The organism is Rothia sp. HMSC065G12 (genome assembly GCF_001811455.1).
In the GTDB taxonomy this organism is placed as follows: domain Bacteria; phylum Actinomycetota; class Actinomycetes; order Actinomycetales; family Micrococcaceae; genus Rothia; species Rothia dentocariosa.
This window is the reverse complement of record NZ_KV804818.1, coordinates 91,668-149,338: the sequence shown is the minus strand read 5'-3', so window position 1 is coordinate 149,338 and position 57,671 is coordinate 91,668. Positions and strand designations below refer to the sequence as shown.

At 51.2% G+C, this 57,671-nt stretch carries 45 protein-coding genes and 1 riboswitch (1 of these 46 only partly in view); of the genes, 32 read left to right on the top strand and 13 right to left on the bottom strand.

Annotated features, from left to right (window positions below; translation table 11 throughout):
- Positions 1 to 407, top strand: the 3' portion of a protein-coding gene (locus HMPREF2804_RS09615; protein ID WP_048754662.1) for a DUF6318 family protein. 304 nt of this gene lie to the left of the window's left edge; the window shows 407 of its 711 coding nt (coding positions 305–711); the start codon falls outside the window, past its left edge; the stop codon is at positions 405 to 407.
- A 166-nt stretch (positions 408 to 573) separates the two neighbouring features.
- On the opposite strand, the gene adhP is transcribed toward HMPREF2804_RS09615, so the two are convergent.
- On the bottom strand, positions 574 to 1,602 hold the full coding sequence (gene adhP, locus HMPREF2804_RS09610) for an alcohol dehydrogenase AdhP (protein ID WP_048754661.1): 1,029 nt from the start codon (positions 1,600 to 1,602) through the stop codon (positions 574 to 576).
- Between the two features lie 384 nt (positions 1,603 to 1,986).
- Between adhP and HMPREF2804_RS09605 the strand changes: the two genes are divergently transcribed.
- The 3 genes from HMPREF2804_RS09605 (at position 1,987) to HMPREF2804_RS09595 (ending at position 4,593) form a co-directional block, all read left to right on the top strand.
- Complete coding sequence (locus HMPREF2804_RS09605) at positions 1,987 to 2,751, top strand: DUF6318 family protein (protein WP_239664721.1); 765 nt, start codon at positions 1,987 to 1,989, stop codon at positions 2,749 to 2,751.
- 95 nt (positions 2,752 to 2,846) lie between these two features.
- Positions 2,847 to 3,569 carry a DUF6318 family protein gene (locus tag HMPREF2804_RS09600; protein ID WP_048754659.1) on the top strand — a complete coding sequence of 241 codons (723 nt, stop codon included), beginning with the start codon at positions 2,847 to 2,849 and terminating at the stop codon, positions 3,567 to 3,569.
- Between the two features lie 301 nt (positions 3,570 to 3,870).
- Complete coding sequence (locus HMPREF2804_RS09595) at positions 3,871 to 4,593, top strand: DUF6318 family protein (RefSeq protein ID WP_048754658.1); 723 nt, start codon at positions 3,871 to 3,873, stop codon at positions 4,591 to 4,593.
- 121 nt (positions 4,594 to 4,714) lie between these two features.
- On the opposite strand, the gene HMPREF2804_RS09590 is transcribed toward HMPREF2804_RS09595, so the two are convergent.
- Positions 4,715 to 5,833, bottom strand: a complete 1,119-nt coding sequence (locus HMPREF2804_RS09590; RefSeq protein WP_048754657.1) for a DUF475 domain-containing protein — start codon at positions 5,831 to 5,833, stop codon at positions 4,715 to 4,717.
- A gap of 373 nt (positions 5,834 to 6,206) precedes the next feature.
- Here HMPREF2804_RS09590 and HMPREF2804_RS09585 point away from each other — a divergent pair, with 373 nt between their 5' ends.
- From HMPREF2804_RS09585 to HMPREF2804_RS09545, 9 genes are all read left to right on the top strand, one after another.
- Positions 6,207 to 6,860, top strand: a complete 654-nt coding sequence (locus HMPREF2804_RS09585; RefSeq protein ID WP_246824252.1) for a DUF6318 family protein — start codon at positions 6,207 to 6,209, stop codon at positions 6,858 to 6,860.
- 195 nt (positions 6,861 to 7,055) lie between these two features.
- Positions 7,056 to 7,808 carry a DUF6318 family protein gene (locus HMPREF2804_RS09580; RefSeq protein WP_070628149.1) on the top strand — a complete coding sequence of 251 codons (753 nt, stop codon included), beginning with the start codon at positions 7,056 to 7,058 and terminating at the stop codon, positions 7,806 to 7,808.
- 53 nt (positions 7,809 to 7,861) lie between these two features.
- On the top strand, positions 7,862 to 8,566 hold the full coding sequence (locus HMPREF2804_RS09575; protein ID WP_246824250.1) for a DUF6318 family protein: 705 nt from the start codon (positions 7,862 to 7,864) through the stop codon (positions 8,564 to 8,566).
- A 124-nt stretch (positions 8,567 to 8,690) separates the two neighbouring features.
- Positions 8,691 to 9,494, top strand: a complete 804-nt coding sequence (locus HMPREF2804_RS09570; RefSeq protein WP_070628145.1) for a DUF6318 family protein — start codon at positions 8,691 to 8,693, stop codon at positions 9,492 to 9,494.
- A gap of 228 nt (positions 9,495 to 9,722) precedes the next feature.
- Positions 9,723 to 10,490 (top strand): DUF6318 family protein, encoded by a 768-nt coding sequence (locus HMPREF2804_RS09565; protein ID WP_048779518.1) that lies wholly within the window; start codon positions 9,723 to 9,725, stop codon positions 10,488 to 10,490.
- Between the two features lie 233 nt (positions 10,491 to 10,723).
- Positions 10,724 to 11,449: a DUF6318 family protein gene (locus HMPREF2804_RS09560; protein WP_048754652.1), complete on the top strand. Its 726-nt coding sequence runs from the start codon at positions 10,724 to 10,726 to the stop codon at positions 11,447 to 11,449.
- Between the two features lie 242 nt (positions 11,450 to 11,691).
- On the top strand, positions 11,692 to 12,384 hold the full coding sequence (locus tag HMPREF2804_RS09555; RefSeq protein WP_070628144.1) for a DUF6318 family protein: 693 nt from the start codon (positions 11,692 to 11,694) through the stop codon (positions 12,382 to 12,384).
- Between the two features lie 80 nt (positions 12,385 to 12,464).
- Entirely contained in the window at positions 12,465 to 13,163 is a 699-nt protein-coding gene (locus tag HMPREF2804_RS09550; RefSeq protein ID WP_070628142.1) for a DUF6318 family protein, read from the top strand.
- 26 nt (positions 13,164 to 13,189) lie between these two features.
- Positions 13,190 to 14,407, top strand: coding sequence for an MFS transporter (locus HMPREF2804_RS09545; RefSeq protein ID WP_070628139.1), 1,218 nt, complete (start codon positions 13,190 to 13,192; stop codon positions 14,405 to 14,407).
- A 79-nt stretch (positions 14,408 to 14,486) separates the two neighbouring features.
- Here the strand turns inward: HMPREF2804_RS09545 and HMPREF2804_RS09540 are convergent, their stop codons facing one another.
- The 4 genes from HMPREF2804_RS09540 to HMPREF2804_RS09525 all read right to left on the bottom strand — a co-directional run bounded on the left by HMPREF2804_RS09540 (position 14,487) and on the right by HMPREF2804_RS09525 (position 21,755).
- The gene (locus tag HMPREF2804_RS09540) at positions 14,487 to 16,478 is read right to left on the bottom strand and encodes a M13 family metallopeptidase (RefSeq protein ID WP_070628137.1); all 1,992 of its coding nucleotides are present in this window, start codon (positions 16,476 to 16,478) and stop codon (positions 14,487 to 14,489) included.
- Between the two features lie 197 nt (positions 16,479 to 16,675).
- The gene (locus HMPREF2804_RS09535; protein ID WP_070628135.1) at positions 16,676 to 18,121 is read right to left on the bottom strand and encodes an MFS transporter; all 1,446 of its coding nucleotides are present in this window, start codon (positions 18,119 to 18,121) and stop codon (positions 16,676 to 16,678) included.
- A 358-nt stretch (positions 18,122 to 18,479) separates the two neighbouring features.
- Positions 18,480 to 20,801, bottom strand: a complete 2,322-nt coding sequence (metE, locus tag HMPREF2804_RS09530) for a 5-methyltetrahydropteroyltriglutamate--homocysteine S-methyltransferase (RefSeq protein ID WP_070628133.1) — start codon at positions 20,799 to 20,801, stop codon at positions 18,480 to 18,482.
- Positions 20,802 to 20,843: 42 nt separating this feature from the next.
- Positions 20,844 to 21,755, bottom strand: a complete 912-nt coding sequence (locus HMPREF2804_RS09525) for a methylenetetrahydrofolate reductase (protein ID WP_070628131.1) — start codon at positions 21,753 to 21,755, stop codon at positions 20,844 to 20,846.
- A 77-nt stretch (positions 21,756 to 21,832) separates the two neighbouring features.
- Positions 21,833 to 21,941: riboswitch (SAM riboswitch) on the bottom strand.
- A 489-nt stretch (positions 21,942 to 22,430) separates the two neighbouring features.
- Between HMPREF2804_RS09525 and HMPREF2804_RS09520 the strand changes: the two genes are divergently transcribed.
- The 16 genes from HMPREF2804_RS09520 to HMPREF2804_RS09465 all read left to right on the top strand — a co-directional run bounded on the left by HMPREF2804_RS09520 (position 22,431) and on the right by HMPREF2804_RS09465 (position 46,296).
- Positions 22,431 to 23,432 carry an aldo/keto reductase gene (locus HMPREF2804_RS09520; protein WP_070628129.1) on the top strand — a complete coding sequence of 334 codons (1,002 nt, stop codon included), beginning with the start codon at positions 22,431 to 22,433 and terminating at the stop codon, positions 23,430 to 23,432.
- A gap of 119 nt (positions 23,433 to 23,551) precedes the next feature.
- On the top strand, positions 23,552 to 25,033 hold the full coding sequence (locus tag HMPREF2804_RS09515; protein WP_070628127.1) for a sugar porter family MFS transporter: 1,482 nt from the start codon (positions 23,552 to 23,554) through the stop codon (positions 25,031 to 25,033).
- A 288-nt stretch (positions 25,034 to 25,321) separates the two neighbouring features.
- Positions 25,322 to 26,518: a cytochrome P450 gene (locus tag HMPREF2804_RS09510; RefSeq protein ID WP_070628125.1), complete on the top strand. Its 1,197-nt coding sequence runs from the start codon at positions 25,322 to 25,324 to the stop codon at positions 26,516 to 26,518.
- Positions 26,519 to 27,430: 912 nt separating this feature from the next.
- A complete protein-coding gene (locus tag HMPREF2804_RS11475) occupies positions 27,431 to 27,598 on the top strand; it encodes a cypemycin family RiPP (RefSeq protein WP_141744385.1) in 168 nt (55 codons plus the stop codon).
- A 27-nt stretch (positions 27,599 to 27,625) separates the two neighbouring features.
- On the top strand, positions 27,626 to 28,453 hold the full coding sequence (locus tag HMPREF2804_RS09505; protein WP_013398289.1) for a hypothetical protein: 828 nt from the start codon (positions 27,626 to 27,628) through the stop codon (positions 28,451 to 28,453).
- Positions 28,446 to 29,366, top strand: coding sequence for an alpha/beta hydrolase (locus HMPREF2804_RS09500; protein ID WP_013398290.1), 921 nt, complete (start codon positions 28,446 to 28,448; stop codon positions 29,364 to 29,366). The genes HMPREF2804_RS09505 and HMPREF2804_RS09500 overlap by 8 nt, the downstream gene beginning before the upstream one ends.
- A complete protein-coding gene (locus HMPREF2804_RS11000) occupies positions 29,356 to 29,895 on the top strand; it encodes a hypothetical protein (RefSeq protein WP_141744383.1) in 540 nt (179 codons plus the stop codon). The genes HMPREF2804_RS09500 and HMPREF2804_RS11000 overlap by 11 nt, the downstream gene beginning before the upstream one ends.
- Positions 29,895 to 30,467: a flavoprotein gene (locus tag HMPREF2804_RS10840; RefSeq protein ID WP_083308372.1), complete on the top strand. Its 573-nt coding sequence runs from the start codon at positions 29,895 to 29,897 to the stop codon at positions 30,465 to 30,467. Before HMPREF2804_RS11000 ends, HMPREF2804_RS10840 begins: the two co-directional genes overlap by 1 nt.
- Positions 30,468 to 31,737: 1,270 nt before the next feature.
- Positions 31,738 to 33,147: a phytoene desaturase family protein gene (locus tag HMPREF2804_RS09495; protein WP_013398292.1), complete on the top strand. Its 1,410-nt coding sequence runs from the start codon at positions 31,738 to 31,740 to the stop codon at positions 33,145 to 33,147.
- A gap of 1,004 nt (positions 33,148 to 34,151) precedes the next feature.
- Positions 34,152 to 34,277 carry a hypothetical protein gene (locus HMPREF2804_RS11425; protein ID WP_256388194.1) on the top strand — a complete coding sequence of 42 codons (126 nt, stop codon included), beginning with the start codon at positions 34,152 to 34,154 and terminating at the stop codon, positions 34,275 to 34,277.
- A 56-nt stretch (positions 34,278 to 34,333) separates the two neighbouring features.
- A complete protein-coding gene (locus tag HMPREF2804_RS11470) occupies positions 34,334 to 34,489 on the top strand; it encodes a plantaricin C family lantibiotic (protein WP_080556864.1) in 156 nt (51 codons plus the stop codon).
- A gap of 275 nt (positions 34,490 to 34,764) precedes the next feature.
- Positions 34,765 to 37,626, top strand: coding sequence for a type 2 lanthipeptide synthetase LanM (gene lanM / locus HMPREF2804_RS09490; RefSeq protein ID WP_083308371.1), 2,862 nt, complete (start codon positions 34,765 to 34,767; stop codon positions 37,624 to 37,626).
- A gap of 11 nt (positions 37,627 to 37,637) precedes the next feature.
- Positions 37,638 to 39,809, top strand: coding sequence for a peptidase domain-containing ABC transporter (locus tag HMPREF2804_RS09485; RefSeq protein WP_070628122.1), 2,172 nt, complete (start codon positions 37,638 to 37,640; stop codon positions 39,807 to 39,809).
- Positions 39,810 to 40,815: 1,006 nt separating this feature from the next.
- Positions 40,816 to 40,998 carry a hypothetical protein gene (locus HMPREF2804_RS09475; RefSeq protein WP_070628118.1) on the top strand — a complete coding sequence of 61 codons (183 nt, stop codon included), beginning with the start codon at positions 40,816 to 40,818 and terminating at the stop codon, positions 40,996 to 40,998.
- A 41-nt stretch (positions 40,999 to 41,039) separates the two neighbouring features.
- Complete coding sequence (gene lanM / locus HMPREF2804_RS09470) at positions 41,040 to 44,081, top strand: type 2 lanthipeptide synthetase LanM (protein WP_070628116.1); 3,042 nt, start codon at positions 41,040 to 41,042, stop codon at positions 44,079 to 44,081.
- Between the two features lies 1 nt (position 44,082).
- On the top strand, positions 44,083 to 46,296 hold the full coding sequence (locus HMPREF2804_RS09465) for a peptidase domain-containing ABC transporter (protein WP_048754635.1): 2,214 nt from the start codon (positions 44,083 to 44,085) through the stop codon (positions 46,294 to 46,296).
- 96 nt (positions 46,297 to 46,392) lie between these two features.
- Here HMPREF2804_RS09465 and HMPREF2804_RS09460 read toward each other — a convergent pair whose 3' ends face one another.
- Together HMPREF2804_RS09460 and HMPREF2804_RS09455 are read right to left on the bottom strand one after the other, a co-directional pair.
- A complete protein-coding gene (locus tag HMPREF2804_RS09460; protein WP_070628115.1) occupies positions 46,393 to 46,902 on the bottom strand; it encodes an LURP-one-related/scramblase family protein in 510 nt (169 codons plus the stop codon).
- 41 nt (positions 46,903 to 46,943) lie between these two features.
- Positions 46,944 to 47,171 carry a hypothetical protein gene (locus HMPREF2804_RS09455; protein WP_070628113.1) on the bottom strand — a complete coding sequence of 76 codons (228 nt, stop codon included), beginning with the start codon at positions 47,169 to 47,171 and terminating at the stop codon, positions 46,944 to 46,946.
- Positions 47,172 to 47,714: 543 nt separating this feature from the next.
- On the opposite strand from HMPREF2804_RS09455, the gene HMPREF2804_RS09450 reads away from it, so the two are divergent.
- Together HMPREF2804_RS09450 and HMPREF2804_RS09445 are read left to right on the top strand one after the other, a co-directional pair.
- Positions 47,715 to 48,425: a YiiX/YebB-like N1pC/P60 family cysteine hydrolase gene (locus tag HMPREF2804_RS09450; protein ID WP_168160758.1), complete on the top strand. Its 711-nt coding sequence runs from the start codon at positions 47,715 to 47,717 to the stop codon at positions 48,423 to 48,425.
- 8 nt (positions 48,426 to 48,433) lie between these two features.
- Positions 48,434 to 49,675 (top strand): hypothetical protein, encoded by a 1,242-nt coding sequence (locus HMPREF2804_RS09445; protein ID WP_070628111.1) that lies wholly within the window; start codon positions 48,434 to 48,436, stop codon positions 49,673 to 49,675.
- A 130-nt stretch (positions 49,676 to 49,805) separates the two neighbouring features.
- Here the strand turns inward: HMPREF2804_RS09445 and HMPREF2804_RS09440 are convergent, their stop codons facing one another.
- The 3 genes from HMPREF2804_RS09440 to HMPREF2804_RS11420 all read right to left on the bottom strand — a co-directional run bounded on the left by HMPREF2804_RS09440 (position 49,806) and on the right by HMPREF2804_RS11420 (position 51,763).
- Positions 49,806 to 50,546: a lytic transglycosylase domain-containing protein gene (locus HMPREF2804_RS09440; protein WP_070628109.1), complete on the bottom strand. Its 741-nt coding sequence runs from the start codon at positions 50,544 to 50,546 to the stop codon at positions 49,806 to 49,808.
- A 146-nt stretch (positions 50,547 to 50,692) separates the two neighbouring features.
- Positions 50,693 to 51,436, bottom strand: a complete 744-nt coding sequence (locus tag HMPREF2804_RS09435) for a hypothetical protein (RefSeq protein WP_013398305.1) — start codon at positions 51,434 to 51,436, stop codon at positions 50,693 to 50,695.
- A gap of 198 nt (positions 51,437 to 51,634) precedes the next feature.
- Positions 51,635 to 51,763, bottom strand: a complete 129-nt coding sequence (locus HMPREF2804_RS11420) for a cupredoxin domain-containing protein (RefSeq protein WP_013398306.1) — start codon at positions 51,761 to 51,763, stop codon at positions 51,635 to 51,637.
- 366 nt (positions 51,764 to 52,129) lie between these two features.
- Between HMPREF2804_RS11420 and HMPREF2804_RS11190 the strand changes: the two genes are divergently transcribed.
- Positions 52,130 to 52,270 carry a hypothetical protein gene (locus HMPREF2804_RS11190; protein ID WP_210399319.1) on the top strand — a complete coding sequence of 47 codons (141 nt, stop codon included), beginning with the start codon at positions 52,130 to 52,132 and terminating at the stop codon, positions 52,268 to 52,270.
- Between the two features lie 321 nt (positions 52,271 to 52,591).
- On the opposite strand, the gene HMPREF2804_RS09430 is transcribed toward HMPREF2804_RS11190, so the two are convergent.
- Together HMPREF2804_RS09430 and lanM (HMPREF2804_RS09425) are read right to left on the bottom strand one after the other, a co-directional pair.
- Positions 52,592 to 54,715 (bottom strand): peptidase domain-containing ABC transporter, encoded by a 2,124-nt coding sequence (locus HMPREF2804_RS09430; RefSeq protein ID WP_013398308.1) that lies wholly within the window; start codon positions 54,713 to 54,715, stop codon positions 52,592 to 52,594.
- Positions 54,700 to 57,603 carry a type 2 lanthipeptide synthetase LanM gene (lanM, locus tag HMPREF2804_RS09425; protein ID WP_070628107.1) on the bottom strand — a complete coding sequence of 968 codons (2,904 nt, stop codon included), beginning with the start codon at positions 57,601 to 57,603 and terminating at the stop codon, positions 54,700 to 54,702. Before lanM (HMPREF2804_RS09425) ends, HMPREF2804_RS09430 begins: the two co-directional genes overlap by 16 nt.
- Positions 57,604 to 57,671 lie beyond the last annotated feature (68 nt).

Sequence of the window (57,671 nt, the reverse complement as noted above, 5' to 3'; positions counted from 1 at the left end):
TCATTGGCGCGGCTTTGCAGTACGCACTGCAGACCGGCGATGTATCTCTGATCAAAGAAAGCGCTATGAGCGATGAGGATAAAGAGCGCACACTGTCGGGTGCTCTTTTTGCGGAGCTTCAGGGCGGGAAGAGCTGGCTTGCAGACCCTAAAATTGTGATGAACTTTGAGGATGCTAAGCCTAAGGAAGAGAACGGCACCTACACGTGGCCGGTAACCGTGAACGTAACTCGGGGGGAATACGGCGTACATGATGGTGAGGTTGTAGATTTTCCTGAAGAACAGCAGAAGCGCACTCAGAAGATTAACTTCACGGCTAAATACGACAATAACAAATGGAGTGTTGGGGGTTTCTATGAAACTGGTGGATCCGACAGCTCCGCATCCCACGATACCCAGGACAGCTAATCCCTAGCTCCGCATATAAAGCGGTGTCCTCTGGAATTTCCATACGTTCCAGGGGACACCGCTTTTTGCATTAGGGGTTCAGAACCCTATGTTTAGAAACGGGCGGCAACCCGCGCTACCGCATAGATTCAGTACCTAACGCACCCGTGTGAGAAGCTTTCTTGCCTTACCACATGCTTGCGAAATCGAGCACCATACGCCCGTTGATCTTGCCTGCGTTCATCTCCTCGAAGATCTGCGGGGCCTCATCAACCTTGCGCAGCTGCACTACGGGAACTACTAGCCCGTCTGCGCCGAACTGGAACGCTTCGGCAAGATCCTGACGGGTGCCAACCAACGAGCCGAGCACGCGAATACCGTCAAGAACGACCTTCGCGATGGACAGCTCCATCTTCTCGGGGGGAAGACCCACAGCTACTACGCTGCCTCCAGCACGTACGCTCTCAACCGCCTGGTTAAAAGCGACCTTCGATACCGCAGTTACCACGGCGGCTTGAGCGCCACCATCAGTTACTTCACGAATCTTTGCCGGTACATCCTCAACCTCACGACCGTTAATCGTGACGTCGGCACCGGTTTCGGCGGCAAGCTGCAGCTTGTCATCGTTAATATCGACGGCAATAACCTTGGCACCGAAAACCTTCTTGGCGTACTGCACCGCCAGGTTGCCCAGTCCGCCAGCGCCGTAGGCGACCAGCCACTGACCGGGGCGTACCTGCGATTCCTTAATCGCCTTATAGGTGGTCACGCCCGCGCAGGTAATCGAACTTGCCTGCGCCGCATCCAAACCTTCGGGGACCTTCACGGCATAGTCTGCCGTGACAAGGGCATACTCACTCATGGCACCGTCCACGGTGTAGCCCGCATTCTTGACGGTACGGCATAGGGTCTCCCTGCCGGAGGTGCAGTATTCGCAGTGCCCGCATCCCTGGAAGAACCACGCAATAGAAACACGGTCACCGGGCTTGAGCGATTCAACGCCTTCACCAACTTCGGTGACAATACCAATACCCTCATGCCCCAGGATGCGCCCCGGAACCTCACCGAAATCACCAGCCGCAACGTGCAGGTCGGTGTGGCAGACGCCGGAGTACTCTAGTTTCACGAGCGCCTGACCGTGCCCCACCTCGGGCACGGGAACATCGGTGACATTTATCGAGCCATCAACAACGTCAGGGACAACTACAGCCTTCATGGGAACCTCCCGTGTACTAGCTCACTAACAATGTTCGTTTAATCGTAAAGCTCGTATAGAGACTTTTCTACAGTTCGGTGATATATTCAACCGCTAATACGGAATGGTACTCATGAGCGATTTTATGCCGTGCCGCAGCGCCTCTCTAGGAAGTCCACATAGAGAGCAAATAGATAACGAAATGATGAAGACGTGTCCAGGAGTCCGGGGTTCAACAAAGCTCTAAGATACAATCGACGTAATGTCTCTGGTATGGAGCAACAAACTGGGAAGTTGAGGCTTATCTTCCGCCCCTGACTGCGCAGTTTTGGGCAAAAAGATGTGCTGAGGCCCGGAACCTCGCTCGTAACCGCATCCCTTGAGAGCACCGATGAAAGGGCAAACATGCCAACCCGTTTACCCCACCATGTCTCCCGCCGCGCCGCCTTGGGTGTGCTGGGCGCAGGATCTGCCACCGTCGTTGTCGGATGCGCCCCCGCCGTCAAACCCGCGGACCTCGGGCAGGGGAGCTCGTCCTCCGCGAGCTCATCGTCGTCAAGCGCTTCATCCTCCAGCTCATCATCGAGTGCATCTACTCTGCCCGGCAACTCGAAAAACACGGGCGATGTAAAACTCGAAAAGTACGACACTTCTGCGGGTGAACACCAGCCCGCAACCCGTACCGAGAAGCCGAAGAACGTTCCCAAACCCCTGCTCTCTGATAAAGCCAACGAGAAAACCATAGACGGACTTTACGAAAACATCGCCTATATCGCGGCCTCTATGCAGTACCTCTTCCAAACCGGCGATATGGAGCCCTTCGAGAAATGCGCTCTGGTGTCATCTGAAAAGTCGAGTCTGTCCAGTAACACTAATGCTTCAAAGATGCTCAAAATGATCAAAGAGGGCAATGCCTGGCTGGACAACCCGACCGTTGTGTTCTCGCTGAACACCTCCACCCCGAGCAGCAGCGGCAGTTTCTACTCCTGGGATGGCACGATGAAGATGAATATGGGTTCCTACGTCGTCGTGAACTCCATGAGTAAAGATGTGGACTCCAGTAAACAACACGTTGATACGGATATCACCTTCGAGGCCCTCTATTCGGGCAGTTCGTGGACTATTCGCAGCAGTGGGGGTGCTGCTGGAAGCGGCGGATTCTCCATCTAAAACATTGTTGTTTTAGCGGCTGGGGTTTCTTAGCCTCACTAGATTTATGCCTTATTCGCTCTGAATGAGGCACATATGAAAGGAAAAAGAATACTATGTCATCGTTGATCGTGACTCGCCGTAACGCAGCGCTGGGCGTGCTGGGTGCTGGCACCGCGGCCGCGCTCGCAGCATGTTCTTCGTCGAACTCAAACTCAAACTCCAGTGGCGGCTCGTCAAGCTCCAGTAAGTCGGAACCCGCTAAGGATTACAAAGGCGAGGTCAAGTTCGACAGCTTCGATACGTCGGCGGGGGAGTACGTGCCCGCGACCCGTACCGAGCCCGCGAAGAACGTTCCTGTTCCGAAGCTGCCGGAGAACGCTAACGAAAAGTCCGTTGAGGCTTTCTACGCGCATATCGGTTACTACGCTGCATGCATGCAGTATTTGTTCGTTACGGGTGACGACGGGCCTTTCCGTAAAGGGGCTTATAAGGAAGATGAAGTCCAACTTATATATCAAGATCCCACTTGGTCTCAGGTTCTTCCGAAGGTTAAAAACAAGGAGATGTGGTTGGGTAATCCTACAGTTACGATCGAGACTCTCACCGCACAGCCAGAAATTAACGGGGATCGTTATAAGTGGTCTCTTCAACTGAGCATGAACATAGGCGAATTTACGGCTACTCCTGAGGAAGTGAACGATATTCCGCCTGGGGAAGGATATGTGAAAGTCCCAGGGGCATTTATTGGTACTTACTCTGATAACAAGTGGAGCGTTGCTACCACTCAAACTGGTAATACCGAAACCGTTAGTCCGAAAGCCAAGTCAAACGGCTAACTTTGAAGCCCCGCAAGATTTCTACAATCTTGCGGGGCTTTTGTAATCTCAACCACCGCTCCCGGAACTTGACCGATTCACAAATAGTCGGAAAGTAACCGGTGAAATTCTTTGGCGCATTATGCGGAAACATACCGTATTCTAAATTCTAAGACCCTAGAACGGCAGATATACGGGCTCCCGCAGTCCCGATACACTAGAGTAGAGAGAAACACCCATGGCGAGTTCATGCGCTCGCCACCCGTGCTTCCCGCAGTCGCCTGCCCTGCGGCGTTACGGAAGCCCCGAAAGGAACAACACCATGTCACCTCATGATGTAACCCGCCGTGCCGCACTAGGCATCGTTGGCGCTGGCTCTGTCATTGCTCTTGCCGGATGCGCCGCCTCCGTAAAACCCGTCGATGCCGCCGCTAGCGGCTCTTCAAGCTCTTCATCGTCCGCGTCAAGCTCATCGTCCTCATCCTCTGCATCGGCATCACCCTCGGAGAGCATAAAAGACTACGGTACTACTATCAAAAACGATAAGTACGATACGTCGGCTGGCGCGTATGAACCCGCAACGCGTGAACATCCAGCAAAGAATATCCCTAAACCTGTTTTAGATGATAAAGCTAAAGAGAACTCAGCAGATGGCTTTTACGCTAATCTAGTCTTTATGGCAGGTGCATTGAAGTACCTTTTTGAGACGGGAAGCGACGAAATGATTAATAAGTCTGCATTGGCACAAAGCGAAAAGGATGGTTTCTTAAAAAATGATCAATCCTCTTTCGATAGGATCAAAGATGGTGAGATTTGGTTTGGTAACCCTCAAGTAACGTTTGCCATGCGCTCTCCCCGTCCCTCAAAAGCAAGCGGTGGCGGCTACAATTGGGGCGGTATGATGGTCATCGATTTAGGAGAGTTTCGTGCCTTCCCTGATGGAACTAGCGAGGACTACACCGATGAAAAACAACGTAAGACAGAAACTTCGGTGTATTTTCAGGGTAAGTATTCTGATGGTGCCTGGCAGATCAAATCATTCTAGGTGCCAGTAATTGAATGGATAATTGTGCTTTTCGGAGCATAAAGCTGGTCCCGCACGCATCGTATTGATGCATGCGGGACCTTTGTGTATAAGCAAGATTTATCTGCTCACAGGATAAAGCCTACTTTTTACCCTCAGTATTCATCGCTTGTTCTACAGGCGCATTGTGAAGATTGGAGGCTTTGGGCAGAGACTTATCCAACCGATTTGCTCGTCGGGAGGAAATAATTGAACCGGCGATGAATACGATACCGGAAAGACCAATTACGAAATCGGGGATATCCCACTTGAGGGTTGCTAGGAGCATGAGCGCGAGAACACCGATAGCCCAGTGCGCGCCGTGATCCAGGTAGCGCAGCTCCTGGAGGGTTCCCTTTTCGACCAGGTAAATGGTCATCGACCGCACGAAGAGCGCGCCCACACCCAAGCCGAGCGCAATAATAATCGGGTCTGAGGTTACCGCAAATGCGCCGAGAACACCGTCGAAACTGAAGGAAGCATCCAGCACCTCAAGGAAGAGGAACATCGAGAACGCGGCCTTGCCGGTCAGCATGGTGACTTCTGCTAGAGACTCTTCTCGTTCTTCATTGCGGGCCTCCATAAATGTTGCAAGACCGTTGGTCGCCAGGAATGTGAGCATACCTAGAAGACCAGAGATAAGAATGCTGTACTGTTCATGATGCTCAGCGCCAAAAAGCTGAGAAGCCGTCACTAAGAGAACCCCGGAAACCAAGACCGGCATGGAATCGAAGTGCCCGGCTTTAGCGAGCGGTTTTTCGATCACGGAGAGCCAGTGAACCTCTTTACCCGCCTCGAACAGGAAGGACAGGAAGAGCATCAATAAGAACATGCCGCCGAAGGAGGCAATGGTGTGGTGCGCGGATTCCAGAATAAACCCGTAGGTTCCGGGCGTATGCGGGTCGCCGCGTTCCATCGCAAGGTTCCAGGCTTCGATCGGGCTTACATGACCCGCAAGGCACACGATCAGGAACGGGAAGATGAGTCGCATACCAAAAACAGCGACCAGCACGCCGACTGTCAAGAAGATATTGCGCCATGCGTGCGACATTTTATTCAGATATTTTGCGTTCACACCCGCGTTATCGAATGAGAACACGATCTCAAGGACAATCAGAATAACGGCGGAGACCAAACCTGATACACCACCATAAACGGCGGCTGCGGCAAGTGCCACCAGGGTAATCAAGAGATCGTATTTGAAGAATTTTAGTAAAGCCATGAGGGCAGAAGGCTCTCCTTTGTGATGAACCATGTCAGGAACCATCTATTCTTGACATCAAGCCAGCGAATGCGGCTTCCCCGCGCATATTGCGGAAAGCGCCATGCTCCCATCTATAGTACTTAGCGGCATTCTATGTGCGCGCCTCGCACAAGGCGATATCGCATAGAGGGAAATTGCGGGTTTACCTAGAACTGCACAGGACTTATGAGTATACAAGAATGCGTACGTGTGAACCAGCAACTCTATAGAGAAAGCGTATCGAGCGAAATCTCACAGAGCGCATACCGCTGAAATCTGCTATAAACCTCTACTTAAGGTGGATAATGAAGGGACTTCCCGTATTTTGATGCCGCGCGAAAGGGGATTCACGGTGGAATATGTGCTAACACGTCGTTCCGCGCTGGGTGCTGCGGGTGCCGGTGCGGTGCTTTTTACGGTTGCTTCATGCTCGAATGAACGCAGTGACTATGCCGGAGAAGTCAAACTCGAAAAATATGATAATTCTGCCGGCAGTTTTGAAGCCGCCACACGAGACACCCCTCCCAAGAACGTTCCCAAACCTATCAAACCTGAGAATGCAGATGAAAAGTCCGTTGCCGGATTTTACGCGAGCCTAGCCTATATCGCCGCCGCTATGCAGTATATGTTCGCCACTGGTGACACCGGTCCCTACGATGACAGCGCGCTCACCGAGGACGAGAAACACTATGTTCATAATTCCTCAAATGAGCAAATACTGGCGCGCATGAGGGAGGGGCAAAACTGGTATGAGAACCCGCGCGTCACTATCTCCCTGAATACCGCGCAGCCCGCGATGGAAGGTGATACATACACGTGGGAAGGGAAGTTTTCTATGGAGTTCGGGAACTACCGCGTCGATCGTGGGCAGGTAAACGACCTAACGGAACGGCAAAAAAGTAATACCGAAGACATGGTTTTTAAAGGAACATATACCAACGGGCGCTGGAGCGTTGAAACTCGGTCAAAGACCGTAGCCTCACAGAGCTCTACAGCTACACCATAGCGTTGTACCTTCCTTGGAAGGAGTGCGCTCGGCGCTGGTTCTTGGGTGCGCGCAGGGACGATGAGAAAAATATAACAGCTTATGATGACGTCATATAACGCATGTTCGCACGGCTTAACGGCACAATAGTAAGGTACCCAGCCACATCACAGGGGTTTTAATCGTTGACGATTAAGACGCCGAAAGGAATGAAATATGTCAGAAAGATCCTATGATTTTTCGCGCCGAACCGCTCTTGCGGCAGCCGGTGCGGTGGGCTCGGCGATGATGCTGAGCGCCTGCGCCCCGAAGGTGAGAGGAATCGCATCCGAGCAGCAGAGTGCGGGGGCAACCGCATCCAGCTCTAGTTCCAGCTCTCCATCTAGTTCCAGTTCAAGTTCTTCCTCCAGTTCCAGTAATTATGCAGGCGAGGTTCGCTTCACGAGTTTCGATACCTCGGCTGGCGCCTATGAGCCTGCCACGAAAGATCATCCGTCAAAGAACGTGCCTAAACCAACGAAACCCTCAGATATAAACGATAAGTCGGCGGCAGGATTTTATGCGGCGATTGGCTATACGACGGCAGCCATGCAGTACGCCATGGAAACCCTGGACTTTAGCCTTGTGGCGGATGCGTTTCCACCAGAATACAAAGATGTCCTGGAATCTAAATTTAACCAGCTGAAACAACAAACCACGAGCAGTAAATCATGGTTTGGCGGCCCCAAATTTAAGGCGATTCTCAAGAGTCCGGAACCGACGATGAACGGTACGAGTGCCACCTGGGAGGGAACAATATCGTTTTCGCTGGGTACCTTTTACGGGCCGAGTGGAGTAAGCCGAGAGTCTGAGACAGAGACATCAGATACCCTCTACCGTGGAACCTATACGGAAGGGCGCTGGTGGGTTATCTACGGCAGCTCCTCGGGTTCGTCAGGATCTGGATCGTCTCAAGAATTTTCACTCTAGAAACACCACACAGATATTCGGGCTAAGAAGTCCGCACCATGAAAGGAAAAAGAATGTCCGCTCTACATGTCTCACGTCGCACCGCGTTTGGTCTGGCGGGTGCAGCCTCTGCGACCGTGGCGCTTGCCGCGTGCTCTGGAAGCGTTAGCGGAGTCAGCTCCCCGAGCGAGCGCACCGACTTTAGCGGCGAGATCAAGTTCGATAGTTTTGACACCTCTGCGGGAGAATACAAGCCCGCGACCAAGGATCATCCCGCCGAAAATGTGCCGAAGCCGAAGAAGCCGGATAACGCTAACGATAAGTCGGCGGCAGGTTTTTACTCGTCTATTGGCTACCTTTTTGCATCCATGCAGTACTTCCTCGAGTCTTTTGACCCCGAGCCCATGATGGAGGTTATTGCAGACAATACCGGGCAGAAGGTGCCTGCAGCACAGTTTGAGCAGCTCAAGCAGATGGGCGCCGGGGGAATCGTGTGGTTTTATGACATAAAAATTACCGGCAGCCTCAAGACCCCGCAGCCGAAGATAGACGGCGACACCTACACCTGGGATGGAAGCGTTACCATGAAAGCTGGTGGTATGGGCGGCCGCGGGGGAATGGGCCGGGAACTGAACCAGGAACAGAGTCAAGACGTTACGTTCAAGGGAATTTATAAGGACGGCAAATGGATGATTACGGACCCAAATCAGGATTCGGCCGCCTCCGGTAGTCCTAGTTCGTCAAGCTCCAGCAGCTCCGGTTCGCTGTTTGGCATCTAGCGAAATTTTACGGCGAGAGTATTCTTTTCTCGTTATCGTGATGGATAGCGGGTATATGCATATGCTGTACCTCCGATGATCGATACCGCCCGAGTGTTAGGGCTTGGGTTCCGAAAGGACTAGCATGTCTTCATTGAATATCTCTCGCCGTTCCGCGCTTGGGTTCCTTGGCGCCGGTTCTGCGGCGGTGGTTCTTGCTGCCTGTTCAGGGGCAAATAATGCCGGCGGGTCAGGCTCCTCCGCATCCGGTGGCCAAGACCAAAAGGACTACAGCGGTGAGGTGAAATTCGACAACTACGACACCTCTGCGGGTAAGTACGAGCCCGGCACCAAGGAACAGCCCCCGAAGAACTTCCCCAAGCCCCTCAAACCAGAGCAGATGGGTGAGAAATCCGTTGCTGGTTTCTATGCGGCTATCGGGTACATGGTTGCGGCATGGCAGTATTTTAATAACGCCAATGATCCTGCCCCATTTATGGAAGTTGCTCTCGATCCTCAGGGGAATAAGCTCCCTGCCGATCAGGTTCAGCAAGCTGTTGAAGAACGGAAAAAGCAAAAAACCTGGGCTGAGGACCATAAGCTGACTGCTATTCTGGATTCCCCGCAACCCAAGACTGACGGTGACACCTATACCTGGAACGGAAAGATGAAGGCTACCAACGGCTCCTTCGTCGTGATAGGGGGTCAGGCTATAGATGTCCCTAAAGAGAAGATGACAGAAGAAGCGCCTGCGGTCTTTAAAGGAATCTATAAAGACGGTACCTGGTGGTTGTCCTATCCTCAGCAAAGCAGCGGAGGTTCTTCAGACGCTCAGGGTGGCTCCCAGAATCAGCAGCAGGGACAGAACCAGGAGCAAACCCCACAGCAGCAGGCTCCGCAGGAAGGAGCCGGGGAAGAAGGCACATCCGGCAACGGCGGGGCACAGTAGCAATACCGCACAAGCTCGTCTAGGAGAACCGAGTGTAGGTTCCTACTTAAAGAAAACCCGCAGGAAGCATGGCGTTCTTGCGGGTTTTCCGCGCTCTTAGCTGAATCTTTGCTCAGGGAACACTTAAATCTCGCATGAATTTCTACATCATGTACACAATGGGAATACATCCAACCACAGTTTGCGCCTTGATGCACGGGTAAAAGGCGCTGAAAGGACACCATTTCGATGCCCTCCCACACCTCCCGTCGTTTTCCCCGTCGTTCCGCACTCGCGCTGTTGGGCATAGGCTCAGCGGGATTTATCGCCTCTTGCCTATCAAGAAACCAAGGATCTGCCACAAACTCTGACGAAACCCGCACCGACTTTGCGGGTGAGGTCAAATTCGATACATATGATGAATCTGCAGGAGCCTTTAAACCCGCAACTCGTGATCATCCGGCTCAGAACGTGCCTGTGCCCATCAGACCCGAGCATATGAACGATAAATCTGTGCAGGGGCTTTACAATACGATCGCCTATATTTCCGCCGCCCTCCAATATATGAACACCACCGGCAACACCCGACTTTATGACGAAAGTGCCGCCGCGGAGCCGGGACATAGCGTCATGCGCGGCGAAAAAGACGAAAAAGCGTTCTCTTTAATGCGTGAAGGGCGCGTCTGGTTCGATAATCCCGCGGCAACAGTAACCCTCAAAACTTCTGAACCGACTATCAAGGGCGATACCTACACCTGGGAAGGAAAGACCACCCTCGATTACGGAACCTTTCAGGTGGGCGAGAAAGAGACCGTAAACCTTTCTCTCGCGAAACGGTACGAAGTTGCCCAGACCACCTTCACCGCGGTGCATCGTGACGGCCGCTGGTGGTGTAAGGTGAGCGTTCCCGAAAAGATCGTGGGAGCACCCGAAAGAACTGATCTTTTCTCACATTTTAGGATGCGCGTAGAAGACCTAACCCCCACACCCGTACCTACACCGGAGGCAAAGAAATAAAGGCGCTAAGGGGTTTCACGATTACGAATATGCGTACCAGCAAATATTCAGCGGGGCGACCTCAACCTGAGAATATGTAGAAATACCTGCGGCAATCCCAAGCACAAATCATGACGCATGGCAGGATAGTTAAAGGTAAACCAACCACAAGGAGCGCTCATGCTCTCTGCCCTAAACACGGATAGGATACCTTATTATTATCCGGGCATAAGCAAGGCGCCGAAAGGAATACTATGAACATCCCAGCACATTATCTGACCCGCCGTTCCGCTCTTGGGGTGATCGGCGCCGGTTCTGCGGCGGCTGCTCTTGCCGCGTGCTCGACCAGTAGTTCTAATGGCGGCGGCGGTTCTGATTCGTCGAAGCGTGACGATTACAGTGGCGAGGTCAAGTTCGAGAAGTTTGATACTTCCGCCGGGAACTATGAACCTGCAACCCGTGAGCATCCGGCGAAGAACGTTCCGAAACCTATTAAGCCGGATAACCTGAATGATAAATCGGTGGAGGGCTTCTATCAGAATATCGCCTTTATTATTGCTAGTTTCCAGTATTTCTATATGACGGCAGACGGCAGTGCTCTTATGGAAAGCAACCTTAAAGGCAAAGAACACGTCTCAAAGCTTGAAGAACAGGTGAAATCTTCTGGGGTACCGGATAAGTCTTGGTCTGAAGACCCCACTATCAAAGCTTCTCTTGATACTCCGCAGCCCAAGATTGAAGGCGACACCTATACATGGGAAGGAAAGGTATCAATAAATATGGGTAGCTTTACGGTTGAAAACGGTCAGGTGACGGATATCCCCGAGAAATCGCGGCATCAGGAATGGTTGCAAACCTTTACAGGTACCTATAAAGATGGTGTCTGGGAAATTGACCTTGGAATGAGCAGCTCCGCAAGCCCCAGCGCCAGCGGTGGCGCATCCACCGGTTCCGGCAGCGGCGGAGGACTCGGGTTCTAAACCTCTTTCGGGCTGAACCGCATCGGACGTAAATATAGGACAAGCCCGCAGAAACACGTGCGTTTCTGCGGGCTTAATCTATGTCTGCGGGGCTTGTATGTGGCGGGAGTGTCATAATTACCTGTACTGCGGCTCTACTCCGGGATAATAGAGGATGCGCCCGTCACGGTAACATCTCTCCCCGAACGAAAATACCGGTAACGACGCCGTATTTTCCGTTTCCATGAGAAAGGTGCCCGCCCATGACTTCCTCGTCCATATCCCGCAGAGCCACCCTCGGGGTGCTAGGCGCCGGTTCCGCGCTCGCCTTCGCCGGATGCGCCTCCCGCGTGCAGCCGCTCTCGGCGGACGCATCCGCGAGCTACCGTGCCGACTATTCGGGTGAGGTCACGTTCAACAGCTACGACACCTCCGCAGGAGAATACGTGCGCGCAACCCGTACCCAACGCGCGAAGAACGTGCCCAAACCGGTGAAAACCGCCATGATGACCGAGAAAAGTTCCGCCGGGCTCTACTCCCTATTTGGATTTCTTGGGGCAGCCTTCACCTACGGAATTATGACTAACGATTTCTCTCCCTTCAAAGAAATTACCTTTGTGGGAGGAATAAACGGAGCCGAAGCCTTTGAGGAAAGCAGCGTGAAGGAGCTTGAAAATATGTGGTTTGAAGACCCTAAAATGACGTTTACGCTCAAAGACCCGACTCCCACCCAGAACGGTGACGTCTACACATGGGCGGCAACGACCACATTCTCAACAGGTAATTTTGTAGTGTATGAGGGCACTGCGGTAGACATTCCCAGCGAGGCAAATAAAGACGTTCACGACGGAGAGTTTAAGGCACGATATAACAACGGACGCTGGCTGCTGATCGATATTCCCACCAATACCGATTTGTCTTCTAGCTTTGGCTCAGCGGGTAACCTGAGTGCCTAATTCCAGGGGATAGTACTGGCCGGGAGTATCCGGGATAATAGTGTTAGAACAATAGTCGCTATCGATGAAAGGTCTTTCTTATGGCACAGTCGTTTGTATCCCGCAGAACCGCCCTAGGTGTGCTGGGCGCAGGTTCCGCGCTCGCTTTTGTTGGATGCGCATCCAACGCCGGCAGCGTGAAACCGCTCCCGACGGATGCTACGGCAAGCTATCGCAACGATTTCAGTGGCGAAGCGAAGATTGACGAATACGATACCTCGGCGGGGGAGTATCGTAAGGCGACCCGCACCGAACGCGCGAAGAACGTGCCCAAACCCATCAAACCTAAGAACGCCGACGAAAACTCGGTGGCAGGGCTGTATTCCAGTATCGCGTTCTATACTGCGGCGACCCAGTACATGATGGAGAGCGGTGACGACAGCCTGATCGAGCAGACTGCGCTGAATGATACAGATAAAAGCTCCGTTAAGTCGTCCTCGTACCAGTTTTCAACGATCTGGTTTGAAGAACCTAAGGTGACGGCCAACCTCACCACGCCGAAGCCCAAGGAATCCGGCGGGGAATACACTTGGCCTTCCCGATTCACCATAGGGTTGGGCAGCTTTATCGCCACCTCAGGAAGGGATGCTGATGTTCCCTCAAGCTCCCGCAGCACCACGCTCGACGTGGATATAACAGGGAAGTATGAAAACGGGCACTGGGTTATTGGCGGGTTTGCCGCAGCCTTTCGCAGCCAGGTAGGTTCAGGCTCTAGCAGCAGTAGTGGATCGAGCATCTAGTCTTCTGCTCTGAGGTTTTGCGGAACGTGGCGAGGTGCAGTAAAGCGTACTATCTCATCCCGGCGACGGCGCTTTCACGCATAGGCACCGTCGCCTACACCATTGTGGTGACCTGGTATATCAGCCAGAACGCCGGTCAGCAGATGGTTGGGGTGATGAATGCGTGTAGCGGTGCGGGCATATTCCTCGCCAGCATTCTTGGATTTGTTGTCATTGACAGGTTCAAGAAAAAGTCTCTGCTGATTTTATACGATATTTTTAATAGCCTCTGCTGCCTGTGCGCTCTTATTCTTTTATCGTCAGCACGCGGAGAATTTATCGTTTATATACTGATTATTCTTTCGGCTCTCATGTCTTTAGCCGCGACTGCGTACAGCCCCACAAGCCGCGCTATTATTCCTGAGATTCTTGGACATCGAGAATTTGAAAAATACAATAGCACCTATTCGATGGTGGGGGAGCTATCCCGTGCTGTGAGCCCCCTCGTGGGAACCATGATTCTCATGCAGAATTTTGCGAATGCTCTGGAGCTTTCAATCATCGTCAATCTGGTGTCATTTATTCTGTCTTTGGCGCTCACTTTTATGGTGCCCGCTGGGTCTGTCGCTACCCGACGCTCGGAGGGCTCCGAAGTATTCCAAAAAACGCATATACTTCACGATTTAAGGATTGGACTAGTATATATAGCCTATAGTGCATATTTTAGACGCGAACTTGTCTTCGCCGCTCTCCTCAATATGTGGGGTGCCTCAACACTTTTCCTGCTTCTGGGACGAGTTGCTTACTTGGGGTTAGGGCAAGAAGTTTACGGTCTTGGTATGTTTATGGGAACTATGGGCGCCGTGGCTGCATCTTTTATTCTCAACCGCATGCCTGCGTTGAGGCGGTGGGCGCATCCACAAATATTACTGATGGTTATCGGTGGTGCGTATGTATTGGCACTTATGCCCGGAATTATCAGCGTTATTACTGCACAAAGTATAGTGAGTGGAATTATTGTTATCTACACTATTGGCCTTTTCTCGGATTTGCAGAAGAAGAGCGATGCTGAGCATATTGGAAAAGTAATGTCTGTCTTTAGTTTAGCGGCAGCGCTTTTTACATCGCTGGGAAATTTACTCTTCTCACATCTAAGTGCGCGGGTAGATACAGGAGCGTATGCGTTCGTATGTGCCGCATCCTTAGCCTTTACGGCGGCGGTGCTTTGGGCAATACGGCATCCTTTAACCCGCGCGAGCAGATAATATTTCGGCGAGCAGATAGCAATCCGTTATCTGCTCGCCGAAATATTATCTGCTCGCGCTATTGGGAGCTGGCAGGTGGCTACCAGATACGTACGCGATCCTCAGGCGCCAGGTACAGTTTGCTGTCCTCAGGAACATCGAACGCATCATAAAACTCGTCGATATTGCGCACCACGCCGTTCACCCGGAACTCGTCGGGGGAGTGCGGATCCACCGAAATCATCATCTCCGCATGCTGCGGGCGTGACTTAGTGCGCCATCCCTGCGCGGTAGACCAGAACAGGCGCTGCGCGGCCGTCATGCCATCAATAACCGGCGCATCCTCCAGCGAGGTGATGCCCTGCTCGGCAAGCGCAATCTCATAGGCCCTCAACGCAATCGACAGCCCCGAAAGGTCGCCGATATTCTCACCCAGAGTCAATTCGCCGTTCACCCGGAACTTCTGCGGGTCAAGGTTCGCCGGGGTGTAGGCGTTATATTGCTGAACCAGTGCGCTCGTGCGTTTGGTGAACTCGGCGAAATCCTCCTCAGTCCACCAGTTATTCAGCGCGCCGTCGCCATCATAGAGCGCACCCTTATCGTCAAACCCGTGGCCGATCTCGTGACCGATTACCATGCCGATGCCGCCGTAGTTCGCTGCGTCGTCGGCCTCAGGGTCGAAGAAGGGCGGGCGCAGAATAGCCGCAGGGAACACAATCTCGTTAGCGGGCGGCATATAGTAGGCGTTCACGGTCTGCGGAGACATCAGCCATTCGTTCTTATCAACCGGGTCGCCAGCGCGATCAATCATGAAATCGCTGTTAAAGGCGGCGGTGCGGCGCAGGTTCTCGAACAGGTCACCGGGCACCAGGGTCAGTTTCGAGTAGTCGCGCCACTCATCCGGGTAGCCAATCTTCGTGACAAACTTCGAGAGCTTTTCCAGTGCCTTCTCGCGGGTGGCTTCGGTCATCCAATCCAGGTTTGTGATGGAGCGGCGGTATGCTTCCAGCAGGTTATTGACCAGCTTGAGCATTTTCTCCTTATGCTCCGGCGGGAAATGCACCGCCACGTACTCCTTGCCGAGTTCCTGATCGAGCGCGTTCTCCACAGCCGCAACGCCGCGTTTCCAGCGTTCGCGCAGCTCTTCAGTTCCCGAGAGGGTGCGACCGTAGAAATTGAAGTTTTCCTGTACGAACGCATCCGGCAGGTAGGGCGCGCGGGAACGGATAGCGCACCACAGGGCCCAGAGTTTCCAGGTCATCAGCGGGGTGGACTGCCACATGTTCGCCACGCCCTCCAGGAAAGAAGGCTGAGAAACAATGACCGTGCCCAGCTCTTTGGGGTCTGCCCCCAGCGCAAGAAGCCACTGCTGGAGCGGGAAACCGGGGAATTTCTCGTCAAGTTCGGTGGCTTTGACGGGGTTATATTTCGCCTCTGCATCACGGTTTTTCACGACATCCCAATGATGCGCGGCGATCTCGGTCTCGTGCGAGAAAATGAGCTGTGCCGCCTCCATAGGGGTTAGGTTGAAGCTCTCGGCAAGGCCGGTCAGCTCGAGCATAGTGGCGATATGCTCGATATACGCGGCGCACACCTGCTCGTACTTCTCTTCGCGGTAGTACGCCTCATCGGGCAGACCCAACCCGGCCTGGGTGAGGTAAAAGACGTAATGTTCGGGGTCTTTCTGATCGATGCTGGTGTACCACCCGAGAAGCTGCGCCAGCCCAGCCCGTGAGAGGAGCGCTAGAGTGACGGCGAGCTGCTCGCTCGTGGCGGCGTTGAGAATCGGGGCGACCTCACGCATGAGCGGTTCCAACCCGTCGGACTCGATCTTATCGGTATCCATAAAAGAGTTGTAGAGCGCGCCGATGCGGGATTCAGGCTGTTCCTTGGCGATACGCTCAACAATCTCACGCACATGCTTTTCGGCATCATCGCGCAGAGTGTACAGCCCGCCGTCTTTGGAACGGTCGGCGGGAATTTCATAGGTATCGAGCCAGCGGCCGTTCACATGGCGGAAGAAATCATCGCCCGGTTTAACCGCATTATCGACCCATTCGGTCGTAATTCCAGAGTTCTTTGCATTATCCATGACCCCATTCTAGGGGCTTTGAGGCGCGAGAACCTTGAAGATAACACCTCTTCGGCATATTCCCTCAGGGGCGTAATTCGGTGAACGCTGGCACCCTTTGCCCCTTAAAGGCAACCGCGAGCAGGTAGGATTTTGCCGATAAGGTAGGAAAATCCTACCTGCTCGTATCAAAAACCACCTGCTCGCGGAAGCTGAAATTACGCCTGTGCGTTTTCTGCAGCGAGTTTCTTATCCCTCTCAGCCATCATGCGTTTCTCGGCCCCATTAACAAGCCAGAGGAAAACAATTGCCAGTCCCGAGCACACGATCATGAAGATGAAGGCGGTGCCCCAGCCCCAGTGATCCACAATGATGCCGATACCGGTAGAAGCCAACGTAGCGCCCAGAGCATACCCGAAAAGACCAGTAAATCCTGCGGCGGTACCCGCGACATGTGAAGGCGACAGGTCGATAGCCTGCAAACCAATCAGCATCACCGGCCCATAAATCAGACCGCCAATCAGCGCCAACGCAATATAGGCGATAATGAGCGGAGCATCGGCTGAAGGCAGCCAATACAGCAAAATAGCGCCTACGGTAGCAATCAAGAAGAGAATACCCGCGGGTGAACGACGCCCCTTAAAGACGTAGTCAGAGACGAAACCGCAGAGAATAGTGCCGCCAATACCGGCAAGCTCCAGGATTGAGAACCCAGCGATACCGCCTTCAAGGGAGGCGTGGCGCACATCGTGCAAATATTTAGGCGCCCACACCAGCACGCCGTAGCGCAGCGTGTACACAAAGACATTAGCAAGAGCCAGATACACCATGGTCGAATTAGTCAGCACATGCTTACGAATAGTCGTCCATGTTGATTCAGAACGGTCTTCGTCCGTGGACTCAACCTTGTGGGGGTCGTTGCGGTACACGTCAATAGTGGGCAGACCCTCAGCCTCTGGATTATCGCGAATCAGCAGCCATGCCACAAAAGCAAGCACAAAGCTAATCACGGCGGGGAACCAAAAAGCAACCTGCCAGGTTTTACCGAAGAGCGTGAAACCCCAGGCAACCAAAAGACCCGAAAGCGCGCCACCAACGTTATGTGCGGTATTCCAGAGAGAAACCTTAGACCCGCGCTCGCTCGTTGAGAACCAGTTCACGAGCACGCGGCCTGAGGGCGGCCACCCCATACCCTGGAAGATACCGTTGAAGACCATAATGGCGGCCATGGTGGATGCGATTGCGGCCCCGTATCCTGCAGCTGCCGCACCGGATCCCATGTACCCGGCGATAGCGAGCAGAACGTTTGCAATACCAGAAAGTACTAATCCTATGGGGAGGAATAACCGCGCATTAGAGCGGTCAGAAATCATAGCGGTAAAGAATTTGCTGAAACCATAGGCTAAAAGCAACGCCGTAGAAAGCGCACCAATAGCCGCATTACTAAAACCGAGCTCATGAGTCAGAATCGGCGTAACAAGCGGAACGTTATTGCGAATCAGATAAAACGTTGCGTACCCGATAAAAATACCCATAAAAACCTGAAAACGTAGGCGTGGGTACTTCGCCGTGACCTCTGCTGTGCTCAGTTGAGGTTTGGCTGTCGGGATAGCAAGCCAGCGGGGTACAGAACCCTTCTTCTTTGGAGAATCTGTAGTAGTCATGCTCGCATTTTAGGAATAGATACCTATAGAAATAGTAATTTTAAGAGCATATGTACAGGTTACTTAAACTAGAAGTGAACATATGTTCAGAATGATTATTCTGTGAATAACAATTTTAGGCTGTCACAACAGTAAATTTTTTATTTATGTGAGATAGGACTATGTCTTAGGGAACATAAATGCCTATATTGGATGCGCATACCCTCTATATAACCGCGAGCAGGTAGGATTTTGCCGATAAGGTAGGATTTTCCTACCTGCTCGAATCAAAAACCACCTGCTCGCGGAATTATTGTGATTGTTTAAGCCTGTAATTAAGGCACTTTATAGGGGTAGGGGAGAGGCTCCGCGCCAGAGACTACAGGCTCGCCCGAACCTTCTTTGCTGCGGCCACCACGTTCTCCAGCGTCCTCTTTGTCTCCTCGTAGTCGCGGGTCTTCAAACCGCAATCCGGGTTAACCCACAGGTCAGAGATGGTTCCGTACCCAATCGCGGCACGGATCAGCTCCTCAACCTCGGACTGCGAAGGCACACGCGGCGAGTGAATATCCCACACGCCCGGGCCCAGCCCCGAAACATAGCTTTCGGGAATATCCGCCAGCAGCTCCATATGCGAGCGCGCCGCCTCAATACTGGTCACATCCGCATTCAGGGCATTAATCGAATCAATAATCTCGTTGAACTCCGAGTAGCACAGGTGGGTGTGAACCTGAGTTTTATCCTCGACCGCGCTCGTCGCCAGGCGGAACGCATTCACCGACCACGCCAGGTACGCGGGCTGCTCATCACGGCGCAGTGGCAGAAGCTCACGCAGCGCCGGTTCATCCACCTGAATGATGCGGATGCCCGCCTCTTCCAAATCGGCGATTTCGTCGGCGAGCGCCAACGCCACCTGATTCGCGGTTTCCTCGCGCGGCTGGTCATCACGCACGAATGACCAGGCCAGAATAGTCACCGGGCCGGTCAGCATGCCCTTAACGGGACGATCGGTGAGCGACTGGGCGTAGGAAATCCAGGGCACGGTCACGGCCTCGCCGCGCAGCCCTTCACCTGAGCGTTTCACATCGCCGAACAGCACCGATGGGCGGGTGCAGCGTGAACCATAGGACTGCACCCAGCCGTGCTTAGTCGTGGCGAAACCATCGAAGTTTTCGGCGAAGTACTGCACCATGTCGTTACGTTCGGCCTCACCGTGCACGAGCACATCCAGGCCCAAATCTTCCTGGAGTTTAATAACGGAGGCGATCTCTTCACGCAGGAACTCGTCAAGTTGCTGCTGCGTGATTTTACCGGCACGCGCCTCTGCACGGTGGCGGCGAATATCGCCGGTCTGCGGGAACGAACCAATGGTTGTGGTCGGCAGCTTCGGCAGATTCAGATCGGCTTGGGCATCCCGGCGGATCTTCAGTTCGGGACGCTCAAAATCCTGCGGTTTCACGGATGCGGCACGCTCACGGATTGCCGCATTATGCTTACGCGGATCCGCTGTGAAACGTGCCAGCGCTTCGTCGGCGGTCTTCAACTCTGCCTCAACCGCAGACTCACCGTCGGCAAGACCGCGGGCAAGAGTCACGATCTCGGCGACTTTCTGGTCGGCAAAAGCCAGACCGTCTACGGGCACATCGGCGGGGTCTTCAAGGTCAAGATCGTGCGGCACATGCTGCAGCGAGGTTGAGGATGCAACTGCCACCGCACCGCCGTTAATGTTCTGGAGCGCGTGCAAGAGTGCTCGCAGGTCGGCACGCCAAATATTGCGCCCGTTAATGGCACCCGCCACCAGGGTTACGCCGGAGTCTTTGAAGGCGGTCAGCGCCTCGGCATCGTAGAGGGTGGAAACCAGGTCGAGATGCAGCGCCTCAATACCGGTGTCTAACAGCGCGGGCAGGTTCTCGCGCAGGTTGCCGTAGGGGCTTGTCACCAGGATTGCGGGGCGGTTCGTTTCGGCTGTCAACGCGGTGTAAGTTTTACGCGCCAATTCGGCGATTTTGGCGTTGGGAATGTCGCGGTCCACGGTCAGGCCGGGTTCGTCGAGCTGCACCCACTGCACGCCGCGTGCCGCCAGCTCGGCGAGCACCTGCCGGTAGGCTTTCACGAAATCGTCCAGGCGATCCAGCGGTGTGAACCCTTCGGGCGAATCCTGCTCGGCTTTCGCCCCGAGAAGCAGAGTGAGCGGGCCGACCAGCTGCGGGCGCACCGTCACCCCGTGCTCCTTGGCGACTTCAAGCTGCTCGTCAATAGCCTCAAGATTCAGCTTGATCTCGGTATCCGGACCGATCTCGGGCACCAAGTAGTGGTAGTTCGTATCGAACCATTTCGTCATCTCCAGCGGAGGCAGCGTCTCGGTGCCGCGTGCTAGCGCAAAGTATCCGGGCAGATCGAGCAGGCCGCGCGCATCCTTGGCGTCGGCAAGACGCTTGGGCACGAGGGTGAAAAGACGCACGGCATCGAGCACCTGATCGTAGTACGAGAAAGTCGCCGGAATAGACGAATCGGTGGCGCTAAGACCGCGCTCGATCACACGGTCATAGTAGGTGCGCTGCACATCTGCGGCCGCCTGGCGCAGTTCATCCTGCGTGATTTTGCCTTTCCAGAACGCTTCCTGTGCCTTCTTCAGCTCGCGGAAACGGCCCACGCGGGGGTAACCAACGATGGTTGCTGCGGGGAATGGGGTGCGGGTCATCCTAGTTCCTTACTGTGGGAGGGTGTCAAATAAAAGGGGAGTTTAGAGGTATTGAAGATCGCTCAGGGGGAGTTTGAAACGGTTCGAGTAGCGCGGAACGTCGAGTTCTTCGAGTACGTCCAGCACAGCCTCATGCTCGTTAAATGTGAAGAAATGCAGGCCGGGGGCGCCAGCATCAAGCACCTTGCGACATTGGTCGAGTGCATGTTCCACGCCGATGCGGTGCAGCTCGCGCGGATCGCTCGCGGTTTCCAGGCGATGCGCCAGCTCGCGCGGCACTTCAAGCCCGGCAAGCTCGCACAGCTTCGTTAGCCGAGTCAGCGAGGTAACGGGCATAATGCCGGGAATAATGGGCATCTCCACCCCGGCAAGGCGCGCAGCATCCACCAGCCCCGAATAGCGCTCGGTCTCAAAGAAAACCTGGGTGATGGCGAAATCCGCCCCGGCACGCTGTTTTGAAAGCAGAATCTCAATATCTTGAAGAAGCGAGGAAGATTCGGGGTGCTTATGCGGGTACGCCGCAACCCCAATCGACACCTTCCCCGCAGCAAGATGCGCGAAATCCTCACGTTCCACCCTGCGAATCAGCTCCACCAGGTAGCGGGCAAAAGGCAGCTCAAGCGGGCGCGTGTCTTCGGGCGGAATATCGCCGCGCAGCGCCAGAAACCCGCGTACTCCAAGCCCCAGAATCAGACGAACCGAGCGTTCCAAATCGGCCACGGAATGCCCCACGCAGATTAGATGCGCCAGCGGGTTCAGCGAGGTTTCATGCACCAGGTGATCGAGCAGAGCCAACGTCTTTTGGCGGCGTTGAGCATCGCCCGAATAGGTGACGGAAACGTAATCCGGGTTGGTTTGCTCAAGCTCGGTGATGGTTTTGAGCAAGGAATCGCAGCTTGCGTGCGACCGTGGTGGATACAGCTCGTAAGAAAGAGCCGGGTGAACTGTCGTCATTTTCATTCCTCCGTGTTCACCCGATAGAAGCGTGCCCGAAGGTACGCCGAATCTTAGCAAGACGCGAAGGGAATTCACTTCTATCGGTTCTGGCGGGAGCACCTTGTCCGTCCACCCAATGGGTGGAGGCTGGCGAGGTTGCTGCGACGTCTAAGAGCCAGATCTCTCGGTCGCTCTGGATAGATAACGTTCTTATTTTAGGCAGGATGCGCGGTGCCAGCAAGAATATGTCGGCACATGTCGTCGAGCGGTCATAACCGCTTAATATTGTGGGATGCGGCGAAACAATACGTCATACGGGCTCGCGGAGGTGCGGGTCAGTGCGTTGAATCCACCACCTGATTTAGCCGCAAGTTCAGCCGCGAGCAGATAATATTTCGACGAGCAGATAGCGGAATGTTATCTGCTCGCGAAGAGTACAGAGGAGGTGACGCGGCGGCGAGAGGGAGAAGGCATTCTACAAGGAAAAATCGGGTATTGTTCTGAGAAAACATGTCGTGTAAACTATGTGTAAGAGTCCCCCGACCGCCTCTACCCGTGAGTCTGCAGGTTCACAGGATATGCGCATATGTCGGGGCCCTTCTTTATCTGCTTCCGGTCTTACTCTAGGGAGTTGCAGAGCGCCGTGAACGTCATGTTGCGACCACATACTGTCAAACACGGTAGAGTAAATGTATGGAACGCATCGAATCTCCCGCATATGCACGCCTGGGTAACTCCGGGCTGGTCGTGCCCTCCGTCGGAATCGGCTGCAACAATCTGGGACGCCCCGGCACCCCCACTCAAACTCAGGAAGGCACCAACGCCGTGATCGCCGCCGCAGTCGAGGCGGGCATCGGCTTCTTCGATATTGCCGACCTGTACGGTGCCGAACCCGGGTTGTCAGAAACCATGTTCGGTACCGCGATGCGCGAACTCAATCTCAACCGCGATGACCTGATTATCGTCACCAAATTCGGGCTTCCCACCGGTACCCTCAACGGCAACGACTGGGATGCGCGCGGCTCACGCCGATACATCATGCGTGCCGTCGAAGGTTCACTGCGCCGCCTGGGAACCGAGTACATTGACCTGTATTTCTACCACAGCCCCGACCCGAACACCCCGCTGGAAGAAACCCTATCTGCTCTAGATACGCTCGTGACCAGCGGAAAGGTTCGTTACCTGGGGCACTCCAACTTTGCGGGGTGGCAGCTTGCCCACGCCGAGCATCTCGCCCGCACACTCGGCACTGAGCGGTTTATCGCCGCCGAAAACCACTACAACCTGCTGGATCGCCGCGCCGAACTTGAAATTCTTCCCGCCGCCCGCCACTTCGGGCTGGGGGTGCTCCCGTATTTCCCGCTTGCCAACGGGCTTTTGACCGGAAAATACCGCCGTGACAGCATCCCGGCAGGGTCGCGCCTGTCGCATTCCAAAGCGCAGGTACTCGCGCAAGCCGACTGGGAACAACTCGATGCCTACCGCGAATTCTGTGCCGACTTAGGGGTCTCAGAGGTTCAAGCATCCATCTCTTGGCTTAAACAGCAGAACCCCGTCGCCAGTGTGATCGCCGGGGCAACCACCCCCGAACAAGTACACGCAAACGCGCAGGCCGCAAGTGTGCGTTTCAACGATGACGAACTGGTGCGGCTCAACGAGATTTTCCCAGCGCCTGAAAGCATCGCGCTTTTCTAACAATCTCCTTCGCCACTGCAAATATAGCCAAATGGGAATATAACTAATCGGGAATATACCCAAGCCAGCAAGCGTTTAAAACTGTGCGGTCTCTCAATCTGTGCCGTACAAGACCCCTCATGAAAGACAAAAATACCCGCATGAGCATCACCACCGAGCCGCCAAACCGCGCCAGTGCACTACCCCCACTCGGGCAGGGCGCACATACACGCCGCCTGGGCGTTATCGCGCTGGTGGCAACCTTCGGCGGGCTCCTCTTCGGGTACGACACCGGCGTTATCAACGGTGCCCTCGACCCCATGAGCCGCGAACTCGGTATGGACAACACCATTCAAGGCTGGGTTACGGGTTCCCTCGCCTTCGCTGCCGCCCTCGGAGCCATGATCACCGGGCGTATCTCAGATGCCATCGGACGACGCAAAACCATCATCGGACTCTCAGTCCTCTTCATCGCGGGCGCGCTCACATGCGTCTTCACCCCCAGCATTGCTGTACTGTTGATGGGCCGCACGATGCTCGGGCTCGCTGTGGGAGGCGCATCCGCAGTCGTACCCGTATTCCTCGCCGAACTTGCACCCTACGAAATTCGCGGCTCACTCTCCGGGCGTAACGAACTCATGGTCGTCGGAGGGCAGCTAGCCGCATTCATCGTGAATGCCATCATCGGCAACCTCTGGGGCGAACACGATAGCGTATGGCGGTGGATGTTCGCCGTCTGCGCCCTGCCTGCGCTCGCGCTTTTCATCGGTATGCTGCGCATGCCCGAATCCCCACGCTGGCTTATCGCGCAGGGGCGCACCGAGGATGCGCGCGCTATTATGCGGCGCATCCGCCCCGCCGAACGTGCTGATGCCGAAATTGCGGACATCGCGCGTTCACTTGAGGAAACGCGCATCCAAATCGGCACGGAGACTAGGGGTAGCACGGGTAAAATCCTGCGTGAAAAATGGTTTGTGCGGATTTTGCTGGTCGGTATTTTGGTGGGTGCCGGGCAGCAGCTCACCGGTATTAACTCCATCATGTACTACGGCATTAAGGTGCTCAAAGAAGCTGGGTTTGACGAGGGTTCGGCTCTCATTGCGAATATCGCGCCGGGCGCTATCGCTGTGGTTGGCTCAGTCTTTTCGCTGCGCATGATGGAGCGCGTGAACCGCCGCACGATGGTGATTGCGGGGTATTCGCTGACCGCGTTTTTCCACCTGCTGATCGGGGTAGCGTCTATGCTCCTGCCGGAAGGCACCCCCGCGCGTCCCTATATTATTCTGGCGCTTGTGGTCGGGTTCGTGGGGTCGATGCAGACCTGCCTGAATGTTTCGACATGGGTGCTGATGAGCGAGCTGTTCCCGCTTCGGGTACGCGCGGTTGGCATGGGTCTTTCTGCATTCTGCGGGTGGATGATGAACGGTCTGCTTTCCCTCGTATTCCCGGTTATTTTGGGGGCGCTGGGGTTGACCGGCTCATTCTTCGGGTTCATGGTGGTGAACGTGCTGATCGCCGTGCTCATGTGGCGTAACCTGCCCGAGACCCGCGGCAAAACCCTGGAAGACGTGGAGGCGGGCGTTATCTCGGGCGCCGCCTATCCGTTTGCGGCTACTCGGTAGACGCGAGGCTTCGCTAGGACGCGAGCAGGTAGGATTTTCCGACCTGCTCGTACCGATAACCACCTGCTCACGGAAGAATAAGACCGCTAGACACTCTGCAAACCCACTCAGCAAAGGCATTCCTATCCTGCGAGGGCGCGGGTTAAGTGATAGTGTCAAATATGTTATAACTATCCTTCGGTTGTGGTGCTGTCGCGCGATATTCCCGTTGCCGACTCCACGGGTAGCGCACGGTCGCGCATACTTGACGGCACCCGCATACCTGTGACTTTTAGAAGGCAGAAAGTCGTGGCAGACAACGTAAAAAATGATTGGGATTTGCGCAGCGAGAAGGTTCAGAAGAACCAGGTGGCCGCTTATGACGAGATGCGCCGTCGCTGCCCCGTAGCGCACGACGAGTTCATGGGCTACTCCGTGTTCAAGAATGCCGATGTGCAGCATGTGCTCGATCATCCCGAAATTTACTCGAATGTCGTCTCGACGAGGCACATCGCCGTGCCAAACGGTATGGATGCGCCTGAACACACAACGTTCCGTGCCGTGAACGACAAATACTTCACCTCCGAACGCCTGAGGGAGTTTGAGCCGAAAATCCGTGAGGTCGTCAAGAACCTGGTGGCTGATTTGCCGCGCGGCACCGAGGTTAATGTGATGGATGGGTTCGCGCAGGCTTATGCGATGCGTATTCAGAATGCGTTCATGGGCTGGCCCGCGAGCCTTGAGAAGCCGCTGATCGAGTGGATTGAGAAGAACCGCGAGGCTACGCTGCGCCGCGACCGCGAACAGATCGGCAAGGTCGCCCTTGAGTTTGACACCTATATTCGTGAGCTTCTGGACGCGCGCCGCGAGCAGGCTGCCGCCGGGAACCCGCAGGATGTGACCGCCGAGCTGCTGACCGACACCGTGCAGCTGCCCGATCAAGAGCCCCGCACTATGACCGATGAAGAGATTGTGAGCCTGATCCGCAACTGGACGGTGGGGGAGCTTTCGACCGTTTCGGCGTGCGCCGGGATTATCATAAACTTTTTGGCGCGCAACCCGCAGGAGCAGGCTCGACTTCGTGAGTCACTAGGGGAGGGGCATGCGGAGATCGCCGCCGCAGTTGAGGAGATTATGCGTCTTGAAGACCCGCTGGTGACGAACCGCCGCGTGACTACCGAAGATACCGTGCTGGGCGGGCGTACCATTCCGGCGAATTCGCGGGTGACGATCAACTGGTCAAGTGCCAACCGTGATGAGGACGCGTTCGAGGATGCGCTCACCTATAACCCGCATCGTGACCAGTCCCGCAACCTGGTGTATGGCGACGGTATTCACGTCTGCCCGGGTGCGCCGCTGGCCCGCTTGGAGCTGCGCCTGCTCATGGAGGAGCTGCTGAAGGCAACCAAGAGTATTGTTCCTGGTGACGAGTCGGATGCACCCGCCACCGAGAACGCCACCTACCCGATCTCGGGCTACTCGACGGTCCGGGTGGTGTTTGGGTAGGGCTTTGTAGGAAGCTCTAGAAGATAGCGAGTGAGCAGAGTACAGGTAGTTTCATCCTTATATAGTTAGAACCTCGGACTAGGTGTGTGCGTTGGGAGTAGCTAGTAGCTCTATACCCCTGTTTTACATTCTGTGGTTGGATTTTTGTTCACTGGGCTTCTGCGTTTTATGAATTTTGTGCATTAATAGTGAGGGTGATTTATGAGTGGATACCCCGATATAAAAAACAACGAATCTTACCTCCTCAGACCCACCGTGAATAAAGCCTCCAAGCCTACTCTACTATACTTGCACCAGAATCATGCCGAGAAAGACTTCGGAACGCCCCAATTTACCATCATACACACATTAGTGAGGCTCAAGACAGCACCCTTGAAGATTCTGCAACCAACCGTGTCTTCCCATTAATCCTTCTTAGGACCATCACTGTAGACGGCACCTATATACAACCTATCACTAGCGCACCGCCAAATGCGTTTGTGTGGCAGTAAACACCACTAGAGCGACATGAACCACCAAATTATCTAACACCGCTGGTGATCAGCAACCCGATGTCGGACTCATCATGACGCTTTCGCGCACCGATATCACGAGCTGGATTATTGGTTCTCCAAAACCTGAGAACATGCTACACTCCAAGGCTACTGAGAGTTAGAGCTGACTTGATCACAGTGGATAAGAAACAACTGGTGGGAAGTAACGCAGACTGATCTTCTGACTCAGAGACAACAATAGAAGAACACCCATTACTTTCTAAATAAAATTTTTAGTATTAAAGGCACATTATATTTTGTAAAATATAAGGTTGAAATTTATCCATAGGAGTCGTTAGAGTTAACAAAGAGCCAGTTCTTCTGTCTCTGTAAGAAGTTTCAGAATCGTTATGATTCTGGAATAAGTTCAAACAAAGGAATGATGATGAACGTTTCGGATCTCGCGAATTCAATTGAAATTGACACTACCCCGGGTGCTGCTGATTACGCAATGAATAGTGCTCAGCCGTCAATGACCACTCCTGCTGGGGTATATGCTGTAGCAGAAATGGCCGTTGCTGGCAGCACCATCTGCTTGGTTTGCTAAGAGAATAATTTATAGAAAGGAAATCGTATGGGCATCTTCCCCCTCAGGACAAAAGGTAACTATGTTTACCGCTCTTTGGCTCCTGTTGCTGTGAGCCAAGTTTTAAATAGTTTGGAGACTCTGACTAACAGGAGTATATATCAGGATGATAGTTATCTGAGGGGGAATTTGCACCTTAAACTAAGTCGATCGAGGAAAGATTCCATACTGCACAAAGTAGTAGAAATGATCGATTCCCCCAAAACTGTCTCATATTGTTCTTTCATTAATATAGCTGGATGTGTTCTAATACTGTCTGGACAAGATAAGAAATTGCTTCAGGCATTAGGGTCTGGACTTGTTCTGGGTAATAACAAGTTACTTTCCATCAGGAACCATTATGGGCGGGATGGTGCAGATCAAATGGGAGCATTAATACTTAGCTATCGATTTGTTACATCTTTTATCAAAGATGATGATAAGGCAAATGATCTTTTTCTGAAATCTGTAAATGCACAAACTTGTCTATCTTATTTGGTACCTGGAATCGCAAAAGCAGTATCAAGCAAGTGGTTACGTGGAACTGCCCTTGAGGAAATTCTTAGTACACAGGCGTATGGTTCTTCTCCAATCGCAGTAAGGCTTAAGAAATACCCGACTGTTATGAAATATCTGACATGGGGGACTATTCTCTGGGAATCGGCCTTCCCTCTTATATATATATTTCCTGAAAAATATGTTCCAATCCTGTTACATGCGGTAAAAGGGTTTCATTTCGGAGTTGCCTTAACTATGGGTCTTCCAAGGTTCTTTTGGGGGTTTATGGGTGCCCACGCTGCGGTTGAGTATATCATCAAGGGTAAGAATAATGAATAATCTAAATAAGTCAGTAATTAAGCTAACTTCAGCAGTTCTGTCCGTTTCGATAGCTTCTACTGTTAATAGGTACAGGAATGAGTATAAGCGAAGGACTGGTCTGAATGGGAATGAGTTCCTAAAGGATAATGACGGTAATACCATTGAATATAACCTTGACTTAAATGAAAACTCAAATATTTTAATAGTCTTTGAAAATGGCTTGGGAACCCCTTTAGAGTCATGGGATTATGTAAAACTATTTCTGAAGGGCAGTTATAATTTATTATTTTATAATAGGCCTAAACACGGTTTTACATCAACAAACTTGTCGAATTGTGGAGCCCTTGAAAAAATTGTTAAGGAGAAAGTTGGCAATGATATCAGGATTATTTTTGTTTGTCACTCTATAGGAGCGTTGGCAGGATGTACTGCTGTGGAAAATAGTCCGTATATTAAGAGTAGGACAGAGAAAATAATTCTTGTTGATGGGACTGAGCCGGATCTTTTTGAAGCATATCGTAATGATTCTGAACAAAAGGGAGAATTTATGCAGATGTGTTTTCAGAAAGCAATGGCTGGATTTTTTGGATTCCAGTGGTGGGGAATCGATAAATATGCCCGAAGGACAAGCTATCGCCCGGACATTCAGGAATCAGTAAGGCTTTTTGAAGCTAACCCTAAAGAAATATTTATTACTTTAAGTGAATATTTTAATATTAGGGTAGATTCTTTAAAATCTATTCTCATGCAACAACAGGTAGCTGTTTCAATTATTAGTTCCTTTGAACGAAGGACACAACAAAAGAAATTAGCGGAAGATTTTGGTATTCCGTTTAGTTTAATTGATAAGAGCACACATTACTCTATTATCGGGCATCCTGAATTTGCCTGGGAATTAGCGCGTGAAGTTAGGAACGTTCTTGAAAAGTAATTTTTTTGATTCTCTAATTTATGGGGTTTTAGTCCACCATATAACACTTACTGTATTTCAAAACACGCCAGATACCTTGGTTCCCCCTATAAATCATTTTTCGCCAGGTTGGGATATACCGCAGTGGAGGTTTTTTGCACCTACCCCAGGAACTTCAAATCATCATATCTTATACAGGACTAGGACAAAACAGAATGATGAGGGTCAATGGGGTACATGGGAAGAGATGATATCTTCTAATGATTCTACCTTATTATCTACCATCTGGAATCCAAATAGTAGGTATGTAAAAGCGAATTTTGATTTAGCAAGTTCGATTGTAAATATGGTATCGTACGGTGCAACTTTTGATTTTATAAAGAGTAGTGAGAGTTATTTAATGGTGTCTTCTATTCTTAATTCTCGGTTGCAAAATACGGATTCAATAAACTACCAGTTTCTTATTGCGACTTCAACTCGTGATAAACAGGATAGTAGTAGCTTTTCTTTTGAACCAAAATTTTTTTCTGAGGTTCATGAGGTGCGATAATGGACGAAAAAATATCTCTAGATTTTCATAGGATACATCTCCACATTACCGGTTCGGTTAATGCTGCTTTGGTACCATATTGGATTAATTGGTCTAGGAGGATTTATCATGATTTGATTGTTACTGCTTCAGTGACAGAATCAGCATGTAGGTTTGTATCTATTGATGCGCTAAAATCTTTAACGGATGGTAAGGCATGGATAGACTCTTGGGGTAGCGATTATCCTATTCAGGTGCATGAAGGTCTTGAGAAATATACGGATGCGGTAGCGATATTTCCTGCGTCGATTAATACAATTATGCAATTGGCCTCTGGATTTACAAATACACCTATGCAGATGGCTATTCAACTGACTAGGTTACCTGTTTCAATAGCTCGCGCATTTCCTGGAGATAATAATATTATTGAGGATAAATTAAATAATTTAATATCAAAACGAGATAATATTGTTATATCTAAAGAAATGCCTGCGTATTCTTTGTCTAAAAAATCTTGGGGAGGTAGTACTGGTTTCTACTATCCGTTTGTGCTTCAATCACTTCAAGATTTAATATCTGATTTAAATATTTAATTTATATTATTTTTGTGTAAATTCTATAAATAGTTGGTGTTGTAGGATCGGGATTGAAAAGATGAATGATAAGTATTTCGATTTTTGGTAGGATTGTTGGATAAAGTTTATTGAATCTAGCGTATCCCCCGCTGTGGTATACAATGTTTTCATAACTTTGAATATATGAGACTGTATTATTATATTTTTCTGTTGCGCATGCTACAGATATTTTATCGAATCTCAGAATGTAGGGTTTAGAAATTTGTCGATATAGCTAGCTCAAAGAAACTTTTTGTATATGAATTTATATCTGACGATTTACAAAAGGTCGGTGATTATTCATGAGCATTCTAAGCCAGAAGATTAGCCACGTTCCGCCGAGAAAACTCTTTGATAATGAGGTTAGGTTCGGTACTTTTGTGAGTGAATTTGCGGGCAGACGACCCTTTCCATTACTGATCAGCGGTTAGTGCTCTGCCAATGGAGATCTTTCTCGGTCTTAGTAGAGCTGCTCTCCGAGTGTTTCTCCCAAGTGTAGTAATGGGCTCTAATCCCTAATGGAATTAGCTATCTCATATCTTTATCTGGATTCTAGGAATTTGTCCAGCTTGTGATATCGATAGGCGGAGGCATCTTGACACGCACTCGGCACCAATCGGTCATCACCTGTAACATCTTCTAAGGCGTAAATAACCTGATGATTGGTTGGATCCCTAGGGTGGTGTTTATTGTTGTACAGACATATCTGGCGATGCTCTAGGTGCCCTATCTACGGTGGGCGTGGTTTCACAGGTCTTTAGTAAATCGTGTGGATGGGAAGGTGTGGTAGTTTATAGAATAGTTGATAGTTTTTGTCAAGTTTAACTAATGTGTGGCCGATGGTTTGTGGGGATACCCTGAAATCTTCCCCTAAGACTTCTTCGGTATGACTCTTGTGAAGGTATAACAGGTTTTTGAGGATAGGACTGTGGAGGGGTAAATGCTGATATGGTGAGATAGGTGATAATCTCTATCTACAGATGTTATCGGTGTTTGTTTGTTCCGTCGTAAATCTACACAGGTAGAAGAGCCAGTTTTACTATATACCTCGGGGGAGGGGTCCTGTATGAACTACCCTCATGGTTGACCTTTAAAATATTACGAAAGCATAATTAGGACTTGTTCACTCTCAGCGGCTTAAACGCTTGGTCTGGGAGCTTTTTATTAATCTATTCTTTTCATTTAGCTTTTTGTAAGACATGTCTGTAGGGCAGCGTGTATAAGAGATAAATCTTGGAAGTAAGGTGACATGGAAGCAGCAATAGTCGGTAGTGGTCCAAATGGGTTAGCTGCCGCGATTACATTGGCTCAACAAGGTGTCAAGGCACATGTGTTTGAGGCATCTAGTACTCCAGGTGGCGGTATGCGTAGCCATGAGCAATTACGTTCAGGGGTTATTCATGACATGTGCTCTGCAGTCCACCCTTTTACATCAGTTAGCCCGTTCTTCACCAATGTTGACTTGCGCCGTTATGGGCTTCGTTTCGCGTTGCCTGAGGTGGATTTAGCCCATCCTGTAGATGAGGATCGTATCGGTGTGTTGTACCGCGACATTGATCGTACTGCGGCAGGTTTGAGACGTGATGGGAAGATCTGGAAAGCAACATTTGGTCCTTTAGCACGCAACTTTAACAAGATAGCGCAGGATCTTCTGGGACCCGTCTTGAATATTCCCAAACATCCTTTAGTGACTCTTTCGTTTGGTATTAATGCGGTTCTTCCTGCTCAATTATCGGCATATCGTTGGCGTGAACCTGCTACCCGCGCCCTTTTTGGTGGCATAGCTGCGCATGCAATCACGCGGCTTGATACTCCCATGAGTTCTGCAGTAGGGATGATGCTTACAGCTGCTGCTCATGCTACCGGTTGGCCTGTTGCCGTTGGAGGCAGTGGAGCGATAGCTGATGCGATGGTAGCTGAGCTGTCTTCATATGGTGGAGAAATTACCTGCAATACCCGTATTACCTCAATAGAACAACTTACAGGATTCGATATCATTATGCTGGATACCTCACCACATGCTGCAGCGGAGATTTTGAAGGATCGGTTACCGAAGAGGCAGCGTCGTGCGTATCAGGCATACCGTTTTGGGCCGGGGGCGTTTAAGGTAGATTTTGTGATTAGGGGCCATATCCCGTGGACTCATAAAGCTGCACGTCAGGCAGGCACGGTGCATTTGGGCGGTACGCTTTCGCAGATTGCTGCTACAGAAAAGCAGGCGGTGAAAGGGAACCTATATGAGTGTCCTTTTGTGCTTGTCGGGCAACAGTATTTGGCGGATCCTAGCCGCTCTGATGGTGAGCACCATCCTGTGTGGGCTTATGCGCATGTTCCTCAAGGATACCCATATGATGTTACTGAACATATTGTGCGGCAGATTGAGCGTTATGCGCCGGGATTTCGTGACATTATTGTCGATTCAGTCTCGTATTCTACTGAGACGCTGGAGGGTTATAACGAAAATTATGTAGGTGGTGACATTATTGGTGGTGCCACAGATATGCGTCAGTTACTAGCGCGCCCAATATTTTCCGCAGATCCCTATGCGACGGGGGTTTCGGGCGTGTATCTTTGTTCGGCGTCTACGCCTCCTGGAGCTGGGGTTCATGGTATGTGTGGGCTGCAAGCGGCTCGTCGCGCCTTGAAGTTATTGGTATAAACACAACGTTGAAACAGTTATTTATTTGAGTTGTTTCTAGTCAAAATATTTACGGATTACTACCCCAAACATGCTAAGGGGACGTAGAATAATGTGGAGGTTTGAAGGTGAAGAAACTCTACCCTGCCCAAGACACGGAGAATAAAGGCTCTTTACCTGCCTGTAAAGGTGGATTCTAAAACCATACCCCACCGTACAAACCTTCACTTGTATAGTGGCAGAGGTAACCACTAGATCATCCGCACCCTCAAGGGATACTCTCTGATAGTCCCGACTAGGAAATCACCTAGTGGGGAGCTTGTCAAGAGTGATAAGCAGCTCAATCGTTAAATTAACCGCTACTGTGTCGTCATCGAACGTATAGTCCTCAGATCAAGTGCTGGTGAGTACTCTCCGAGGCGTTCCGCAAATCTCTGGGCTTATGTCACCGGGTATTCTCCATCGTGCGAGGCTTGTTTTTGCTTCGATGACACTCAAGTAAATTAATACTCTCATATAAAATAAACTTAATTTAGTTCACTGACTTAAATAAATTTAGAATAAATGTATAAATTTAGGCCTGTAGGTTGTGTAGGAAAATTTTTTAAAAATATTTGTATCCCCTTACCCTGTGCATCGTGTTCAATTCTAGGTGTATAAATAACGACATTAAATTTTGAAAGTTTCCTTTTGAATTTACAGTTCTGCCTTGGTATGCCAAGCTGAATAGAAGTTTTGATTGGCGACTGGTATATTTTACCCAAAAAATAGATTTAAAATAATTATTTATTTATATAATCTTAAATTACTTTAAGTGGTTGTTATTCTTGACTGTGTGCTTCCGGGTTTGTTAGGTTTAAATTGTCAGTAAGCTTTGGAGCTGTGTGAAGCTTCTAGAGTGGATTGGCAAGCTAGGAGGGCTGTATAAATGTTGTTCATGTGTACCTAGTTTTGTAAAATTAATGATGCTTACATGTGAAGGACATATTGCCCTAAAAATTTTAAGGAATTCTGGAGGAGTTTTTATGGATAAGGATACTGTTCTTTTGGAGGAGCTTGCTGGGCAGGAGATTGCTCAGATTAGTGGTGGTGTGGATAATATAGATTTCGGTTTCTGGCACGCATTGGAGAACATATATCGCGTTTTTTAGTTAGTTTGTGAAATGTGAATCATAGCTATTTTTGACGAAAGAAAGGAAGATTTACAATGCCTCAGGATATAACTCTGTTGGAAGAAATATCTGAACAGGATCTCTCTCAGGTAAATGGTGGTACTGCTTTCCCTGGATGGTATAGCAAGGTAATCGGTAATCGAGGTCGCGTATGTACTGTCACAGTGGAGTGCATGTCCGTGTGTCAGTAATGTAACTTTGTGCAAGTTGTTGTCATTGTTGCTGTTTATTTTTATATAGTTTTTACTATATATAGTTATAAGAAAAGCGTCATACTTTGGTGAGCATCTTAAGCGAAGTCGGTGGGTAAAGGAGAATATGGGTGTTAGTCAGGAAATTTCTTCCTGAGCTGGATGATAATCAATTTCAGCAATTAGTATCAAATATATTGAATACTTCCCTATTGGAGGAATTGGAGACTACCTCAAGGCCTGAGCCTATCGTACTGTTACCGACTCCAGCGTCTATGACGCTGGGGTCGGTTTCTGAGTCTTTTATGTTCCAGGCCCTATTCATGAACTTGATGGCGCATGAGGACGAGCATATGTGTCAGATCGTTCAAAAATTTGCCTATGCTAACGCAAAACACATCGATGGTCTCACTGAACAGCTTATGGGTGCTCTCAGGGGGCGACTGCTCAATTTCTATCTACGCCCACTGGTAGCTCATGTCAAAAAAATCTCTGCGCAAGGACTTTTACACGGAGAAACCCCTGAAGAACGGTATGAAGACTATTGTCGTCGCTGGTATGAAGATTTTCAGGACGACTTTTATGCCATTTATCCGCTCCTTCAGCATGTTCATACGACGATCGTAGATCAGTTTTACATAGCAGTGTCGGAGATTTTTGAGCGGGTCCAAACTCATGAGAGTGATATACGAAAACTTCTCGGTGTCACAGATGATGACCCTCTGAAGCTAGAGTCTCTTGTGCTAGCTGGCGACCATCATAATGGTGGGCGTACCGGCTGCGTGCTGGTATTCCAGCAAGGAACTGTAGTGTATAAGCCCCGCAGTATCGAAGGTGAGCAAGCATATTACAACATCATCCAGAAGCTCGCTGAGTATGGTGCCCCCGCTATGCGTGCCGCCCGGGTAGCGGTCGGTAATGGGTACGGGTTCATGGAATTTATCGAACGGGAAGAAGTCGATTTCTCATCAGAGGATTTCCTGGAGTCTTCCGGTCGACTTGCGGCCTTACTGTATGCGCTTCAGACTAAGGACATGCATGAAGAGAACCTTGTCCCTCTATCAGAGGGACCTGTTCCTGTTGATCTTGAAACTATGCTTCATCCAATTCATACAGCAGCTGACGACGATCCAGTTATTCCTGCTGATAGCGCTTTTTTGTATAAACTTCGGGGGATATCAACTAGCGCATTACTTCCTACTCGCCTCATGCGAAGTGATCCCTCCCAAGGGTATGTAGATATCGGTTTTATTCAAGGTGAACAGGGCGTTAACCCGTTTGCTGGGATGAGTGTTGAACGCCCTTTTAGAGATGATGCTGTGGTTCGATTTGTACGGGAATCAGTCCCTGAAGATACTGGTAACACGAGTGAAGCGGGATCTGATGAGCTAGAGCAGCAACGTAATTTACACGCAGCTCGAGCTTATTTCTTTGCCCGCGGATTTGCTCAGATGTATCGGTGGATTTGTGAAAACCGCTATACCGTCTTGGAAGCTGTCCGCGCCGAATGCACAGGAATAATACTTCGTGCCGTCCTGCAGCCAACCATGTATTACAGTCAGCTGGTACGGATGTTGGGCAGCCCCGAGGCGCTTGCTTCTCAGGATGTTTTCAAAACCATTATATTCCGAACTGCTGCTTTTGCCCCCAACCGCCCGTTGAAAATCATTATCGCTGAGGCTGAGTCGCTCTCGCGGTTAGACGTTCCTTTCTTCACACACCGGACAGACTTGTCTGATATCCTCTCTCCTCATGAAACTGCTGCAACTGGAGTGAGTGTTCAAAAAAATGCTCTTGAAGAGACCCTGAGTCACATTACCGATATGAATGAGGCGGATTTAGAGGACCAGCTGAATCAAATTTGGAATGCTTTCGTGTCCCCATATCCGGCTAATACTCTAGTTTCACAACCTGCGGATGCGTGGCGGGGGCGGGACAATTTACAAAGTGAGCGAGATTTTAGTTCCACGGTCGCCGATTATTTGGCAATTCGTTTGTATCCTGGGCTTGCTGAAGAAAGCCCTTGGACATGGGCAGCGCCTGTTCCGGGTACTCAGCAGCAACATACCGGAGCCTGGGATACTGCTGTATTGGGGCTGGATCTTTATAGCGGTTCCATTGGTCCTGCATTATCCTTGGCGCAAGCAGCACATACTCTAGAAAATGAGGAATATGCTCAAGCAGCGTATCGTGTGTTCGATCCGATAGCAGACGTTGTCTTCTCGGAAGATATGTCGTTTGAACTGCCTGACGAGATGCGTGATACAGCCTTCATGGGCGAACCCGGTATTGCTTTTGCGCTTGCCGGTGCTGCCGAGTGTTTGAATGATCCCCGCTTGAAGGAAGCCGCTGCTGTGTTGGGGAACCGGATTGCTGAGCGTTTGGCGCAGGCAGAGCATCCGAGTCCGGATTATCTCACCGGGCAGGTAGGTGCGGCAGCCTTGCTGCTGGGATACGACCTCGCGGATGATCGGGAAGCGCTGCTGGGCGTACTGGATCGGCACGCCCAAGACATCATCGCGGGTCGTGTCGAGGAGGAATGGTGGTCTCATAGCGGGTTCGCCCACGGTATCAGCGCCTCCATCTTCGCGTTGAGCCGGTGGAGTCGGCATATGCCCTCCAAAGAGCGCGCCCAGCATGCGGTCAAGAACCTGCTAGATCGCCTGCGCGAATTCGATAACGGGGAAAGCTGGGAATCACAGATCTCCGGGCAGGGTAGTCGGAACGGTGTGTGGTGCCATGGTACCGCCGGTATTTCCCTAGCCTTGGCGGCGGTACAGGTGTGGATGCCCGGGCTTTCCACCCGTGCCGATCTTGAGCGTGCTGTACACCATGCCCTGCATGAGGGGACCGGTCGTAACCTCACCTATTGCCACGGTGATTTAGGTACTCTGGATATTCTCGAATGGGTCGTCAATCATGTTCCCGATCTGCCTGATGCCGAAAAAATCCGGGACATCCTAGCCAACGGGTACAGTACCTCTCTGCTACAGGAAACCCTAGAGGATAAGTCCGTGCGCTACTCTTTGACCCCATCGTACATGGTGGGTACCTCCGGTGTGCTGTCTTGGCTGTCTCGCCGTATCGGTGGCACCCGGTTGTATACTCCGACTATTCCCGATTCCACTGAAGCATAGGGCATCAAGTCATGGCTTTTCCTGCTGTTTTGCAGACCGCCCAGACCGAGTGCGGTCTGGGCGTGAGTGCTTCCATTCTGCAGCATTATGGACGTTATCAGACGGTCTCAGACTTGCGTCTGGCTATGGAACCCGGTCGTGAAGGGCTGAACCTCCTGCAGGTGAGCAACCTTCTCACGGATGAAGGTATGGAGGTCGGCGCCTATCGGGCAAGCTCGTTGGAGCAGCTTCGGGATATCGGCAAGCCGGTGATTCTGCACTGGAATAATTCGCATTATGTGGTGCTGGTGCGGATGCGTCATGACCGGGTGCAGATTATGGATCCTGGGCAGGGTTTGCGAACGATTAGTCTTGAGGAGGCTGAGAGCTCCTTCTCCGGCAGCGTGCTGGTGCCGACTCCGCGGGATGATTTCGAGAAAAAATCCCGGAACGTTTTCAAAGACTGGCAGTTCCATACATTCTTTACGAAGCAGATGTTTGGCCAGTATGCGCTTTTCATCCTGTTACTTGCGATCACCTATAGCGTGACCTTTGCGGTACCGATGGTGATTCAGCATGTGGTGGATGCTCAGCTGAAGGGCGAAGAGAATGTTGTGGTCGGCATCACCGCCGGTGTTATTGCCGGTATTGCCGGGTATTACCTGGTATCGATTGCGCGTGCCGCAACGTTGGCGAGTATCGTCTCATCCATTGGGTATAAGCTTCTGGGGGACCTTTTTGCCAGACTTCTCAAGTTGCCGTTGACGTATTTTGCGCTCCGCTCACCGGGCGATATTCTCTACCGGTTAGCGAGCGTGAATATTCTGCGCGACTTCCTGTCGTCAAACCTGACCGAGTTCGTCATCAATATCGGCACGATGATCGTGATCCTTATTTTCATTGCCCAGCAGTCCGGTGTGGTTCTACTCATTACCTGCGGGGTCCTGTCCGTGCTGGTCGTGATCTGGATTGTAACGGCGCGTCCCACCTCCCAGGCGCTCGATGCTGAGTATTCGCATGCTTCTGAAACTCAGGTGATTGAGCTAGATGCCATTAACACCGTAGCGACGATGAAGATGACAGGCTCGGCAACTTCGACCTTTGGTAAGTGGCGTGAAACGTATCTACGGTCGTTGGCGTCGATGCGCCGTCGCATGGTGCTGCAGCAGGGCGTGCTTGGGTCTGCCGCAGCCGTCGTGCAGCTGGGTGGCCCGCTGATTCTGTTGCTGTCATCGCTGCCGCTGGTTAATAACGGAACGTTGACCCTGGGGCAGGCTATTGCGACCGAGGGTATTTCCGCGCTGTTGTTTTCTTCAATCTCTTCGGTGATGTTTGGCATTATGAATATCGCGGCGGTGGATCGTGCCGTCGCCCGTATTACCGATATTCAGCGGTACGAACCCGAACAGGATGAGGGAACCGTTACGGATGTAATCGACAGCGATATCGAACTAGAGGATGTCAGTTTCACGTATCCGGGTGGTATGGCTCCGGTCCTCTCGGAGGTGTCTCTAACGGTGCCGGAGGAGCAGGATATCGCGATCGTCGGTTCCTCCGGGTCTGGTAAGAGCACGCTTGCTATGTTGCTGTGCTCGCTGTACACCCCGGTTTCGGGTGCTATTCGTGTAGGCGGAATCGATATTCGTGATTACTCGCTGGATGCTCTGCGTTCCCATATTGGGTATGTGCCTCAACAGCTGCAAACCAGGACGGGAAGTCTCTACGATAACCTCACGGCGGGTCTGGATGACGGGCGTAGCCGTGAGGAGATCGAAGCCAATATCTACGCTATGGGCATCCTGGATTTTGTGAAGGATCTGCCACTGGGGTTCGACACGATTATGGCTAACGGGGGCGAAAACTTCTCGGGTGGTCAACGTCAACGCATCGCGATTGCTACCGCCCTGCTGCGGTATCCACGGATTTTAGTGCTGGACGAGGCGACCAGCGCTTTGGATACCACAACCGAACGGCAGGTGACGGAACTCATCGCGCAGTATCAGTGCACGAAGGTCGTAGTGGCGCATAGGCTTTCGACAATTCGCAATGCCCAGCAGATCGTGGTGATGGAACACGGATGCGTGATGCAGGTCGGCTCCCATGAGGAACTGATCTCGGTGGAAGGCCGGTACCGGGATTTGTACTACCAAGAAGAAAAAAGCAGCCACGAGGAGTACGAGTACACATCACCAATAGCCGCATAGACGATCTCTTATAGTCGACCCTGGGGTTTGGGAAAGTCGTTATGGATATGCGTGGCGGCTTGCACGAGTAAATAACCTGAGCCGTAGAGCAACCGAAAAACGTGGATGCTGTCGCACAAGCGTGCTGCCTGGGCGACAGCATCCAAATTTTTTTGGTGCTTCTTCAAAAACCAGCGCGGCAAGTTCCCCTCAAACCGCATAATATTTCACCCATAAAGTTTAAATTTCTAAGCAACAATACTCAGATTTCTCGGGAATTTTTAATGGTTTTGTTATCTTAAAAATGATACCAAACCGTTACAAAAACTTTTTCAAAATTATTTATCTAATTAAAAAACAAAAGTTAAGCTAAATAATAAAATACTTTCCAAGCGTTTTATTTTCCGAGTAAATAAACCTAAACCCTTGAAATTACAGCCCAAACTCGTAATGATTATTGTTTTGAATTACGTTTAAAATGCTTGACATCAATATTATTTACCATTTTAAAGAGTGCACAATAAATTTTTGACCCCTAGAGTACATCTTGAAACACGTTTATCAAGTTGTTACTGTAGAGTCACCGATTTCAATAGAGAGAAAACCGACTCTGATAAGGACTTTTGTTCCATGACCTTGCCGCATGATGAGAATAGAAGATATATCTCACCACCCCTATATGTCGCAGCCCGCGACGAAAGTTCATAGTCAATGAAGATTTAAGGCTTTTGTTGCTTGGCACCTGTAGCACACGCGGCATCCCCACATAATTTAGATGACATAGCTCTGACAGCTTGTGTCTAATAGCTATGTTTGTAGTGCTACAGAAAATAAGTAACAAATTTTACAAACTTCCTTTCCTTGAGGCGTTAGTGCGTCGTAAGGAAGGGTAGTGGGTTCCAGGTGAATACTGTGGAAAAGCAAACACCTGGAACCCAGTCAGAGAATAGTTTGATGTCTTCAGCATCAAACTAAACACCGATAATACTATTCCTGAACGGATCAGGAATATTTAAGGAGGATAACCATGGCTAAGGATATCACGCTCCTGGAAGAGATCTCGGACCTCGACCTGGACCAGGTTAACGGCAGCGGTCACGGCGGTGGCGGCTACAGCGGTGGCGGCTACAACGGCGGCGGCAACTACTGCGGTAACGGCTGCGGCAACTACAACTTCGGCTTTGGCTTCTGGGGCGGCAGCTCTTCCTAAGTCCGGGGAATAAGTAAATACGATAGATAAGGAGATACCAGGTGTTAATCAGGGAACTTCTTCCTGAACTGGATGATGAGCAATTCCGACGCCTAGAAACGTATGTATCTAGCACTTCGTTGTTAGAACGTTTGGGTACCGCATCCAATACTCCCGACTCCGAGTCTATCGTACGGTTGTCGGCTCCGGTGCTCAAAGCACTGGGGCCGACGGCCGAACCCTCCATGTTTCACGCGCTCATCGCCCAGCTTGCCGAGAGTGAGCGTGACAATGTTGAACGTGCTGTTGCCGCATCGGGCTACGCCGCACCGTCGCGGCTTCCCCTCCTAGTTAGTCAGTTTTTGGAGAACCTGACCGCGCGTTTGACTAATTTCTACCTCAGACCGCTGGTTGCGCACATCAAAAAGATCTCTTCGCAGGGGCTTCTGCACGGGAGTACACCCGAAGAACGGTATGAAGACTACTGCCGACGTTGGGGCGAAGAATTTAGTGACGACTTTTATGCAAGCTACCCGCTTCTGCCCGGCGTTCACGGCAGGACTATTGAGCAGTTTCATGCGATGATTGCCGAAATTTTTGAGCGTGTGAGCGCTCGTGAAGATGATATTCGCGAGCTTCTTAATGTCAAAGATGACGAACCCCTCAAACTCGAATCCTTCGGTCTGCCCAGAACCCGTTACGGCGGCGGACGCGCCGGTTGCCTTCTCGAATTTACCCAGGGCATGGTGGTCTACAAATCCCGCAATGTTGAAGGCGAATGGGTCTTCTGGAAAATCGTTCAAGACCTCGCCGCGCAGGGGGCTCCTTCGATGCGTGCAGCCCGCGTGATTCGGGGTGACGGCTATGGTTTCATGGAGTTTATTAAACGTGAAGACGCAGACTTTTATGCCGAAGACTTCCTTGGGGCTTGCGGGCGGCTGGCGGCTTTGCTCTACACCCTGCAGGCTAAAGACCTGCACGCCAAGAATTTGATACCCCTGCGCACAGAACCCGTTCCGATTGACCTTGAAACGATTCTCCACCCCGTGCATATTTTGACGGAGGATATTCAGAGTCCCCCTGAAGGCAGCGTTTACCTGCGCTGGCTGCGCGGAATCGCATGCAGCGCATTTCTGCCCACCCGCCGCACACGCCGCGATATCTCGCTAGGGTTCCGTGACGTAGGCTTCCTACACGGCGAACAGGGGACGAACCCCTTCCACGAGGTAACCGTTGCAAATCCCTTCCGTGACGATGCCGTGGCACGCATCAACCGTGAACCCAGCCCAGAGAACCCGACCACGGAAGACGCGAATAACGCCGAGGAAGCTAACGCCAGCACCCCAGAGGAGCGGCGTATTTCTGAGGCAGCCCGCGCCCGCGCCTTCGCACGCGGATTCACGCAGATGTACCGGTGGGTTTGCGAGCACCGCGAAATCATGACCGAGGTGGTCCGCACGAATTGCTCCGGGCTGACGCTGCGTGCCCTGCTGCAATCCACCAGGTACTACACCCGAATCCTCAAAATGCTCAGCAGCCCCGAAGCGCTGGCCTCCGAAGAAGTCTTCGCCACGATCGCGCTGCGCGCCGCAACGCTGAGCAATAACCGCCCCCTTGAGATGATCGGGGCCGAAGTAGAAGCCCTCTGGCGGTTCGACATTCCCTTTTTCATGCATCGCACAGATGGCTCCGAGATCATATCTTTCGACGGGCACGCCGTAGGACTGACCATCGACAGCAGCGCGCTCGATGAAACCCTGGAGCATATTGCCTCTCTCGGTGAAGACGACCTTGAAGAGCAGATGCAGCAGATCTGGTCAGCTTTCGTATCACTCTACCCGCCGGATCGCATACTCGCGGACGCATCGGCAGAGCTACTGTCAAACAGGCAGAGTGTGCAGCATGAACGAGAACTCTGCGAGAGCATTGCCGACCGGCTAACAGCGACGAACCACCCGGGCGGCAGAGAGGAAGACGCCTGGACCTGGCTGGCACCCACCCCCGGCCTGTGGCAGCAGCACCTTAGCCTGTGGAACACCGAAGTCCTCGGCATAGACCTATACACCGGCTCAACCGGGGCTGCACTCGCCCTCACCCAGGCCGCGCGGATGCTCGAAAAACCGGAATACACGCAGACGGCCCGTCGGGTACTAGACCCCATCGCGCAAGACGTCTTCGCTGGCAGGCTTTTCAGCATTCCCCCCGAAACCTGTGACGGCATATCCTGCGGCGAAACAGGCATCGCCTTCGTGCTCGCCGCCGCCGCAGAAAACCTTCAGGATACCCGTTTTGCTGAGGCGGCCGTCAAGGTTGGCGACCGCACCGCCGCGCGCCTGGCGCAGGTTGAGCATCCTATGCCCGGGTACCTGGACCACCAGGTAGGGGCTGCCGCCCTGCTCCTGGGTTATAACCTCGCCACCGACCGCGCGGCTCTGCTGGCGGTATTAGACAGGCACGCCCAAGACATTATCGCCGGCATGACAGAAGAAAACTGGTGGCACCGCAGCGGATTCGCCTACGGAATCAGCGGATCAATCTTCGCGCTCGCCCGCTGGAACCACCAGACGCCCTCACCCGAACGTGCTCGCGAAGCCGTCGAAATTCTTTTGCGCCGCCTTAACGACTTCAACACCGGGGACGAATGGCGGGCCCAGCTCACCGAGCATGACAGCGGCGAAGAGCATGCCAGCGGCACCTGGTGCTCCGGCAGCGCGGGCATCGCCCTCGCGTTCGCGGCACTGCACCTGTGGATGCCCGAACTCGCCAACCCCACCGACCTCGACCGCGCGGTACAGCATGCGTTCCGCACCGGCACCCGAAGCAACCTCACCCTATGTCACGGCGACTTCGGCACCCTGGATGTGCTCGCCTGGATAGCCGACCGAATCCCCGACGTGCCATGTGCAGAGGCTATCCGGGACGCCATAGAGAACGGTTACAGCGCATCGGATATTCGGGCAATCCTCGACGATAAATCCGTGCGCTACTCGCTGACTCCCTCGTTCATGGTCGGTACCTCCGGCGTGCTGTCCTGGCTGGCTCGCCGGGCAGACAATGCTCGCCCTTACAGCCCTCTTATCCCCGAGCCGTTCGAGGTTCGATAGTATGGGTTTTCCTGCTGTTCTTCAGGCGGCGAAGACCGAATGCGGGCTGGGCGTAGGGGCGTCCGTCCTGCAGCACTACGGGCGCTATCAGACTATTTCAGACCTTCGCCTGATTGCCGAACCCGGTCGTGAAGGCCTCTCGATGCGCCAAGTGCGCGACCTTCTCGTCGAGGAAGGTATGGAGGTCAAAGCCTTCAGGGCGCCCTCTCTCGAACATCTTCGAGATATTGGCAAGCCGGTCATTCTGCACTGGAACAATTCCCATTACGTGGTTTTGGTGCGCATCCGTAAGGATCGCGTGCATATTATGGATCCCTCCACGGGAATGCGGGTGATGGACCTTCAGGAGGCTGAAGAGTCTTTTTCCGGCAGTATTCTGGTGCCATCTCCGCGGAAAGATTTCAAAAAGAAATCCCGCAGTGTCTTTCAAGATTGGCAGCTGGGCACCTTCTTCACGAAGAAAATGTTCGGCCAGTACGCGCTGTTCCTGCTGCTTCTCATCATCACCTACAGCGTTACCTTTGCCGTGCCCATGGTGATCCAAACCGTGGTGGATGCGCAGCTCAGGGGTGCAAGAAACACCGTCGTGGAAACAACGGTCGGTGTGGTAGTCGGTGTTATTGGCTACTACCTGGTTTCCATTGCGCGCGCCGCAACGCTGGCGAGTATCGTCTCGTCCATCGGATATAAGCTCTTGGGCAATATGTTCGACAGGCTGCTGAGGCTGCCGCTGACCTATTTCGCGCTGCGTTCCCCGGGCGATATTCTCTACCGTCTCTCAAGCGTGAACACGCTGCGCAACTTCCTGTCTACAAGCCTGACCGAGTTCGTGATTAACATCGGCACGATGATCGTGATTCTCATCTTTATTGCCCAGCAATCGAGCCAGGTTTTGGTAATCACCTTCGTGGTTCTTGCCGTGCTGATGCTGATCTGGTTCGTCACGGCGCGCCCCACCTCCCAGGCGCTCGACGCCGAGTATGCGCACGCCTCCGAAGCGCAGGTGGTTGAGCTTGACGCCATCAACACCATTGCAGCCATGAAGATGACGGGTTCTTCAACGCCCACCTATAACACCTGGCGCGAAGCCTATATGCAGTCGCTGGCGTCAATGCGCCGCCGCATGGTGCTGCAGCAGGGTGTGCTCGGGTCTGCCGCATCCGTGGTGCAGTTGGGCGGTCCTCTGATTCTGTTGTTGGCGTCGATACCGCTGGTGAATGATGGAACGCTCACGCTCGGTCAGGCTATTGCGACCGAGGGTATTTCTGCGCTGCTGTTTTCGTCGGTCGCTTCGACGATGTTCGGCATTATGAGCATTATCGCGGTGGATCGCGCGGTTGCGCGTATCGTGGATATTCAGCGTTATGAACCGGAGAAGAGCACGGGATCTGTCACCGATATTGCTGATGGCGACCTTGACCTTGAGAACGTGAATTTTACGTATCCGGGTGGTAATAAGCCCGTGCTGACGGACATCTCGCTGCGCGTGCCGGAGGGCCACGATGTTGCTCTCGTGGGTTCGTCGGGTTCGGGCAAGAGTACCTTGGCTAAGCTGTTGTGTTCGTTGTACAGCCCGGTTTCTGGCACGATTCGTGTGGGCGGAATCGATGTTAAAGATTATTCTTTGGACGAGTTACGTTCCCATATCGGGTATGTGCCGCAGCAGCTGCAAACCAGGTCGGGAAGTCTGTACGATAACCTCACGGCGGGGCTGGATGACGGGCGTAGCCGTGAAGAAATCGAAGAGAGTATTCTCGCGATGGGCATCCTGGATTTTGTGAAGGATTTGCCGATGGGGTTCGATACGATCATGGCGAGCGGCGGCGAAAATTTCTCAGGCGGTCAGCGTCAACGCATCGCGATTGTCACGGCCCTGTTGCGGTACCCGCGCATTTTGGTTTTGGATGAGGCGACCAGTGCGCTTGATACCGCGACCGAGCGACAGGTGACGGAGCTGATTGCGCAGTATCAGTGTACGAAGGTTGTGGTGGCGCACAGGCTTTCGACGGTGCGCAATGCCGAGAATATAGTGGTCATGGAGGATGGGCGCATTATCCAGAGCGGACGCCACGATGATCTGATGATGGTTGAGGGCCGTTACCGGGAGCTTTATTCTCAGGAAGAGCAGAGCAGTCAGGCGGGATACATTTGGGCACAGTGGCCCCCCACGAAGGTTTCTCGCCACGGCTTCGGTTTAGGAATGTTCACCTCGTAGCGGATGCGCGGTGCACGCGGGGGTTCTGTGCGAGTGTTTCAACAGCTCGCTCCCACGTGCAAACTATCGTTCCCACTTGGCGGTTTGGAGGGTGAATTACCCGACGACAGGAACCGCGTAGTTGCGCCTGCCGCCGATGTAGTGGGAGAGTACTATGAATGATCCGAGCGTGACATCGTGGAATGCTTCGTCCATGATGTCAATAATATAACCGTATTTAACTCCGAGTCCTGGGCGGGTTATCTTTGCTACCACCTGATCTTCTCGGTGAATCTCGAACCCTTTGACCCATGCGCTTCCATCCATGATGAACTCCGCATCGGAGGTTTTAACGCTGAACTTTGGGCGGAAGGGTTTCCAATCAGTGTATTTCACGGTGGCTGCGGTGCTACCGTCTGTGGGCTCGACGGTGTAGGTGTGTTTTATATCGGGTTCGCGGTGTACCGTGATGACTTTTTCTTCGGTATCTGCCTTGGTGAAGACGACGCTTTTCCCACCGAGTCGAAGCCTGCCATCGGTTTCATAGACTGGTTTGAAATCAGTGTTGAGGATGTTGTACCGGTATTCGGGGTTAACCATCTTTGACTTGGCGTAGAGAGTAGTCATAGGTTTGTGTCTTTTCGTAGAAAAATTAGTGGTCGTGGGGCTTACTTTTTCTGCGCGGAAGATTTTTTGTGTTCGCGGTACATCATCCAGAACCCGCAGACGATAAGAACCGCGCCGAGTATAAAAGAAGTCGTGAGATCGAGCGGTAATATACGACCGTCACCAATACGGGGTAGCGCTAAAACGAAAGTTGCTAGGGCAAAGACCCAGAGCGAAGACGGAATTTCTTTACGTTTTGGATGTTTATCTTGGTGATCATTCTGCGCCATGTTCGCTCCTCTCATAGGTTGCCGACTAGGGGTTACGACATGTTGAGAGAATACGCTCACTAAAACATTATACTGTTCAAATTTATAGAGAACAAGCAATTTATGCATCATTTATATTCATTGTTGTGCATAAAATATGTTCATTTATCGACTGTTTATAAAGATTGTCTGTACGTGTATTCAGTGGCTGATTGTCTTTATATGCGTGCTAGGTAGGGGTCGTCTGGGGGAGGGCTATCTCTAATAGGTAACTCTCAGTGATATTTATTTTAATGTTTACCCTGAGAAACTTTATCAAAATGTTATCTCATAGGTAATTTACGTTGCTCGTAGAAGATGTTAGCGTAAGAAACATAGTAAAAGTTGAATATAGTTCACTTATATTTAAATATAGTGTGTAGGTGATAAAAAACATTATTAAATTCCCTTTGTTTTCAGTGCTTGGTTGCTCTAGTATGTGAAGGAAAAGAAATGAAACAGGTTAATAATATTTTAATTTTTTCGTCTGCTGTCGTTCTAGTTCTATCAGGAGCTACACCTCCCGTGTACGCAGGAACTACAGAATCTCAAGATTTTGATGAGATCGTCTCTAGCGCTGGTTTGGATCCCTCCCAGGAGCGTGACCGCGCCTTGATCAAACAGGGTCTTGAAAAGGCAGCGCAGGAACGAAATGTTAGCTACGATACTGCGGTATCACAGGTGGCTCAAGAATCACGAGAGCATGATCAGGCTGATAACAGTTCGGGCGATAACGGGGGTGCCCTGGTTCCTCAGATTGTAAGCAGTAGTTCGGACGGCGACGGTCATAAAGTTGCTATGGGACGAGCAAGGTATAGGGGAGATGTTTTTTACTCTTCCAATAGTACATTGGGTTATGAACATGGGCACAATGGTATCTACGTTTCTAAAGATGAGTACATAGAGGCTACTACACCTGAGGTGCATCGTGTCGACTCTGAGTCTGAAGATGCGCCAGCTCCTGCTCATAAGTATTATGTGGGTGATGACGCAGACAGTTCTGAGAAAGATAAAGCTGCTGCTTTTGCCGAGGAACAGGTTGGTAAAGGATACAACTGGATATTTTTCGTTAATAAGTCGGTAAACTCAGACAACTATAACTGCTCGCAGTTAGTGTGGGCTTCATATAAGAGTGCAGACTCCAACATAGATCTTGATGCCGATGGTGGGTCAGGTGTATACCCGAAAGATATTGCTGATTCTCCATTGACGCATGAATACGAGACTAAGGAGTAGGCTTTCATATGGGGACTAGGGAAAAGATAACGGCAGCTTATCCGGGTACAAAGTTTGCCGCCCTCGGGGTGTTGCTCGCGTTATGTCTTACGACGTGTGGCACACCGAAGGCACAAGAGTCTAAGAGTCCGGAAGAGTCGTTGAAGAATAGCGCCCTAGCGGTCTCCGTTGCTGGTGACTACCGAGAAAGCAAGGACCCTGGAGGAGGTGTGGGCTTCTACGATCCGCACACCAACTCGTGGACTAAGCTATCAAACGAAGGCTCTCAGACCTCAGAAATTGACTACTATAACAACAAGCTATATTTCGGGGATAAAAAGAAGGATTATATTTTAGGAGACTCACTTCAAGGTTATGACAGGAATTACGAGTCTGTTTATAACGATGAAGTGTGGGGCTTGGATAATGGTGGGTTTGTAGCGGTCAAAAATATTGGCTATACCGAAGATAAAACCTCCTATATTTATAAAATAGTCACCCATGATGGGCAGAATACCGAAGTTCATACCTCGAATCGTAGTATTAGGAAGCCTGCGCGGTGCGCTAATGGCAGTGTATGGACTGTCAATAAAGAATCAAGTAATTCTCTTGGGCAGAAAGAGAACCAAGGAGACACAAAAGAGAAAAACGAACCGACTAAGCTGATTCGCCTATACCCCAACTTTTCCGATAATCCTGTCACCGAACATACGCTTTCTCTTCCAGAGGAGGGGATGGATGGTATCACGTGTGTTGGGAATAAAGTCGTTAGCATAAGGGATACCTATCCTCCCGGCAGCGACCCGCAGAGGAGCAGCTCAAAAGATGTTACGGGATCGGTTCTTGAGGTATTCGATACAGATACCGGCCAGGCATATGAAGTTCCTATAAGCGGTGACCATGCAGTGCGCGTGAACCATGACATGTGGGAGTCGAAGCAGGGGCGTTACCGTGCAATCGGTCGCGAAATATGGTGGCAGTCGGGCGATGGGACTATTATTTCTACAGATGTAGAAACCGGGAAAAATACCCGCCATTTCACCCTTAAAGACTATAAGAGGTCGAAAGATCAGGGTCTCTTTTATTGGTCTGATAACTACCTCTACAACATAAACTCAACGGACAATAAGGATACTCTGCGTATATACAGTCTTCACGAGAATAAGCTGATTAAAGAAAAAGAACTCCCCGACATGAAATCCATCTTGTCAAAGCATCAATTTACGTATGCCATGGTGGTCACAAACGAGGAAGAGCTTCTCAAGCTATAAAAATAAGAAGGCTTATCCATAGGGTCTGTGAGCCCAGAAACCCTGCCTTCGCGCGCCGCAGGTACTTTAGCCTAAGCCTGCTGGGCGGCGGAATTCTTCCGCAAAATCTATGAATAAAACTCTTGCGGTTTTAGCATTCCTTAGACCCGGCGCGCGAAGACGGCACGACAGTAGGTATGGAGTCTGCGGCGAGTGCATCCGCAGCGGTGGAGTCTTGTTTGGAAGCCTGAGCTTCAATACGCACAATCTGCGACTGTTTAAACCGGTGATCCGGTGTGCAGGTCAGCTTATATTTTGTTTCGGAAAGATCGCGAATCTTCTGCACATAGTTCTGCGTCTCGGGGAAGGGTGGAATGCCCTTGTACTTCTCGACCGCGCCGGGACCAGCATTGTACCCGGCAAGCGCCAGGTCGAGCACTTCGTCGTCATTGTGGGCGTATTTGCCCAGCCGTTTCTTGAGCGATTCCAGGTAGCGGCCCTGCGCATCAATCGAATTGTGCGGATCGAGGATATCGCCGCCGTTACCCCAATCCTTCCAAGCCTCATCGGTGAACTGGGCTACGCCCCGGGCACCCGCGCTCGAAGCCGCATTGATGCGCCAGTGGCTCTCAGTTTCAAGCTGTGCCGCGATCACACCCGGGCGGATATTCGCTGTCTGCCCGGCCTTGCGGAGATCCTCGTGAACCTCTTCCGGTGCGTAGGTCAAATCGGTCATACCGCAGTAGTCGTCGTAGGTGGCGGCGAGCCCCACCACACCCGTACCCAGGAGCAGCGCAGAGGCAATAATCTGCCAATGCGCCAGCGCCCCGGCGGTCATTTTCGTGAAGATGTTCTTGTCGGATGCGGTCTTGAGTGAGCTCTTCTTCGCCATTCCTCTAGCCTAGCACCCCAGTAAGCCCGACTGGCGCGGTTTTCACGGACCGGAAAGCAAAATTCCCGTCTCCATATTGCCCCTTTATCTAAGCGCTAGTATCCGTGCAGAAACGAAGGGATAGGCAAGAACCGATATGTCAGAACCTACCGAGCCTCAATACCGTCGGGGAGGTCATCGCTGGTGAGATAGTAGCCGTTGGGCCAGATAACGCTCCAGGTGACGGCTCCGCTACCCCCTTGATCCCCCGAAGAACGCGCGACCGCGCGAACAACAAATACGCTCTGTGGCTTATCCATACCCGGAATCTTGACCTTAGCCTCGCGGTAATCCCGCACCTGAATATAGGTGCCGGGTTCGGGATAGAGCCATTTACGCGCGTACTGCTCCGCCTCCTGCATGGTCTTCAGGCGCACCTTGGAATAGTCGAATGTGCAGTCAACCTCTCCATCTGCCACCTGCTGGTAGGAGACGTCCTCCGGGCATGTAGGTTCTTTCCCCGGGGATGCGCTGGCAGACCCACTGGCACTGGGGGTGGCGCTTGTCGCATCGGCTTTATGCTGTTCCTGCCCAGCGTCAGATGAAGTACTCGGAGACGGTTTGGCGGTATTCGTCGCGGATGGTGAAGCAGATTCCGAGGGTGAATCCTGCGCCCCCTGCGACTGCTGCGGCTGTTCCGGCGCGGGTGCCGCCTGCGCGCTCTGCTCAGAAACCTGCGGGGTTTGTACCGGGGCGCTTGATACCGGCGCGGAACTTGTGGATACGCTGGGCGTCGCCGTTCTGCCGGGTGTCGCCTCGTTCCGCTGCGTGCCTTTATAGAGCAGGAACATCAGGGTCAAGAACGCCACAATCGCTAGTGCTATGAGAGCGTATTTACGGATTTTTGCCACGGAGTCTACCTCGCCATCGGTGTAAGCACTGAGGGTTTTTCTTTAATGGTATCCGTGGAAACTATAAATATGTAGGGGTTTTCCCTTCCTGAAAACGTAAAAATGCTTTTGATAGTGAAGAAAGCGTAGTCGCTAATATTTTATTACATCAAGAGCCTTTTTTTGGGCACGGGGAACCGAGTCAGGGAAGCGGAATGACTACTTATCCGTCACCTTATTCTTGCCCATCGCGCCGCGTTCCATCTCGGCAAACTGGTGGTTCACGAACGTGTACGTGCCGGATGCTGGGAACTTCATCTCAACGAACCCGCCCTGCGCTGGATCCAAATCGAGGGCCTGTGAGTGACCGCCGCTTTCCCCGTATGGGTCTCTGCCGTCCCGCAGTAGGTAGCCAGATGTGCCGCCCTGCTCATTTCCCGACCGCCCGGAAGACTAGAAGTATCGGAAAGAATAGAGGAAGCTAATATTCGTAAGGTATAGCCCGTTTACCACTCAGCCCTGTGCCGCCGAAACGCTTCAGCTCAAACAATGCATGCCCGCGTGAAAACTCGCTACGCACAACTTGCAAGTTGCATTTGAAGGTGAAGGTTTTGCTATGAAGGATCAATATGTATATCACAACGAGGCATCACGAAGGCGGAGCATGTATCTATCTCTTGCATTTGAAGTGCACCGTGGCGTAGCGCGAAAATCGTGAGAAGCTACCCCACGGTGAATCTGTACGTTTTCGGGTTGGTTCTGTGCAGCATCGACTGGGAAGGAAGCGATACAGATGTGTCGGTGGACGCCCTGCTGGGTGCGACTCTTCTAGATATGGGGGAGGGAGAGATTTAGCACAGATTCCCAGGGTGTGAGTGCAGGCTCTGCCCCTCCTACAGACCTATCTGCTACATTCTGTGATTCAATGTGCGCGCTGAAGCACAGCTGATGTAAGGATAAGCCAAAATTGTTTTCTTGACTATATTGGAGCATATTCGACAGGCTACCTGTGACACATGCTCTTACGTAGAATATATTATCGTCAGCGATTTTTATATTCAGGTTAATATATCATCGAGTCCTAAGGCTAATTTTATGGGTTACCTCACGATTTTACTAACACTTTGTTGTATCCCCAGTGAATGATCCCCACAATGACTAGAGCTCTAGAATAAATTAATAACCTTGCTCTTTATACAGCTCAGCATAAAGTTCACACTCACGCAAAAGCATATTATGATCTCCTGAGGCTATGATCTTGCCTTTATCCATGACAAAAATGCGGTCTGCTGACCGTATGGTATCCAGGCGATGAGCAATTGTTATTCGTGTCTGGCACATTCCTTCGAGAGATTTTAGAACCCGTTGTTCTGAAGCACGATCCAATCCGCTTGTTGCTTCGTCAAGAACGAGGACCTTGGGGTCTCCAAACAATGCTCGAGCTAAAGCAATGCGTTGGCGCTGTCCGCCTGAGATATTATCTCCGCCATTGGTTAAGAATGTATCGTACCCCATAGGCATACCTTCAATATCATCATTTATTGAAGCTTTCATAGCAGCATCTCGCACATCATTAAATGATACGTTTGACCTACCAAGTGCAATATTATCCCAAATTGTAGCGTTCAGAAGCTGAGAATCTTGCTCAACGTATGCAACTTGTGCACGAAATGAAGCTTCTTCATGGTAGCGAAGTGGCATCCCGTTAAAAAGTATCTGGCCATGTGTAGGGCTATATAAACCAACAATTAGTTTGGCGAGAGAGGATTTTCCGGAGCCTGAAGGCCCCACAAAAGCGACATGTTCTCCCGGTTTAATCTCAAAGTTTATTCCAGTAATTGCTAGTGGTGACAAATTAGTATACGCAAAATCAACATTCTGTAATTTAACTCGTCCTGAAAGCTCAATAGGCTTATTCCCATAAAATATTTTATCCTTACTATGCGATAGAATATCATCGATTCGCCTAGCTGAAGATATTGCAGTTCCCCACCGTGCCGCAAGTTGTGAAATTACTGTTAGCTGACTAAAAAACACTCCGCTGAGCATCTGTAGTCCTAATGCACCTCCTAAATTCATGGACTGTCCAATAGTTCCACTCAGTGCAGCTACCGTGAATACCAACGGAGAAAGCGTCTGTACGAAAGTGGCTGCAGTCTGTACCAAGCCCTCCAGAAATTCCCGTTTTTTCCTCCAACGGACCCCATTATCAAAAGGGTTTATCCACTCGTGAAAGGTTGATTCCTTAAGACCTCCTGTTTTGATGAGAGAGACTGCTGTGATTGAATCAACCTGCACCGCATTGGCTAAGGACTCGAAATGCATCTCTGCATCAGCCCATTGAGTTGTCTTTCGCCTAGCTACAACTAAGAGGAGCCACATTCCACTGAAAACTAAAATAGCGAGGCACCCGATCGGTGGAGATAACCAGAGTAAACCAATAGCAGCTGCAGTTACAGTGAGCGCTGAGCCTACCGACCGTGCGACTTCGTCAGTAAGAAAACTTTCAATCTGGTTCGTGGCATGAATACGATATAGAATCTCTCCTCGGTTTCGTAATGCGAAGTACTTGAATGGCAAATCCAGTAGAGAAGAAAACACTTTAGCTGCTAAATCACGGCCAATAGCAACTGCAGCTGAGACAGCAATTAGTACATTTATCACATTGATTAACAGTAAGGTAGCCATTACTCCTAAAAAGAGTACTAAAGCCATCATTGAGGGAGTCGATTGGTTTTCCATTAAGGAGCTAACAGCTCCAGAAACTGCAAGTGGTGACGCAAGCGTTGTCACAACAGTTGCCATCGCGAGTAGCATAAGCATAGCGATGCGACCTCGGTTAGCTCGAGCTACGGGCAAAATGCTCAACCAAGGGCTCGGCTCAGCCTTAGCTTTTTCTCGGATAAACGGAGGAGAACCAACAATAAGTATGCCGGAGAATCCACTTGAAAAGTCAGTAGCTGAGAGTTTTCTACGTCCTACGGCTGGATCCAGAATAGTAAAAGAAGAACCTACACTTTCGACCATGACGAAGTGTGATTTTTTCCAGTAGGCAATTGCAGGTGTAGGAATATCAAATATTGCTGAGTCTGGAACCTTTAAAACTCGCGGAGCAAGCCCCTGGTTGGTCAGCAAATCGCGGATCTGGCGGATGGTGAGACCATCACGGCCCACTTCGTACTTCTCCCTCGCTTCACGCAGGGTAATTGGACTACCCAGAGCCTTCATGAGCATCACACAGGCAACAAGACCGCACTCAGTCTGTGTTACCTGATGGAGCGGCTTTATGCGCCGAACCATAACGGTGACCTAAGTTCATGACGTTGAAGTTTTCCGAGGAAAGCGAGTGGGGAACCTGTTCCTACCATAAGTGACTGAGTAATGGTATGACGATTTACATCTTTAAGAGCTACCGGAAGGATGCGTTCCACGTAGTCTGCTGCTGCTTTCTTAGTCAGAGCACCAATTTCTGGATAATTTAATAACCGTGAGGCATCCAGAAGAACCCAGAAGTTCCCAATATCACCATGACAAAGACTGATATTCCCACCAAAGCATGTGTTGCGAATGCGCTCGGACTCGACTTGCAAATCAGCGTCCGTGAAGGGAGATAAATCTGTCGCATAGTGGTGTAAGATTGCATGAGCTAGATGATGCCCTGGTAACCCATGGCACCAACCCTTAGCTTCTGGTGTTCCTTCGTCACCGAATCGATAACCCCCGTCAGCAGTCTTAAACTTTGTCTCGAACGTAAGCAGTTTTTTAATGAGGCTATCTGTAGCTTCATTCTCTATTTCGAGGCCTTTAGTACGTGCCAATGCAGCGTATAATCCACATACTCCATGCGCAAATCCCGAATATTGGAGTGATGCTACGTCTAGAGCCTGCGCGCCCTGTACCAATGAGTTAACGGAGAAAGCCACCAGATCAGCAAGTGTCCCAGTTGAATCTGAATCGATGTGGGGTGAGAAAGCTAACACGATACCTGCGTATCCACTCGATACGTCCAGATCATAAAGTGTTGACTTACTTAGGCATTGTGCCAACACACGTACAGCTTTCTGATGCCCTTGTTTATCTCCAAGAAGTTCGAACACCTCCATAGCTGCCCATAGGAAAGATTCCACACCGGATTGAGCACCGTGGTGAATGTTTTCCCAATCTGTACCATTCGCTAAGTTCGCAAGAGTCTTCTGGAAGAATGATTCCCCCGCTGAAACCCATGCGGGTTCCTCAAAAATAACTCCTGAGCGTACAAGGTTGAGAGCGACACCAACGCTCCCGGAAAAGAGCTCCAAAGATAACTTGTCAACACGCCAGTACTGGAAAGCAGTATCGGATGTGCGCCCTCCAATCCAGGCCGGAGGATGCTCACCATGACCCTCCACACGGGTCTGCATAAGAGGATGTGCGAGTTCTTGAACCATCTGGTTTACATTTATATCTGATTTACTAGCTTTCACAGCTGATTCAGAAAATAGATAGTCCGTGTGTGCTGCACTTTGTGATATCTTGGCTGCGAATGACAACTGGATTAGCCATAAGTTAAGCTTGAGTTCATCCTCATTTAAGTTCTGGACGCCCTTTAACACGTGTGATAACGGTGTAGATTCAAGAACGTCCTTTACAAGAACCTGCGAATCAAAAAAAATGTCAGAGCAATCGCTCAAAAAGTGGAAACAAGGGATATCGCCCTTGATTAATTGCTCATGCTCAGATATTAAAACTTGTTCCGGGACCTGGTGACGGAATAAAGCTGTCCGCCAGAGAGCCATGGAGTGTAATTTTGGATCCTTGTGTAGATCAGGGTGGGTAGCCAGCCTCAGTGTCTCTGAATAACGTTGCGTCTGTTCAGCCACAAACCTAATATTAACCCCTTTGAACTCTTGCCTAATAACATTGCTAAGCTCCGTTTTATGTGCCATCGCCCAGACCATAAAGCTCTGGTACCCACATTGAACTAGAGCTATTTCTTCACGGGGGTCAAGAGATGGCAGGAGGGCTGGATCGGTCCTATCAAGGAATTCAAGAGAGAAATGCATCTCATCGGTTAGTGGTCGGTGAAGTACAAGAGTGGAGAAAGGAGACTTCTGTCCAGGAGTGTAGCCCAACGCACCAACATCTGTTGAGCTTTTGTCCGCTTTCTGTCCTGGTGAGTGCAGTGCACTAGGTAATAGACCTACAAATGTTGCAGTTTGGCTCAATACATACGAACTAGCAGAACTCTTCTTGGCTCCCTGTGGTGGAACTGCTGCCAGAAGGGTCTCTAAGTCAATAGGAAACGGTATATTGTTATGTAATACTATATTTTCAAAATGCATGTCAGTGGCACGGAGAAGATGTAGAAGCCCGAGTAATTCGCCCATTTTACGATATGCGTATTTTGGCGAATTCCCCTGGCGGCTCCTGATAAATTCCATCCACCCATATTCTCCCCGTTCAAGAACTCGGGCAGAGCCAAAATACAGATCTCCCTCAGAATTATTGATGTATTCCACTAGTTTGTGATATGCATACTCTTGCCGTAAAGACCGCGGTTTGTACACAACTGTGTTGTTGTCGTCAAAATGGATCATGGCAACGGCACGGCCCATATGTCGATCCCCGGACGATATATCAATATCTGTAATTCGCTGAGAAGTTACCAATCCAAGTGTCGAAAGTTTATTTGTGTCGCTTGCGTACCGTTTTAGAATTTCATTTATCTCATCGGCAAAATTACGCGCCGCTGACTGTGCCGCAACAACTGACTGAGGAAATACCTCCCTGTACTTTGCGTCTCCTTCTGGTGTGCTTAACCACTGTGCGAACTCGTGATACCTATCTTCGGATGAACCGGCGGTGAGATAATGCCTTTTGCTGCGCATAAACTCAGTTTGACTGCGAAGTACCCGAGGCTGAATAGACATAAGACAACGGTAAATCAATGAGCGTAGAAGGCTGTCCTGATTTGCTATGTAGTCACTTTTTACGACTGTCTGTTCTATGTCAATAAGCTCTTCCGAGATTAGTCGCATAGAGGCATCTCGAAATGGTATGACTGCGTCAGACATAAGTTTCATTAACTTGACCGAAGGGTGACCCGAAGGATGAGGAGAAGCTGTAGAACCGGCATATAAAGCACTCAAATCCTGGATACGCTTCCACTCAGTATCATCGGCTTCTGGGAACAATATTTGTTTTTCCATGAAACCTCCATTACTCATTTGTGTGAACTATATAGGTAAGGTGTTCGAATAACATCTTAAGATGTTAT

Bases quoted from the DNA above. Each gene is read 5' to 3' on its own strand.
- HMPREF2804_RS09500 (WP_013398290.1), top strand. From the start codon at position 28,446: ATGAATAATCTAAATAAGTCAGTAATTAAGCTAACTTCAGCAGTTCTG.
- lanM (WP_070628107.1), bottom strand. From the start codon at position 57,603: ATGGAAAAACAAATATTGTTCCCAGAAGCCGATGATACTGAGTGGAAG.
- HMPREF2804_RS09525 (WP_070628131.1), bottom strand. From the start codon at position 21,755: ATGACGACAGTTCACCCGGCTCTTTCTTACGAGCTGTATCCACCACGG.
- HMPREF2804_RS09535 (WP_070628135.1), bottom strand. From the start codon at position 18,121: ATGACTACTACAGATTCTCCAAAGAAGAAGGGTTCTGTACCCCGCTGG.
- HMPREF2804_RS09555 (WP_070628144.1), top strand. From the start codon at position 11,692: ATGACTTCCTCGTCCATATCCCGCAGAGCCACCCTCGGGGTGCTAGGC.
- HMPREF2804_RS09540 (WP_070628137.1), bottom strand. From the start codon at position 16,478: ATGGATAATGCAAAGAACTCTGGAATTACGACCGAATGGGTCGATAAT.
- HMPREF2804_RS09455 (WP_070628113.1), bottom strand. From the start codon at position 47,171: ATGGCGCAGAATGATCACCAAGATAAACATCCAAAACGTAAAGAAATT.
- lanM (WP_083308371.1), top strand. From the start codon at position 34,765: ATGACGCTGGGGTCGGTTTCTGAGTCTTTTATGTTCCAGGCCCTATTC.
- HMPREF2804_RS09565 (WP_048779518.1), top strand. From the start codon at position 9,723: ATGCCCTCCCACACCTCCCGTCGTTTTCCCCGTCGTTCCGCACTCGCG.
- HMPREF2804_RS09440 (WP_070628109.1), bottom strand. From the start codon at position 50,546: ATGGCGAAGAAGAGCTCACTCAAGACCGCATCCGACAAGAACATCTTC.
- HMPREF2804_RS09580 (WP_070628149.1), top strand. From the start codon at position 7,056: ATGTCAGAAAGATCCTATGATTTTTCGCGCCGAACCGCTCTTGCGGCA.
- HMPREF2804_RS09430 (WP_013398308.1), bottom strand. From the start codon at position 54,715: ATGGTTCGGCGCATAAAGCCGCTCCATCAGGTAACACAGACTGAGTGC.
- HMPREF2804_RS09520 (WP_070628129.1), top strand. From the start codon at position 22,431: ATGGAACGCATCGAATCTCCCGCATATGCACGCCTGGGTAACTCCGGG.
- HMPREF2804_RS09570 (WP_070628145.1), top strand. From the start codon at position 8,691: ATGTCTTCATTGAATATCTCTCGCCGTTCCGCGCTTGGGTTCCTTGGC.
- HMPREF2804_RS10840 (WP_083308372.1), top strand. From the start codon at position 29,895: ATGGACGAAAAAATATCTCTAGATTTTCATAGGATACATCTCCACATT.
- HMPREF2804_RS11470 (WP_080556864.1), top strand. From the start codon at position 34,334: ATGCCTCAGGATATAACTCTGTTGGAAGAAATATCTGAACAGGATCTC.
- HMPREF2804_RS09485 (WP_070628122.1), top strand. From the start codon at position 37,638: ATGGCTTTTCCTGCTGTTTTGCAGACCGCCCAGACCGAGTGCGGTCTG.
- HMPREF2804_RS09605 (WP_239664721.1), top strand. From the start codon at position 1,987: ATGCCAACCCGTTTACCCCACCATGTCTCCCGCCGCGCCGCCTTGGGT.
- HMPREF2804_RS09550 (WP_070628142.1), top strand. From the start codon at position 12,465: ATGGCACAGTCGTTTGTATCCCGCAGAACCGCCCTAGGTGTGCTGGGC.
- HMPREF2804_RS09575 (WP_246824250.1), top strand. From the start codon at position 7,862: ATGTCCGCTCTACATGTCTCACGTCGCACCGCGTTTGGTCTGGCGGGT.
- HMPREF2804_RS09515 (WP_070628127.1), top strand. From the start codon at position 23,552: ATGAAAGACAAAAATACCCGCATGAGCATCACCACCGAGCCGCCAAAC.
- HMPREF2804_RS09445 (WP_070628111.1), top strand. From the start codon at position 48,434: ATGGGGACTAGGGAAAAGATAACGGCAGCTTATCCGGGTACAAAGTTT.
- HMPREF2804_RS09595 (WP_048754658.1), top strand. From the start codon at position 3,871: ATGTCACCTCATGATGTAACCCGCCGTGCCGCACTAGGCATCGTTGGC.
- HMPREF2804_RS11425 (WP_256388194.1), top strand. From the start codon at position 34,152: ATGGATAAGGATACTGTTCTTTTGGAGGAGCTTGCTGGGCAGGAGATT.
- metE (WP_070628133.1), bottom strand. From the start codon at position 20,801: ATGACCCGCACCCCATTCCCCGCAGCAACCATCGTTGGTTACCCCCGC.
- HMPREF2804_RS09495 (WP_013398292.1), top strand. From the start codon at position 31,738: ATGGAAGCAGCAATAGTCGGTAGTGGTCCAAATGGGTTAGCTGCCGCG.
- HMPREF2804_RS09460 (WP_070628115.1), bottom strand. From the start codon at position 46,902: ATGACTACTCTCTACGCCAAGTCAAAGATGGTTAACCCCGAATACCGG.
- adhP (WP_048754661.1), bottom strand. From the start codon at position 1,602: ATGAAGGCTGTAGTTGTCCCTGACGTTGTTGATGGCTCGATAAATGTC.
- HMPREF2804_RS09475 (WP_070628118.1), top strand. From the start codon at position 40,816: ATGGCTAAGGATATCACGCTCCTGGAAGAGATCTCGGACCTCGACCTG.
- HMPREF2804_RS09465 (WP_048754635.1), top strand. From the start codon at position 44,083: ATGGGTTTTCCTGCTGTTCTTCAGGCGGCGAAGACCGAATGCGGGCTG.
- HMPREF2804_RS11475 (WP_141744385.1), top strand. From the start codon at position 27,431: ATGATGATGAACGTTTCGGATCTCGCGAATTCAATTGAAATTGACACT.
- HMPREF2804_RS09600 (WP_048754659.1), top strand. From the start codon at position 2,847: ATGTCATCGTTGATCGTGACTCGCCGTAACGCAGCGCTGGGCGTGCTG.
- HMPREF2804_RS09590 (WP_048754657.1), bottom strand. From the start codon at position 5,833: ATGGCTTTACTAAAATTCTTCAAATACGATCTCTTGATTACCCTGGTG.
- HMPREF2804_RS09505 (WP_013398289.1), top strand. From the start codon at position 27,626: ATGGGCATCTTCCCCCTCAGGACAAAAGGTAACTATGTTTACCGCTCT.
- HMPREF2804_RS09560 (WP_048754652.1), top strand. From the start codon at position 10,724: ATGAACATCCCAGCACATTATCTGACCCGCCGTTCCGCTCTTGGGGTG.